The 57,671-nt window shown below is 39.0% G+C and carries 53 protein-coding genes, 1 other RNA gene, 1 pseudogene and 1 other annotated feature (1 of these 56 running past the window's edge); of the genes and pseudogenes, 47 read left to right on the plus strand and 8 right to left on the minus strand.

What is annotated here, in order from left to right; genetic code table 11:
- The first annotated feature begins 101 nt into the window (after window positions 1-101).
- The 6 genes from C9J34_RS09615 (at window position 102) to C9J34_RS09635 (ending at window position 4,613) form a co-directional block, all read left to right on the plus strand.
- On the plus strand, window positions 102-644 hold the full coding sequence (locus tag C9J34_RS09615) for a hypothetical protein (RefSeq protein ID WP_107839651.1): 543 nt from the start codon (window positions 102-104) through the stop codon (window positions 642-644).
- A 186-nt stretch (window positions 645-830) separates the two neighbouring features.
- The gene (locus C9J34_RS09620; RefSeq protein ID WP_107839652.1) at window positions 831-2,081 is read left to right on the plus strand and encodes an ABC transporter permease; all 1,251 of its coding nucleotides are present in this window, start codon (window positions 831-833) and stop codon (window positions 2,079-2,081) included.
- Between the two features lie 48 nt (window positions 2,082-2,129).
- Window positions 2,130-2,342 carry an ATP-binding cassette domain-containing protein gene (locus C9J34_RS22755; protein ID WP_338016205.1) on the plus strand — a complete coding sequence of 71 codons (213 nt, stop codon included), beginning with the start codon at window positions 2,130-2,132 and terminating at the stop codon, window positions 2,340-2,342.
- The gene (locus C9J34_RS09625; protein ID WP_338016206.1) at window positions 2,309-2,959 is read left to right on the plus strand and encodes an AAA family ATPase; all 651 of its coding nucleotides are present in this window, start codon (window positions 2,309-2,311) and stop codon (window positions 2,957-2,959) included. The genes C9J34_RS22755 and C9J34_RS09625 overlap by 34 nt, the downstream gene beginning before the upstream one ends.
- Complete coding sequence (locus tag C9J34_RS09630; RefSeq protein WP_107839653.1) at window positions 2,956-4,050, plus strand: ABC transporter permease subunit; 1,095 nt, start codon at window positions 2,956-2,958, stop codon at window positions 4,048-4,050. Before C9J34_RS09625 ends, C9J34_RS09630 begins: the two co-directional genes overlap by 4 nt.
- A gap of 29 nt (window positions 4,051-4,079) precedes the next feature.
- Window positions 4,080-4,613 (plus strand): hypothetical protein, encoded by a 534-nt coding sequence (locus C9J34_RS09635; protein ID WP_107839654.1) that lies wholly within the window; start codon window positions 4,080-4,082, stop codon window positions 4,611-4,613.
- 211 nt (window positions 4,614-4,824) lie between these two features.
- On the opposite strand, the gene C9J34_RS09640 is transcribed toward C9J34_RS09635, so the two are convergent.
- On the minus strand, window positions 4,825-5,985 hold the full coding sequence (locus C9J34_RS09640; RefSeq protein ID WP_107839655.1) for a GGDEF domain-containing protein: 1,161 nt from the start codon (window positions 5,983-5,985) through the stop codon (window positions 4,825-4,827).
- 98 nt (window positions 5,986-6,083) lie between these two features.
- Between C9J34_RS09640 and C9J34_RS09645 the strand changes: the two are divergent.
- Window positions 6,084-8,016, plus strand: a pseudogene (locus C9J34_RS09645) (GTP-binding protein).
- A gap of 73 nt (window positions 8,017-8,089) precedes the next feature.
- Here C9J34_RS09645 and C9J34_RS09650 read toward each other — a convergent pair.
- The 3 genes from C9J34_RS09650 to C9J34_RS09660 all read right to left on the minus strand — a co-directional run bounded on the left by C9J34_RS09650 (window position 8,090) and on the right by C9J34_RS09660 (window position 10,251).
- On the minus strand, window positions 8,090-8,956 hold the full coding sequence (locus tag C9J34_RS09650; RefSeq protein ID WP_107839656.1) for a hypothetical protein: 867 nt from the start codon (window positions 8,954-8,956) through the stop codon (window positions 8,090-8,092).
- A gap of 1 nt (window position 8,957) precedes the next feature.
- Window positions 8,958-9,503 carry a sigma-70 family RNA polymerase sigma factor gene (locus C9J34_RS09655; RefSeq protein ID WP_107839657.1) on the minus strand — a complete coding sequence of 182 codons (546 nt, stop codon included), beginning with the start codon at window positions 9,501-9,503 and terminating at the stop codon, window positions 8,958-8,960.
- Window positions 9,504-9,723: 220 nt separating this feature from the next.
- On the minus strand, window positions 9,724-10,251 hold the full coding sequence (locus C9J34_RS09660; RefSeq protein ID WP_107839658.1) for a transcription repressor NadR: 528 nt from the start codon (window positions 10,249-10,251) through the stop codon (window positions 9,724-9,726).
- 172 nt (window positions 10,252-10,423) lie between these two features.
- Here C9J34_RS09660 and C9J34_RS09665 point away from each other — a divergent pair, with 172 nt between their 5' ends.
- From C9J34_RS09665 to C9J34_RS09700, 8 genes are all read left to right on the plus strand, one after another.
- Entirely contained in the window at window positions 10,424-11,281 is an 858-nt protein-coding gene (locus C9J34_RS09665; RefSeq protein ID WP_107839659.1) for a LysM peptidoglycan-binding domain-containing protein, read from the plus strand.
- Between the two features lies 1 nt (window position 11,282).
- Window positions 11,283-12,107, plus strand: a complete 825-nt coding sequence (locus tag C9J34_RS09670) for a phosphotransferase (protein ID WP_107839660.1) — start codon at window positions 11,283-11,285, stop codon at window positions 12,105-12,107.
- Window positions 12,108-12,478: 371 nt separating this feature from the next.
- The gene (ruvA, locus tag C9J34_RS09675; RefSeq protein WP_107839661.1) at window positions 12,479-13,099 is read left to right on the plus strand and encodes a Holliday junction branch migration protein RuvA; all 621 of its coding nucleotides are present in this window, start codon (window positions 12,479-12,481) and stop codon (window positions 13,097-13,099) included.
- 12 nt (window positions 13,100-13,111) lie between these two features.
- Complete coding sequence (gene ruvB / locus C9J34_RS09680) at window positions 13,112-14,113, plus strand: Holliday junction branch migration DNA helicase RuvB (RefSeq protein ID WP_107839662.1); 1,002 nt, start codon at window positions 13,112-13,114, stop codon at window positions 14,111-14,113.
- A 17-nt stretch (window positions 14,114-14,130) separates the two neighbouring features.
- Window positions 14,131-15,168 carry a tRNA preQ1(34) S-adenosylmethionine ribosyltransferase-isomerase QueA gene (gene queA, locus C9J34_RS09685; RefSeq protein ID WP_107839663.1) on the plus strand — a complete coding sequence of 346 codons (1,038 nt, stop codon included), beginning with the start codon at window positions 14,131-14,133 and terminating at the stop codon, window positions 15,166-15,168.
- A 106-nt stretch (window positions 15,169-15,274) separates the two neighbouring features.
- The gene (gene tgt, locus C9J34_RS09690) at window positions 15,275-16,420 is read left to right on the plus strand and encodes a tRNA guanosine(34) transglycosylase Tgt (RefSeq protein ID WP_107839664.1); all 1,146 of its coding nucleotides are present in this window, start codon (window positions 15,275-15,277) and stop codon (window positions 16,418-16,420) included.
- 123 nt (window positions 16,421-16,543) lie between these two features.
- Complete coding sequence (yajC, locus tag C9J34_RS09695) at window positions 16,544-16,804, plus strand: preprotein translocase subunit YajC (protein ID WP_107839665.1); 261 nt, start codon at window positions 16,544-16,546, stop codon at window positions 16,802-16,804.
- Between the two features lie 160 nt (window positions 16,805-16,964).
- Window positions 16,965-17,612: a DUF421 domain-containing protein gene (locus C9J34_RS09700; protein ID WP_107839666.1), complete on the plus strand. Its 648-nt coding sequence runs from the start codon at window positions 16,965-16,967 to the stop codon at window positions 17,610-17,612.
- Here C9J34_RS09700 and C9J34_RS09705 read toward each other — a convergent pair.
- Window positions 17,586-19,079: a putative polysaccharide biosynthesis protein gene (locus C9J34_RS09705; RefSeq protein WP_107839667.1), complete on the minus strand. Its 1,494-nt coding sequence runs from the start codon at window positions 19,077-19,079 to the stop codon at window positions 17,586-17,588. The two genes, C9J34_RS09700 and C9J34_RS09705, sit on opposite strands and share 27 nt — an antisense overlap.
- 95 nt (window positions 19,080-19,174) lie before the next feature.
- Between C9J34_RS09705 and C9J34_RS09710 the strand changes: the two genes are divergently transcribed.
- The 11 genes from C9J34_RS09710 to C9J34_RS09760 all read left to right on the plus strand — a co-directional run bounded on the left by C9J34_RS09710 (window position 19,175) and on the right by C9J34_RS09760 (window position 32,362).
- Window positions 19,175-19,477: a post-transcriptional regulator gene (locus C9J34_RS09710; protein WP_107839668.1), complete on the plus strand. Its 303-nt coding sequence runs from the start codon at window positions 19,175-19,177 to the stop codon at window positions 19,475-19,477.
- Window positions 19,478-19,774: 297 nt separating this feature from the next.
- Window positions 19,775-22,039: a protein translocase subunit SecDF gene (gene secDF / locus C9J34_RS09715; protein ID WP_107839669.1), complete on the plus strand. Its 2,265-nt coding sequence runs from the start codon at window positions 19,775-19,777 to the stop codon at window positions 22,037-22,039.
- A 399-nt stretch (window positions 22,040-22,438) separates the two neighbouring features.
- Window positions 22,439-23,467, plus strand: a complete 1,029-nt coding sequence (locus C9J34_RS09720) for an AAA family ATPase (protein ID WP_107839716.1) — start codon at window positions 22,439-22,441, stop codon at window positions 23,465-23,467.
- On the plus strand, window positions 23,464-23,961 hold the full coding sequence (locus tag C9J34_RS21930) for a hypothetical protein (RefSeq protein WP_193768957.1): 498 nt from the start codon (window positions 23,464-23,466) through the stop codon (window positions 23,959-23,961). The genes C9J34_RS09720 and C9J34_RS21930 overlap by 4 nt, the downstream gene beginning before the upstream one ends.
- Before the next feature lie 201 nt (window positions 23,962-24,162).
- Window positions 24,163-24,555: a LapA family protein gene (locus tag C9J34_RS09730; protein ID WP_107839671.1), complete on the plus strand. Its 393-nt coding sequence runs from the start codon at window positions 24,163-24,165 to the stop codon at window positions 24,553-24,555.
- Between the two features lie 89 nt (window positions 24,556-24,644).
- Window positions 24,645-26,957, plus strand: a complete 2,313-nt coding sequence (recJ, locus tag C9J34_RS09735) for a single-stranded-DNA-specific exonuclease RecJ (RefSeq protein ID WP_107839672.1) — start codon at window positions 24,645-24,647, stop codon at window positions 26,955-26,957.
- Between the two features lie 13 nt (window positions 26,958-26,970).
- Window positions 26,971-27,483 (plus strand): adenine phosphoribosyltransferase, encoded by a 513-nt coding sequence (locus C9J34_RS09740; protein ID WP_107839673.1) that lies wholly within the window; start codon window positions 26,971-26,973, stop codon window positions 27,481-27,483.
- 323 nt (window positions 27,484-27,806) lie between these two features.
- Complete coding sequence (locus C9J34_RS09745) at window positions 27,807-29,996, plus strand: RelA/SpoT family protein (protein ID WP_107839674.1); 2,190 nt, start codon at window positions 27,807-27,809, stop codon at window positions 29,994-29,996.
- A 112-nt stretch (window positions 29,997-30,108) separates the two neighbouring features.
- Complete coding sequence (dtd, locus tag C9J34_RS09750; RefSeq protein WP_107839675.1) at window positions 30,109-30,549, plus strand: D-aminoacyl-tRNA deacylase; 441 nt, start codon at window positions 30,109-30,111, stop codon at window positions 30,547-30,549.
- 141 nt (window positions 30,550-30,690) lie between these two features.
- Entirely contained in the window at window positions 30,691-31,944 is a 1,254-nt protein-coding gene (locus C9J34_RS09755; protein WP_107839676.1) for an AAA family ATPase, read from the plus strand.
- Window positions 31,937-32,362, plus strand: a complete 426-nt coding sequence (locus C9J34_RS09760) for a hypothetical protein (protein ID WP_107839677.1) — start codon at window positions 31,937-31,939, stop codon at window positions 32,360-32,362. The genes C9J34_RS09755 and C9J34_RS09760 overlap by 8 nt, the downstream gene beginning before the upstream one ends.
- 192 nt (window positions 32,363-32,554) lie before the next feature.
- Here the strand turns inward: C9J34_RS09760 and C9J34_RS09765 are convergent, their stop codons facing one another.
- Window positions 32,555-34,135: an N-acetylmuramoyl-L-alanine amidase family protein gene (locus tag C9J34_RS09765; protein WP_107839678.1), complete on the minus strand. Its 1,581-nt coding sequence runs from the start codon at window positions 34,133-34,135 to the stop codon at window positions 32,555-32,557.
- 137 nt (window positions 34,136-34,272) lie between these two features.
- Window positions 34,273-34,516: a binding site (T-box leader), on the plus strand.
- A gap of 58 nt (window positions 34,517-34,574) precedes the next feature.
- Here C9J34_RS09765 and hisS point away from each other — a divergent pair.
- The 10 genes from hisS (at window position 34,575) to C9J34_RS09820 (ending at window position 46,270) form a co-directional block, all read left to right on the plus strand.
- The gene (gene hisS, locus C9J34_RS09770) at window positions 34,575-35,849 is read left to right on the plus strand and encodes a histidine--tRNA ligase (protein WP_107839679.1); all 1,275 of its coding nucleotides are present in this window, start codon (window positions 34,575-34,577) and stop codon (window positions 35,847-35,849) included.
- A gap of 158 nt (window positions 35,850-36,007) precedes the next feature.
- Complete coding sequence (gene aspS / locus C9J34_RS09780; protein ID WP_107839680.1) at window positions 36,008-37,780, plus strand: aspartate--tRNA ligase; 1,773 nt, start codon at window positions 36,008-36,010, stop codon at window positions 37,778-37,780.
- 359 nt (window positions 37,781-38,139) lie between these two features.
- A non-coding RNA gene (gene ssrS, locus C9J34_RS09785) (6S RNA) lies at window positions 38,140-38,334 on the plus strand.
- Window positions 38,335-38,465: 131 nt separating this feature from the next.
- Window positions 38,466-40,364 (plus strand): N-acetylglucosamine-specific PTS transporter subunit IIBC, encoded by a 1,899-nt coding sequence (nagE, locus tag C9J34_RS09790; protein WP_107839681.1) that lies wholly within the window; start codon window positions 38,466-38,468, stop codon window positions 40,362-40,364.
- 12 nt (window positions 40,365-40,376) lie between these two features.
- Window positions 40,377-41,516, plus strand: a complete 1,140-nt coding sequence (gene nagA / locus C9J34_RS09795; protein WP_107839682.1) for an N-acetylglucosamine-6-phosphate deacetylase — start codon at window positions 40,377-40,379, stop codon at window positions 41,514-41,516.
- A 286-nt stretch (window positions 41,517-41,802) separates the two neighbouring features.
- Complete coding sequence (locus C9J34_RS09800) at window positions 41,803-42,519, plus strand: sugar isomerase domain-containing protein (RefSeq protein WP_107839717.1); 717 nt, start codon at window positions 41,803-41,805, stop codon at window positions 42,517-42,519.
- Window positions 42,520-42,531: 12 nt separating this feature from the next.
- The gene (locus C9J34_RS09805; protein WP_107839683.1) at window positions 42,532-42,795 is read left to right on the plus strand and encodes an HPr family phosphocarrier protein; all 264 of its coding nucleotides are present in this window, start codon (window positions 42,532-42,534) and stop codon (window positions 42,793-42,795) included.
- Window position 42,796: 1 nt separating this feature from the next.
- A complete protein-coding gene (ptsP, locus tag C9J34_RS09810; RefSeq protein ID WP_107839684.1) occupies window positions 42,797-44,500 on the plus strand; it encodes a phosphoenolpyruvate--protein phosphotransferase in 1,704 nt (567 codons plus the stop codon).
- A gap of 17 nt (window positions 44,501-44,517) precedes the next feature.
- Window positions 44,518-45,222, plus strand: a complete 705-nt coding sequence (locus C9J34_RS09815; protein WP_238600616.1) for a glucosamine-6-phosphate deaminase — start codon at window positions 44,518-44,520, stop codon at window positions 45,220-45,222.
- A 286-nt stretch (window positions 45,223-45,508) separates the two neighbouring features.
- On the plus strand, window positions 45,509-46,270 hold the full coding sequence (locus tag C9J34_RS09820) for a tRNA threonylcarbamoyladenosine dehydratase (RefSeq protein ID WP_107839686.1): 762 nt from the start codon (window positions 45,509-45,511) through the stop codon (window positions 46,268-46,270).
- Window positions 46,271-46,313: 43 nt separating this feature from the next.
- Here C9J34_RS09820 and C9J34_RS09825 read toward each other — a convergent pair whose 3' ends face one another.
- The gene (locus C9J34_RS09825; RefSeq protein WP_107839687.1) at window positions 46,314-46,646 is read right to left on the minus strand and encodes a DUF4288 domain-containing protein; all 333 of its coding nucleotides are present in this window, start codon (window positions 46,644-46,646) and stop codon (window positions 46,314-46,316) included.
- Between the two features lie 211 nt (window positions 46,647-46,857).
- Here C9J34_RS09825 and C9J34_RS09830 point away from each other — a divergent pair, with 211 nt between their 5' ends.
- The 11 genes from C9J34_RS09830 (at window position 46,858) to C9J34_RS09880 (ending at window position 57,161) form a co-directional block, all read left to right on the plus strand.
- A complete protein-coding gene (locus C9J34_RS09830) occupies window positions 46,858-48,033 on the plus strand; it encodes an amidohydrolase (protein ID WP_107839688.1) in 1,176 nt (391 codons plus the stop codon).
- 180 nt (window positions 48,034-48,213) lie between these two features.
- Window positions 48,214-48,621, plus strand: a complete 408-nt coding sequence (locus C9J34_RS09835; RefSeq protein ID WP_107839689.1) for an aminopeptidase — start codon at window positions 48,214-48,216, stop codon at window positions 48,619-48,621.
- Window positions 48,618-49,133, plus strand: a complete 516-nt coding sequence (locus tag C9J34_RS09840) for a GNAT family N-acetyltransferase (RefSeq protein WP_107839690.1) — start codon at window positions 48,618-48,620, stop codon at window positions 49,131-49,133. Before C9J34_RS09835 ends, C9J34_RS09840 begins: the two co-directional genes overlap by 4 nt.
- A gap of 73 nt (window positions 49,134-49,206) precedes the next feature.
- A complete protein-coding gene (gene dinG, locus C9J34_RS09845; RefSeq protein ID WP_107839691.1) occupies window positions 49,207-51,990 on the plus strand; it encodes an ATP-dependent DNA helicase DinG in 2,784 nt (927 codons plus the stop codon).
- Between the two features lie 19 nt (window positions 51,991-52,009).
- Window positions 52,010-52,180, plus strand: coding sequence for a YpmA family protein (locus tag C9J34_RS09850; RefSeq protein ID WP_107839692.1), 171 nt, complete (start codon window positions 52,010-52,012; stop codon window positions 52,178-52,180).
- A gap of 9 nt (window positions 52,181-52,189) precedes the next feature.
- Entirely contained in the window at window positions 52,190-52,672 is a 483-nt protein-coding gene (locus C9J34_RS09855; protein ID WP_107839693.1) for a cell wall elongation regulator TseB-like domain-containing protein, read from the plus strand.
- 15 nt (window positions 52,673-52,687) lie between these two features.
- The gene (locus tag C9J34_RS09860) at window positions 52,688-53,878 is read left to right on the plus strand and encodes a pyridoxal phosphate-dependent aminotransferase (RefSeq protein ID WP_107839694.1); all 1,191 of its coding nucleotides are present in this window, start codon (window positions 52,688-52,690) and stop codon (window positions 53,876-53,878) included.
- A gap of 27 nt (window positions 53,879-53,905) precedes the next feature.
- Window positions 53,906-55,201 (plus strand): asparagine--tRNA ligase, encoded by a 1,296-nt coding sequence (gene asnS, locus C9J34_RS09865; RefSeq protein ID WP_107839695.1) that lies wholly within the window; start codon window positions 53,906-53,908, stop codon window positions 55,199-55,201.
- 245 nt (window positions 55,202-55,446) lie between these two features.
- Complete coding sequence (locus tag C9J34_RS09870) at window positions 55,447-56,154, plus strand: DnaD domain-containing protein (RefSeq protein ID WP_107839696.1); 708 nt, start codon at window positions 55,447-55,449, stop codon at window positions 56,152-56,154.
- Window positions 56,155-56,166: 12 nt separating this feature from the next.
- Window positions 56,167-56,826 (plus strand): endonuclease III, encoded by a 660-nt coding sequence (nth, locus tag C9J34_RS09875; protein ID WP_107839697.1) that lies wholly within the window; start codon window positions 56,167-56,169, stop codon window positions 56,824-56,826.
- Entirely contained in the window at window positions 56,823-57,161 is a 339-nt protein-coding gene (locus C9J34_RS09880) for a YpoC family protein (RefSeq protein ID WP_107839698.1), read from the plus strand. The genes nth and C9J34_RS09880 overlap by 4 nt, the downstream gene beginning before the upstream one ends.
- A 28-nt stretch (window positions 57,162-57,189) precedes the next feature.
- On the opposite strand, the gene C9J34_RS09885 is transcribed toward C9J34_RS09880, so the two are convergent.
- Window positions 57,190-57,671, minus strand: partial view of a hypothetical protein gene (locus C9J34_RS09885; protein WP_107839699.1) — the 3' portion only. Its footprint extends 382 nt past the window's final position; the window shows 482 of its 864 coding nt (coding positions 383-864); its start codon lies beyond the right edge, outside the window — the gene reads right to left on this strand; the stop codon is at window positions 57,190-57,192.

The following is a 57,671-nucleotide window of genomic DNA, read 5'->3' on the forward strand; positions in this document are numbered from 1 at the left end:
AGATGTGTATAAGAGACAGATACTGTATAGTATTATTATTCCTATTTTGTTATTTTGTGTTGATGTTATATTGATAAATAAATTTAGTGGAGGAGTTTGAGATGAAAAAAATAATAATCTTATTATGTAGTTTGTTATTGATAGTAGGGTGTCAAAGGGAACAAGTCGAGCAAGAAGAACCGATAGATCAGGAAAAGCCTACATTTTATGAGCGTAATATGAATCCTCCTCCAGCAGTACTTACTACGGGAGATAGAGGGGTAATGTTGCCATTAGTATCTTATTGTTGGAATTCAGATTTAAGACAATGTCCAGCTACATTAAGTGCACCTCCTGAACAAGCTGTTTTTGATGGAGTATCTGCAATTAGAATAAAGCCAAATGAAGAGGGACAAGTAAATGCAACTGGACTAGAGGAAGCAATAACAGGAAATTCTAATAATACTGAAGAAAAATTGCTATTTCCATCAAAGGTTGAAGTATTTAAAGTCGTTGATGGTCAATTGGAATCTGTGGAATTAAAGGATAATTCCTTCATGTTTCCAAACCAAAAAGGAAGATACACCTATGTAATAAAAGTGACTTATGATAATGAATGGAAAGGAATAGCTTTTCATGCTTTTCAAGGAATTGTTATAGAATAATAGAAAAAATATGCGGTATGAGCGCAATAAAAAAACTATGAACCGAAAAAATTTTGTTAATTATTCGTTCCTTCTATGTTTTATAGAGAGGAAAAATCGATTTATAACTTTTGTTTAAATTGATTTTTTCAGTATAAGAAGACTTTTTGTATTTGAAAAAGGAAGAGATAGTAAAGGAGGTTGCATATGCTTTATTTATTACAGCTTGAATGGACAAAAATTAAACGAACAAGAATGATTTATATTTTGATATTACTTGTTCTGTTAGCGATTGGGAGTTACTTTTTTTTTATTGATAAAAAGTCAATAACATTGGAAGAAATAGAGCAGCATGTTGCTGAAAATGTTGTCTACTTTGAGGAATTAGTAGCATCAATGAAGAAAGATAGCGAAAATTTAAATTCTATGGAAAAAGAAGTAATCAGTAATATGACAAGGCACTATGATGGGTACGTTACTATGCAAGAGGGTGTAGCGGCGCGTGATTGGGTACTTTATTGGCAGGGAGATCTTTTAAACTTTTCGAAGCAAGGGGAAAATGCACAAGAACAATTGGAAACATATAGAAATAGCTATATGTATCCAACCCCTTTTACTGTATTGGTACATATGGATAAAATGCGTTGGATGGAGGAAAGAGCGATTCAACCCCTTGCAATAGGGTTACAAAATCAAACGCTTACTTTATATGATCAAGATTTTTCTGATCCGCAAATAGAAGGGATAGCACAGAATTTATCACAATTTTATTCTTCTACAGGCACCTATTTTTTATACCATCTATTCCAATATGGTTTTAGTTTGGCAGGGTTAATTTTATTCCTCTTTTTATTTGCGGATATTTTGACGAAGGAAGGCTTTAGGCGGAATGGGCCGATTCATTTATTGCGCACAATGCCGATGCGACACGCTACATTTTGGGTTTCGAAAGCGCTTGCAGCGATACTGGGCTCTCTTCTTATAATAGGATTGGTCGCAGTTGTTGGCTTAGGGCTTGGGACATTATTTAATCGTCTAGGTGATTGGCAATATCCGATGTTGATTTACGGTCCAGAACGTACGTATACACTTATATCGCTTGCTGAGTTTTTAGGAAAAGCAGGTCTGCTATTTGTAGTTATGCTTGCTTTTGGCTTTAGCCTCCTATTTTTATTGTCTATCTTGACAAACCGTGCGATTTTAGCAATCGGTTTAACGGTTGTCGTACTGGTGTTTGGTCAACAATTAACGGAGCAAACTTTGTTAGTGAGCTGGACACATTGGCTGCCATTTCATTATCTCGATGTGTATGCGATTTTGAATGGAGAATATGCAATTTTGCATAATAATCCATTGTTGACGTATGAGCAGGGGATGCTGTCACTGATTGTGAGCACGTTCATACTACTAGGAATTACATTTGGTGCTGTCAAGCTACGAAAAGGGGTTATGTCATGATTATCAATGTACAAGGGTTGAAAAAAAAGTTACAAAAAACAATTAGTTTTGAAAAATATTACGTTTCAAATTGAAGAGCCACAAATCATTGCCCTCGTTGGACCCAATGGTTCTGGCAAAACAACAATGATGAATTGCTTAATGAATTTATTGCCCTTTCAAGAGGGCAATGTAACAATTCTAGGAAAAAACATAGCGATCCGACTTTATTTTATGATGTATCTTATTTGCAGGACAATCGTGTGTTATACGGAGACTTAACAGGAGCTGACCATTTGCAATTTATATGCCATGCGCAAAAGCTGCCGACTAGTAAAGCGAAGGAAGTAGCTGCATATGTAGGTATGGATAAATATGCAAAGAAAAGAGTACGTAGCTATTCGTTAGGGATGAAACAGCATTTATTGTTGGCGATGGCCATTTTAAATGACCCAAAGCTTATTTTATTAGACGAGCCAATTAATGGGCTTGATCCAACAAGTGCGATTCATATGCGTCATATTTTAATGGATTTGCATGCCAAAGGGGCGACGGTCATTATTTCTTCTCATAATTTAGAGGAAATTGATAAAATGACAAATACGATTTACTTCATGAAAGATGGTGAAATTTTAGAGGAATCTTTAGATGCTTTGAATATTGCTCATTACACGCTATATGTGTCTGATAGTGAAAAAGCACAGGAGATTTTTGCGACACATCAGCTCCCTATAGTGAAGGAGGAAAACCATTTTACATTTAGTGAAGAGGCCTTATCCTTGCAGAAAGCTATTGATATACTCAATCAAAATGCTGTGCAAATCCAGCATATTGAAAATAAAAAGATTGGGGCAGAAAAGCGTTATAAGGAGTTGTTTGAAAGTGAGCTGAGAAGATGAGACTATTTACTTTTGAATTAAAGAAAATCTTGTTTAGTCGCCGTTTTCTTTATACTTTTGTTATTTTACTATGCGTAACAGTCGGCTTATTTTTCCGCAATGTAGCCTTTCAAGAATTAGCATTAGAGGAAGAATCAAAACGTGTCACTGCTTATACACAAGAGGCACAGAGCTTGTTGCGCACACTGCAAAAGGCGCCAGAAAGTGAAAGTATAAATGAACAGATTCAGCATTTGGCTAGGGCGCTCAATTTATTATACGAATGGAGCCCTCTCGTACAATCACCTGATTGGAAAAAGCGCCTTCAAGTGGAAAATGACTTTTTAGCTACACTCACTTTATATAAAACGGCAGGTGGCGATTTTTCCATCCCGAATGAAGAAATAGCACCTACTGTCGCTTTTAATGAACAATTATTAGCAAAAGGAATTGAGCCAACATTTGAGGCATATAGCACAAAATTACCAAACTATATGCAGCAAATAGCAAGCTTTTATATTAATATTGGTGCTATTATTTTGCTGTTATTAGTAGTAGGCGATTTGCTAACGATGGAATTTGAGCAAGGCAGCATTCGTTTGTTATCTACACAGCCAATTCGCAAAACAGCGATTATCCATGCGAAATGGGCAACTTCTATAGTTATTTATTTAATTTTAACGTTAGGGCTATTCGCTATTGCATGGGGTGTTGGCTATTTATTTGGAGAAGCAGGATCATTTGCGTATCCAGTTGCGCTTGAATCGGGTTCTTTTATTACGATTCAGGAGTATATGCTATGGGGGCTACTTAGTACAACTGTAGTGATGCTTCTTGTTATTTCGCTACTTTTATTAAGCAGTTTGTTCATTAAAAATGCCATTGTGACATTGCTCGTTACAGCAGGTATTTTAATGATTGGGTTTTTTGGGTTACAAGCCCTGCCATTTACACAGCAATGGTTCAATCCATTTTTATATGTTTTTGCGGGGATGTCAATCCAACAAGTTGGTGAAAGCTGGTATCAAAGTATCGCTATTACTGTAGTGCTAGCTGTTTTCCTGTATAGTGTGACACTTCTACGTATGCAGCGCATGCGTGATATGAGCTAATATGATTTAGAAACGTGGGGAGATACGAAATGAAAAAGTGGCTATTTATCTTATTTTCTTGTTGTGTATTAATAGGCTGTCAGCAAGAGAGGGTAGAAGAAGTAGAAAAGGAACCTTATGCCTTTTACGAGCATAATAAAAAGCCTAGAGAGATATATCTTCAGGAAGGAGAATTAACAAAGGAGATAAGTTACACTGTGCTAAATCAGCATTGTTGGAATGCTGATTTAAGTCAATGTTCTTCAGAATTAAAAGAACTACCAAGTAGAGATATTTTTGGTCATCAACAAGAGCCTAAATTTCAACCAAATACAATGGTAACGATAATGGCATCGGCTAATGAGGATATAACATTGAGTGAAGAGGAGCAGCTGCCATATCCAACGACAATTGAAGCTTTTCAAATAGTAGATGAAACATTGGTACCTGTAACAACACTTCAAGGAAATGAGCTAACATTACCAAATGAAGCAGGCGTATACACATATGTATTCAAAATCACCTTTGATGAGCATTATAAAGGAATTGCCTTTTATAGTTGGCGAGTACGGGTAGAGGAGTAGATTGCTGATTTTCTTCTAGTGTAGGGAGAATGTCATGTTAGTTTATTTTAAACAAGTGAAGCAAATGGAGAAGGAGCTGTTGGAAAGCACATACTTTCTAACAGCTCCTTTACATTGAGCGTGCTCGCAGGATGTGAAATGCTTAGCCTGTATGCCTTTATCAACAATCCGTGGGGGATGAGAAAACTCCCCACTGATTGATAGTTTCACTTTATAAGCGGATAGCATGCACTTGATTGCGTCCATTTTCCTTTGACTGATACAAAGCTTTATCTGCATTTGTATAAAGTCTATCTAGGGAGATTGTCGAGGTCGCCTCAGTTGTAGCAATGCCTAAGCTTAATGTACAGGCTGTTGAAATATGCTGAAAAGGGTGTTGCAAAACAGTAACTCGCAATGTTTCCGCTAGTTGTATTGCCTTAGCGCTATTACAATTCGGTACTAAAACTACAAATTCATCTCCACCGTAACGACCGAAAATAGCACCTTTTGGCAGTACATTTGAAATTACCTTCGCAATCTCTTTTAATATGTAATCTCCGACATCATGTCCATATGTATCGTTAATCCCTTTAAAGCGGTCTATATCGAAAATAATAAAGGATAGTGGGCTTTTTTTCTTTAATTCTGTAGCAATCAATGTATCTGCGCGTTGAATAAAGGCTCGTCGATTATAAATATTCGTTAATTCATCAATCATAGCCATACGTGTTAGCTCGACATCTGTCTGTTCCTTCACAAGTAAAATAAAACCGATACTGCCAACTAGCATTTCGATAAATCTTGTTAAAAAAGCAAGTGTTTGATATTCATTTTCGGCAAAAAGCGTGACATCTGTTGAAATCACTAGGGCATTATATGTACGTAATAGAAGCGACAGAGCGATAGCGCTGTATAAAATAAGCATAATGCATTGTAAAATAGACGTTTTACAATTTCGATAAAATGCGCGAACTGGAAATGCAACAAGTAGGATAATTGTAATGGATACAATGGCGATACGCACATTTTCAAAATTATAAAACAAAATAGCTGAATAAAAGCTAAATAAACCTATTAGTGTTACAATAATTATGGCTTTTCGCACGTTAGCTGTTAAGCTTTTTAGTAGTATTAATAGCGCAATGCATTCAATCATTGTACCGATTAATAGCAATGTATTGCTCAAAAAAATAGAAAGCGTAAAGGGCAATATTTCTCGTAATAGCATAATAATAAATGCAATAATTTGTAGGAGCTTCCCTAAAACAAATGTCCAAATAGTACGATTTTTATATTGGTAGCTATATGCGGAAATAAGTATGAAGAAACAGATATTTCCAATGGCGAGCAAGATAATAACCGTTTTTATATCAAGCAATAAAAGTGACATAAAATGTACTCCTAACTGAAGTGTCAAAGAAATTGTTATTATTATACACAAAATATTGTTCAAAGTCGATTGGAATTAGCATGAAGAAAGGTGAAATGATGTTTAAAACAATAGGAATTTTAGCACATGTAGACGCAGGAAAAACAACTTTTTCTGAACAACTACTTTATCATATGGAAAGTATTAAGGAAAAAGGGCGTGTCGATAATCAAGACGCACATTTAGATTTTCACTCATTAGAAAGGGCGCGTGGCATTACAATTTTTGCAGAGCAAGGGCGCTTTCATTATGGAGATGATACATATACATTAATTGATACGCCTGGACATATTGATTTTTCGCCTGAAATGGAGCGAGCCATTCGTGTTATGGATTATGCCATTGTGATCGTTAGCGCGGTGGAAGGTATTCAAGGACATACGGCAACGGTTTGGCAATTGCTCAAAAAATACAATGTGCCGACATTTTTGTTTATCAATAAAATTGATCGAGAGGGCGCGAATCCACAGCAAGTGCTTGCGGCGATGCGTCAGGAATTATCGGAGGAAGTTTTATTTATAGAAAAAGATTGCTGTGAAGAAGCAGCCAAGGAATGGCTAGCAGAGCGTGATGAACAGTTGCTTGAGTTATTTTTAGAAGGAAAGCTAGCAAACGAAATGGTCATAGAGCAATTACAACAGCAAATTGCACAACGCAAGCTTTTCGTTTGCATGAAGGGGGCAGCGTTAAAAGATAAAGGGGTATTGCCATTTTTCCAGCAAGTTGCGAAGCTTACTATAACAAACTTTGATCAAACAGCACCCTTTCAAGCAGGAAGTATTTAAAATTCGACATGATGCAAGTGGACAGCGGCTTACTTTTATGAAGGCGCTACAAGGGAGTTTACAAGTGCGAGATGCCTTTATATTTGGAGGAACGACAGAAAAAATAACTGAAATCCGCCAATATAATGGCGCAAAATTTGAAACGACAGCGATGATTGAAGCAGGGGAAATCTTTGCGGTAAAGGGTATGAGTCAAGCGGCGATTGGACATGTGATAGGGCGTACAGAAAATACCTCTACCTTTGAATTAGTCCCAACATTGCAAGCGAAAGTCGTATACGATGGCTCTTTGCATATGAAGGAAGTATGGCAACAATTTCGTCTATTAAATGAGGAAGAGCCATCACTGCGAGCGATTTGGCAGGAGGAGCTCCAAGAAATACAGGTGCATGTAATGGGGGTTATCCAGCTAGAGGTGCTAGTTGAAATCGCAAAGGAGCGCTTCAATCTCCCTATTACGTTTGCCAATCCACAAATTATTTATAAAGAAACGATTGCCACAACGGTAACAGGCTATGGTCATTTTGAACCGTTAAAGCATTATGCCGAAGTACATTTATTGATGGAGCCAACAGCACGTGGTACAGGCATTGAATTTCAAAGTGTTTGTCATGCGGACAATCTCTCTGTTGGGCATATTCGTTTAGTTGAGCAGCATCTATTTGAAAGGGCGCATCATGGATTATTAACAGGTGCTGCCTTAACAGATGTGAAATTTACCTTACTCACAGGGCGCGCACATGTAGAATATACGTCAGGTGGCGATTTCCGAGAAGCGACTTTTCGTGCATTGCGCCAAGGCTTGGAGCAGGCTGAGAATATTTTATTAGAGCCTTACTATTATTTTAAAATGAAGGCAGCAAGCGATTTTGTAGGACGAATGATGTTTGATGTACAACAGGCACAAGGAACGTTTGAGCCACCTGTGATGACGGAAACGACCGTATTGCTAGTTGGAAAGGTACCTGTCGCCACATTTATGAACTACAGTACAACATTTGCTGCTTATACGAATGGCAAAGGTGTACTCAGCTTGCAATTTGCAGCTTACGATGTATGCCATAATGCAGAGGAAATCATCGCGCAGAAAAACTATGATAAAAATGCTGATCCGCTTTATACGTCAGCAAGTATTTTCTGTAAGAAGGGCAAGGGAGAAGTGATTTCTTGGGATGAAGCCAAGAATGCGATGCATTGTTTGAAATAAATGTAGGATAAATGAAAATACAAAAAATGGCTGGATAGAGAATGGATAGGTGCGCCATTTTCTATCTAGCTTTTTACTCAACAGCTTGTAATTCAAGTGTCAGTGTGTCGTAAGAATCTCCAGTAATTGCAAGTGTATAATAATCACTGTAAGAATTATCTAAAGTGAATGGCTGTATAGTTTTGCCTTGTTGTACATGCCCTTGTTCATCTTTGTAGTCAAATGTGATGTCCAACGTGATTGTTTGGTGGAATGTACTATGATCACGAGGGATATAGAAAGAAAGAGAATGCCCCTTTGATATTTTGTTTTTTGGTACGGTATAGCTTTCATTTCCAATTATCAACTTCAAATTAGATAAATTGATAGATGACTGATTAACAAACTGTAGTTCGTACTCTTTACTTAAATAAAGAGCAGCATGATAGCGATTCCCATTTTGATCCACAACGATACGAGGTGCAACTTTTTCCAACGCTATAATAAAATCATTATTACTATAAACCGTGTAAGTTGTTCCTTCCGTTTTAACAGAGATATTTGGATACGTTGTTCTAGTGAGGAGATCTTTGGATGTTCCTGACTTATCCATTTTGTCGGAGTTCGTAATAATAAAACTGTTAGGCATGACGATCATCTCATTATCATAAAAGTAAAAAGTAAAAATAGGTGTTGTAGCTTTTTCACTTTGGAAGTGATTCCCTTCCAAATCACCTGCTGAAATGCGATAGTTAGCAGAGCGTTCATTTTGTAAATAAATTGTGCCAATCAATAGAAAAATGAATGTAGCAAGAGAGAGGGCGATTCGCGGCATCCAACGAGCTTGTTTTTTCTGCTGTGTTTTTGCATGAATAGCTGATTGTTCTTTTCCTGTAAACTGCGCATCACGAAAGATACTTTGATCCATCGTATGCGATAAATCCTTTAATTGCTTTTCCATATTAATCCCTTCCTTCTAATAAAATTTTTAATTTATCTCTTGCTCGCTTTAGCCTCGTTTTCACCGTATTGTCATTACATTGTAAAATGGTAGCAATTTCGTAAACCGATAGTTCCTCATAATAATAAAGTAAGATTACCTCTCGATATTTTGTAGGCAATGTAAGTACCGCATATGCTAAGGCAGCGTTTGATTCTTGTTGAATTAGGAATTGTTCAACGGGTGGTTGTGTTGGTAGCTGTTGATCAAAGCCGCTATTTTTAACGATAATGCGTTTAAACCAAGCTGTTCGATAATAATCCTTTGCGCGGTTAATTGTAATGCGATAAATCCATGCTTTGTATGATTGAATCGTGTGCCTTTTATTGTATTGTTCGTAGCAAGTGAGGAATACATCTTGTACGATTTCTTGTGCCTTACCCCAGTCTTGTACATAGCTATAGGCTAGCTTTGTTAATGCAAGTCCATATGTATCCATCAAGTTATCGAGCCATGCTTCGGGTGTATCAAATGTAGCATCTAATGAAATATTTTCTATGTGTGTCATCATCTCACATCCTTTCTTTGCCCCTAAGACGACCTAAAGGTGGAATGCGTTTCAAAAAAATATAGACAGAGGGAGATTTTGGAGTAAATTTCATCAAAAGTGTTCAGAAAGCCTAAAGTACTTTTAAAACACAATATTGGGGAGAAAACGTTTTCGATTACTTAAAAGCAATAAAAGCTGTGTGGAAAGTAAGCTAACGCGCCACTTTTCACACAGCCTTTTAATTTTCTACTAAATAGCCTTTTTCGCGCAAGCGTTCTTCAGCTAAATCAAGCAAGCCTTCAGAGGGGGCGCTAATCATATGCATATGTGTTCCATCTGTTAAGACGGATAAGTAATTGGCTTTTGTTTCCTCTACACGCTTGACGAAAGCCTCTACTTCTGGGCGATTTGACACCATAATGGAAGCAGTAATTTCACCGTATATGGCATGTTCCACAATGACGTTTTTAATCGTTACACCGCAATCGACAATTGTAAACATCTCATCTAATGCATTTTCGGCACTATGTGTACAAACAATTTTACGCTCTACATAAGCTGCTTTTTCCAAAGGCATATATAAATAACCTTGACTTGTTGAAATAATGGGTTCGTTGCGTGCTTTTAATAAATTCATATCATTGACAATCACTTGACGTGACACATTGGCATGCTTCGCTAATTCAGTGCCTGTAATGGCTTTACCTGCTGTTTTTAATAACGACAACAGCTCATAGCGGCGTTCTTCACCTAACATTTTTTTCATGCTACCACCTCTAAACATTTGATTCCGTATGAACGGATAGTATTTTTTTCTATTATGTATATCAATAATTTGTCCAAACATAGTGTAACATGAGAGCCTCTATATGCGCCTAAAAGATTTGTGTCCATTTTTTAATTTCCACATATGATAAAGCGAGAAAAGGAGGATGCCCATGCGAGTTCATATTGTCCAAAAAGGCGATACACTTTGGAAAATTGCCAAGCAATACAGTATCGGCTTTGATGAGCTGAAGCGTTTAAATGCACATTTAGCCAATCCCGATTACATTGTACCAGGAATGGAAATTTATTTACCAGACGGTCATCATGGAAAGGAAAGTCCAAAAGAACATGTAAAGGAAAAGGTAGAAAGCCCGCGGAAGATGGTACCGCCACCCGTGCCACCACCACAACCACCAAAAATCGAGCAACCGATAGCACCACAGCCACACTGGCAGCCGCAACAGCCTGTATGGCCTGAGTTTAATTTATACATGCCTTGGCATATCGATATGATGCAAATGCAGCCGATGATGCCACCACCACAAATGCAGCCGCCTATGATGCCATTACCACAGCAACCAATCGTGCCATTACCAGAAATCCAACAGCCACCGCAAGTGCAACAACCAATCATGCCATTGCCAGAGGTGCAACAGCCACCACAAGTGCAGCCACCGATGATGCCGATGCCAGAATTCCCACCACCACACATGCAGCAACCGATGTTCCCGCCACCAATGCCATGTCAACCAATGCCACCAATGTGTATGCCACCAATGCCGATGATGTGCTGTTGTCCGATGCCGATGCCAATGCCGTACGATATGATGATGTATCCACAAATGTCGCCATATCAACAAATGCCACAGTTTGCGGAAATGGAACAACAAGCTTCACCGATGATGGAAAATGAAATGTGTACGGAAAATGTCAATGAAGCAATGAATCAGCCTTACCCATATGCACCATGTCCACAAATGATGCCTTTACCGTGCCAGCCAATGCCTTGCCCACCATGGCAATATTAATATGTATATTAAGCATAATTGCTGGAAATGGCAAACAGCAGCAGGTGCATTTTTTGTTAAGAAATATGATGATATAACAATTGAAAAAAAGGTTAAAAACATTCATCGAAAGCTAGCCAAAATTGATTTTCCTTATCATATTCCGATTGCTAACAACAATGATGGGCTCGTCATTCAAAAATGGCATGAAGGGCGTAGCGCACGCTTTGATCAAAAGGAAGAACGGCTAGCGGCAGTTGATTGTTTGCAGGCACTTCATGAAACGAAGGCTAACATTGAGTGGCACACTGAGCCACTCCCACGCCAGCAGCTACAACGGAAATGGCGAGCTAGATTTGAACGCTTTTTATTGAATGAAAAAGAGCTTTCTTCTTATTTAAACAAAGATTACGAGACAATTGTTCAGACAGCCTATAAAGGTTTGCGTAATATGCCAGCAGCTCCTATACAAATTACAGAAACAACACTGCTGCATGGTGATGTTGTGCATCACAATTTTTTGAGCACAGATAAAGGAATGGTCTTAATTGATTTCGACTTAGCTGTGCTTGGCTCACCGATTGATGAAATGATTTTATGGTTGCATCGAGCTTTACCGAATGTTGATTATGATTTAGCATTACTTTTAGAAGAGCATCCTTATACGAAGATTTGCAAACCACAGCTTTCCTATATATATTATCCAAATGAATTGCTACGGGAATGGCTTTATATTTTACAGTTGGATACGAAGGAGCGCGAGCCTTTTCTTGATTATTTAATTCCCTTTACGAAAAAGGCGTTGCAGCATTGGCCAAAGCTAATTAAACAAATTGAGCATTATTAGAAAGCTGTATGAAAAGCATGCTTGTGCAAAGCTTTTCATACAGCTTGTGCTATTTTTGGAGTGTAGACTGTTTAGCAAAATGCTCGTATTCTTTTGCGTGTTTGATAATATTGATTTCGGCTTCTCTCAGCAATGTTTTTTATACTGAAAGCGTAGCGACAGGTACAGGAGGCTCCCACCTCTATAGGTAGACAAGTTGAGAATCATTTCAGCGGGTGTCCAGACGCAATTGCACCAAGGTGTAATAAATCTCTCGTGGCAATTCAAACTACCTTATTTTCTAGTGCTACTCTTGGGGCTGAAAATGACTTTTCAGACGCTCCTTACCTTCCTTTATGCTATAATGAATGCAGGATTGTGAGGGATGAAAGATGTATGATTATTTAAAAGGACAGGTGACGCGTATTACACCTGAATATGTCGTTTTAGAGCAACAAGGCATAGGCTGGCGATTGTTTACACCGAATCCATTTGCCTTTCAGAAAACAGCTGTAGAGCAGCAGGTTTTTTTACATATGCATGTGCGTGAGGATGCACAATATCTGTATGGATTTACGAGCTTAGATCAGCGTGAGTTATTCCGCAAATTAATTCAAGTTTCAGGTATTGGACCAAAGGGTGCATTAGCGATTTTAGCGACCGGGAATCCAGTGCAAGTCATTCAAGCAATTGAAATGGAAGACGAATCTTTTTTAATTAAATTTCCAGGTGTCGGCAAGAAAACAGCGCGTCAAATGATTTTAGATTTAAAAGGCAAGCTTGGAACGCTGTTAGATCATGTAGAGTTGCCGAGCACGGAGGAGGAACTTCCATTATTCGGCGCGAATCCGTATAAGCATGAGCTAGAAGAGGCACTATTAGCATTAATGGCACTTGGCTATGCGGAGCGTGAGCTAGCAAAGGTGCAGCCACAGCTTGAAGAAAACGAAGCGTTAACGACAACAGATGCTTATATGAAGCAAGCGTTACAGCTACTATTGAAATTAAAATAGGAGGAATAAGGAATGACAGATCGAGTGATTTCGAGCGAAGCGAATGCGGCAGAGGAACAGCTCGAGTATTCTTTACGCCCGCAGTCGCTTGCGCAATATATTGGACAGCATCAAGTAAAGGATAACTTAAAAATTTTCATCGAAGCAGCAAAGCAGCGTCAAGAATGTTTAGACCATGTGTTACTATACGGTCCACCAGGGCTCGGAAAAACAACGCTGGCGACTGTCATTGCTAATGAAATGGGTGTACAAGTTCGGATGACGAGTGGGCCAGCGATTGAACGACCAGGTGATTTAGCAGCAATTGTTAGCAGCTTAGAGCCGGGGGATGTCTTATTTATTGACGAGATTCACCGTTTACCACGCGCGATTGAGGAAGTGCTTTATCCTGCAATGGAGGATTTTTGTTTGGATATTGTGGTTGGCAAGGGTCCAGAGGCGCGCTCTATTCGTTTGGACTTGCCACCGTTTACACTAGTTGGTGCCACAACACGTGCTGGGGCGTTATCTGCACCGTTACGCGATCGCTTCGGTGTTTTATTGCGCCTTGAATTTTATGATGAGGAAGCTTTAGCACAAATCGTCATACGCAGTGGGCATCTTTTCGGTGTAGAAATGGATGAAACGGCAGCATATGAAATCGCCCGCCGTTCAAGGGGAACACCGCGTATTGCGAATCGCTTATTAAAACGTGTTCGTGACTACGCACAAGTCATAGGCGATGGACAAATTTCATTACCGCTTGCTCAGCAGGCGCTTGAGCTACTACAAGTTGATCCACTTGGTTTAGACCATATTGATCATAAATTATTAATGGCAATGCTTGAACGTTTCCGTGGAGGTCCAGTAGGCTTAGACACGCTGGCAGCATCGATTGGCGAGGAGCGCGTAACAATTGAGGATGTGTATGAGCCCTATTTATTGCAAATCGGCTTCGTGCAGAGAACACCGAGGGGACGTATTGCCACAGCACTCGCATACGAGCATTTCGGCATCACGCCACAACAAACTTAAATAAAAGGACGTTTTTTATGAAAGTAGAAGATTTTGATTTTGATTTACCAGAAGAGTTAATTGCACAAACACCACTATTAGACCGCACAGCAAGCCGTTTATTAGTTGTCAATCCAAATGAACAAACACTTGAGCACCACCAATTTGCGCATATTTTAGAGGAACTGCATGCAGGCGACTGCCTTGTGTTAAATGACACGCGTGTATTGCCTGCTCGCTTAATGGGCGTGAAAGAGGAGACAGGTGCGAATATCGAATTGCTATTGTTAAAGCAAACAAATGACGATGAATGGGAAACATTAGTGAAGCCTGCAAAGCGTGTGAAAATAGGTACGATGGTTACATTCGGCGAAGGTTTGCTGCGCGCGCAATGCGTTGGCGAACTTGACCATGGTGGGCGCATTTTCAAATTCCAATATGAAGGCATTTTTTATGAGATTTTAGAACGTTTAGGGGAAATGCCTTTACCGCCCTATATTCGTGAAAAGCTAGATGATCAGGAGCGCTATCAGACGGTTTATGCAAAGGAGCGCGGTTCAGCAGCTGCACCAACAGCAGGCTTGCATTTTACAGAGCCTTTGTTAGAGGCAATACGCGCAAAAGGGGTAGAAATTGCCTTCGTGACATTGCATGTCGGCTTAGGTACATTCCGTCCTGTAAGTGTTGATTCGATTGAGGAGCACGATATGCATTCGGAGTTTTATAGCGTATCGGAGGAAACGGCTACAGTCATTAACCGCACAAAGGCCAATGGCGGAAATGTCATTGCGGTAGGGACGACATCGACACGTACTTTAGAAACGGTCGCTTCGAAACATGACGGGAAAATTGTTGCGGAGCAAGGCTGGACAGCCATCTTCATCTATCCAGGCTACGACTTTAAAGCAGTAGACGGACTTATTACAAATTTCCATTTACCGAAATCAACGCTTGTTATGCTTGTCAGTGCTTTAGCAAGTAAAGAGACAATTTTACATGCCTATAAAGAGGCGGTAGCTGAACAATATCGTTTCTTTAGCTTCGGTGATGCGATGTTTATTCGTCCAGCAAAATAAATTGCTATTTCTAGGATAGCATTATAAAATAAGTTTTTGTGTGCATGGTCACATAGATAAATCCGAGGTACTGTTTTTACCTTTAGAAAATGAGAGGGATTTTTAAATGACACAACCAGCTATACGCTACGAACTAATTAAAACATGTAAACAAACAGGTGCACGCTTAGGTATCGTGCATACGCCGCATGGCTCGTTTGAAACACCGACATTTATGCCTGTTGGTACGCAAGCAACGGTAAAGGCGATGTCGCCAGAAGAGCTAAAGGAAATGAATGCGGGTATCATCTTATCAAATACGTATCATTTATGGCTGCGTCCAGGCAATGATATTGTGAAGGAAGCGGGTGGCTTGCATAAATTTATGAATTGGGATCGTCCAATTTTAACGGATTCAGGCGGCTTCCAAGTATTCTCTTTAAGCAAATTCCGCAAAATTGAAGAAGAGGGCGTATATTTCCGCAATCATTTAAACGGAGATAAGCTATTTTTAAGCCCTGAAAAGGCGATGGAGATTCAAAATGATTTAGGCTCAGATATTATGATGGCTTTCGATGAATGTCCACCATATCCAGCGACATATGACTATATGTTAAAGTCGGTTGACCGTACAACACGCTGGGCAAAGCGTTGTAAGGAGGCACATGGGCGTCCAGAGGAGCAAGGCTTGTTCGGCATTATTCAAGGTGGGGAATATGAGGAATTGCGCCGTCGCTCTGCGGAGGCGTTAGTGGAATTAGACTTCCCAGGCTATGCAATTGGTGGTTTATCTGTAGGAGAACCGAAAGATGTCATGAACCGCGTGTTAGATTTTACTGCACCATTAATGCCTGAAAATAAGCCACGCTATTTAATGGGCGTAGGTTCACCAGACTCACTAATCGATGGAGCGATTCGCGGTATTGATATGTTTGACTGTGTACTGCCAACACGTATTGCACGCAACGGTACATTAATGACATCAGAAGGGCGCATGGTCATTAAAAATGCCAAATTTGCACGCGATTTCCGACCAATCGATGAAAACTGTGATTGCTACACATGTAAAAATTATACGCGTGCTTATGTGCGTCATTTATTGCGTACAGAAGAAACATTTGGTCTGCGTTTAACGTCGTACCATAATTTGCGCTTCTTAATTAAATTAATGGAAAATGTCCGCCAAGCGATTCGCGAAGATCGCTTAGGTGATTTTAAAGAGGAGTTTTTCGAAAAATACGGCTATAATTTGCCTGATGCCAAAAACTTCTAAGCAAATTTGTCGTTAAACTAGAAAAATAACGAAAATTTAAGAAAATGAATAATTTCTAATCGCTTTTTGATAGTCATTTATACTATACTTAAGAAGTGAGATTTTGAAAGGGGGACAAGCAGAATGGAATCACTTTATTCTTTTTTACCGATTATTATCATGTTCGTTGCAATGTGGTTTATTTTAATCCGTCCAGCACAAAAAAGACAAAAAGCAACAGCGGAAATGCAAAATAATATTAAGCGCGGTGACCGTGTCGTGACGATTGGCGGTTTACATGGTGAAGTAGATGCAATCGAAGATGCGTTTATATATGTAATTATCGGTGATAATGTACGCGTGAAATTTGAAAGACAAGCGATTGGTCGAGTTTTAGTAGATTAATTGGCTACAAGCTGTTAGGGAAGTAGAAAGATGCTACTTTCCTAGCGGCTTTTTTGTTTGATTGAGCGAATCATTATCCTTGGCCTAGACAATGATTCATTAAAATCTCGTATATAAAAACCTCTTTTTGTTTACAATGAACAAAAAGAGGTTCTTTCGTATGCATGAATATTTGATGATTATCGTGAGGACATTGTTTGTTTATTTCCTTGTACTTTTCGTATTTCGTGTAATGGGCAAGCGTGAATTAGGTGAGCTGAGCATTTTAGATGTAGCTGTATATGTATTAATTGCTGAAGTGGCTGCTTTAGCGCTTGAAGATGTTGACAAGCCATTTTTTAAATCGATTTTGCCGATATTGCTCCTTTTTTCTATACAATATATTAACGCCATTTTTATTTTGAAAAATAAACGCTTGCGCGATGTAATTGATGGAGACCCTACTATTGTTGTACGCGATGGCGTTATTTTGGAAAATGCCATGGTCAAGCAACGTTATAATTTAGATGATTTATTTCAACAAATGCGCGAGCAAGGTGTCAGTTCTGTACAAACGATTTCCTTTGCCTTTTTAGAGCAATCCGGTAAGCTATCGATTTATCTGAAAGATGGTCCTGCGTTTGTTTTACCTATTATTGTCGATGGTTATTTAGATTTGAAGCATCTACGTTTAATTGGCAAAACAGAAGAGTGGTTAGAAGATGAGCTGCGTGCACAAGGAATCTATTCGGTGAAACGTGTTTTTTATGCTTGCTATGAAGATGGCAAATTATATGTGCAACTAAAGTCTCGAAAAAATAGCCCGTAAATAACGTAAATCTTGCCAACGAATTTGTTTAGTGCATATAAGTAATAGTGTAATCAGTGCCAATGTAATGGCACTATCAATCCAAAAATGCCCTGTAAAATGAACGAAATAGTGAACAATGCAAACGGTAATAAACGTCATATAAGGTATGACGAAAATTTGATAGCCGACACCGATGCGCGGATGCTGACGCAATGTTGCGATATGTAAAAATGATGTAATGAGTACACCAAAGCCAATCGCAATGATTGCACCTTTTTCTTGAATAAATGGCTGCGAAGCGAGGGCAAATAAAATAAAGAGCTTTGCTAAACCACCATATACCGAGTTCATCATGGCTGCGCGCGCCTCATCCACGGCTTGTAAAATCGAATGCAAGGGGCTTTGTACGTAATAAAAATAAAAAATTGGTGCCAATATTTTCATAAAACCCCGATTTTCTTCTAAATGAAAGAGCTTCATGGCAAGCTCATCCCCATAAATAAAAAAATAAGTAGCAGCAAAGCAACCGATAATAGATGACAGGCGTAACGATACAGCAACACGCTCCGTTAACACGGCTGTATTGTTACGTGCAACGGCATCGCTAACCGCTGGAATCAGCACAATGGCTAAAGCATTCGGTATGAATGAAGGGAATAATAATAGCGGGATATGCACACCCGAAATAACGCCATATAAAGTGGTCGCTGCTGATGCTGCAAGACCTGAAACCGTCAATGCCTTTAAAAAAATAATTGGCTCTAAAAACCATGTAAATGTACCGAACATTTTACTGCCAGCAGAAGGCAGTGCAATGCGAAATAACGGTGCAGCAGGGTAACTCGCTGATTTTTGGCTATATTTTTCCTTCGCATAATGGAATGCTAAAAATAATAAGGAGAAAATTTCACCAAGCAATGTAATAAGCATTGCACCAGCGGCAGTCATACTCGCATCAATATTGACGAAATACGGCAAAAGTAGCATGACGAGTGCAATACGTAAAACCTGCTCCAGCAATTGGGCCCAAGCAGTAGGCGTGATTTTTGCTAAACCTTGCAAATAAGCTTTGATTAAGCTTGCATAAACAACGATTGGTACAGTGAACAGCGATACCTTTAATGTGAGTGCAATGGCCTCGTTTTGTAGCAATGTGCGAGCGAGCCATGGCAAGGCAAAATAAAGTGGTGGTAATAATAAGAAAATGGCAACAGTAGAAATAATAATGGCCTTTGTCATGACCGCTTGTACATCGGCATTGCGTTTTTTTGCACGAAGTTCTGCCGTCAGCTTAGCAACAGCGATGGGTAAACCGAGCTGTGCAATCGCAATAAAAAAAATAAATGTTGGATAAGCCGTCATATAAATACCGACTGCTTCTTCACCAGCAATGCGCATAAATTGCATGCGATAAATAAAGCCGAAGCATTTTGATAAAAAAATGACAAATATTAAAAATATTGTACCTTTTATAAATGATGCCATGAGCGCCATCCCTTCTCAACATATCTTTTTTGATATACACTATTTGTATGCATGACTAGTAGTGATTACAACTTTAAAAACGAGGTGGGCAGATTATGACGATTCGTTATAAAGAGCTTTTTGACCATGTGGACGTTGTACTTCAAAGCAAGCTAGAAGAATTTCATTTTCTTCAATACCAATCACTAACAGAGGAGGAGCTTTGGAATTATTGCATTGATCGAAAATGGCGTAAAAAAGAAATTGCAAGCTTGTCAATTTCTGAAATAGTGGCAACTATTTTTGACCTAACAGCGTCAGAAGTATTAAATTATCACCGCTTCGTCTCACATCAAGCATTAGACTTACAAAGTGAGTTAGCAGCAGTGCTATTTAACTCTGGAAATGCTGATATATGAATAGTTGCACGCCAAGTTAAATATTTGTACTTACAGTTGCTTCGTTTTCAAGTAAAAATATCGATCGCTCCACTTTTGCTATAAAAGCATTTACTGAATTGCGAAGAAAAGCTCTATTCAATATTTGACAGCTAGCCAATCGTGTTTCATAATAAGCATATTGTGTGTATTCGTTTTTTAGAAGGAAGTTTGTTGGCTGCTGAACAGGTGGCCGCTACATAAGTGAACGGAGAACATGGCGCATAGGCGCTTTTTCTCATGCACAAATTCGTGCGACAAGTTAGAGGAGGATTTACAATGAAATTAGTTAACCGTGTTATTACCTTTACGCTGATTGTGTTATTGCTATTTACAGGTATGGGTACGACGGTTCAAGGAGTTTTAGATAAAGTAAAACTTGGCTTGGATTTACAAGGTGGTTTTGAAGTATTATATGAAGTTGAAACGCTAGACGGCTCGAAGGTCACACCAAGTGTTTTATCAGATACAAACGCGGCGTTAAACCGACGCGTGAACGCATTTGGTGTAAGTGAACCGTCCATCTCTATTGAAGGAGAAAATCGCATTCGTGTACAGCTAGCTGGCTTAGATGATCAATCATCTGCGCGTGAGCTTTTATCAAGTACAGCGAATTTAACATTCCGTGACGTAGATGACAATATTTTGTTAGATGGAATGGATTTAAAAGAGGGCGGTGCAGTTGGTACATTCAATGATACGAATCAGCCAATTGTAACATTAACATTGAAAGATGCAGCAAAATTTGCTGAGGCAACACGCCAAGTCATTGCCAAAGGACCAGGGAAAAACCTTCTTGTTGTTTGGTTAGACTTTGAAGAGGGTGTAGACTCTTATGCGGCTGAAGCAGTGAAGGAAGAACCAAAATTTGCGTCTGCAGCAACTGTAAGCGAAGTATTAAATACAACAAACGTGATGATTCAAGGGAATTTCACAACGGAGGAAACAAAAAACCTTGCATCTATTTTAAATTCAGGTTCATTACCTGTTAAATTAACAGAGATTTACTCGACTTCAGTCGGTGCACAATTCGGTGAAAAAGCGTTAACAAGCACTGTATTTGCTGGTGTCGTTGGGGTACTATTAATTTTCGTATTTATGCTATTGTACTACCGTTTACCAGGGATTATTGCCATTATTACATTAACGGTGTTTACGTATCTTGTGCTTGTTGTCTTTAACGGTATTAATGCAGTTTTAACATTACCAGGGATTGCAGCGGTCGTTCTCGGTATCGGGATGGCGGTCGATGCGAATATTTTAACGGCTGAACGTATTCGTGAGGAATTACGTGTTGGTCATGATATTAAAGATGCATTTAGACTAGGCTCTAAGCAATCGTTATCTGCGATTGTTGATGCGCAGTTAACGACATTGCTTGTGGCAATTGTTTTATTCTATTTTGGGACAAGCTCTGTAAAAGGGTTTGCAACAACATTAATTATTACGATTTTACTAAGCTTTGTGACGGCTGTTTGGGGCTCTCGTATGCTATTAGGCTTGCTTGTCAACAGCGGCTACTTCGATAACTCTGCTTGGTATGGGATTGCAAAATCAAAGCAGCATAAATTAGAGGATGGCTTAAGAGCGCTTGATTTAACAACGAAATTTGACCGATTAGATTTTGTAGGTCATCGTCGCAAATTTTATGCCTTTTCGATGTTAATTTTAGTTGTCGGAGTAGCGATTATTGGTATTTTCCGTTTGAATTTAGGAATCGATTTCTCAAGTGGTACGCGTGTTGAATTTGAAGCAGATCGCACCGTGACGCAGGAGGAAATGGTTGACTATTTAGATAGCATCGGCTTCCCAGGTGAGGATGTTGTCATTTCTGGTGATGCGCAAAACATTGCTGTTGCGCGTTATAAAACGGAATTTTCTCAGCAGGAAATTTTAGATTTTAAAGCGAAAGTACAGGCTGAGTTCAATCATGAACCAAGCGTTAGCGCAGTATCATCAACTGTCGGGGAAGAGCTAGTGAAAAATGCCCTTAAGGCTTTAGTCATCTCGGCAATTGGTATCATCATCTATGTAGCGATTCGCTTTGAATGGCGCATGGGGATTGGTACAATCGTGTCATTAGCGCATGACGTATTCTTTATTGTCGCGATTTTCAGCTTGCTGCGATTAGAAGTTGAAATTACATTTGTTGCGGCTGTTTTAACGATTGTTGGTTACTCGATTAACGATACGATTGTTACATTTGACCGTATTCGTGAAAATGTGGAGCATGCAGGAAAAATTGCAACGAAGGAAGAATTGGCGAATATTGTGAACAAATCACTTCGTCAAACGATGGGACGTTCTGTCAATACAGTATTAACGGTTATTATTGTCGTTGTCGCACTTATTTTCCTAGGTGCACCATCGATTCAAAACTTCTCTATCGCCTTATTAATTGGTCTTGTAACAGGTATGTACTCGTCAATTTGTATCGCTGCGCAAATTTGGTACTCATTAAAAGTACGTGAGATGGACAAAACAGGTGGCGCTGTCGTGAAAAAAGAGAAAAAACAATGGGGTTCAGACGAGCCAGTTGTGTAAAATAGAGCTGTCAGGGAATTTTCCTGACAGCTTATTTTAATGCCATGTATCAATTACACCGAGACATAATTGATTTCATCTTAAATTGTAAATAATATAGATATAGAAAGGTTTCATATTTTGTAAGTTAAAAGTTGATAATGGTATAATATTTTAATGGAACGTGAATGACTAATGTATATACTATAAAAACGTTCTTTAACTAGAATTAAAATTGAGCTAATGGTACAGAGAAATCATCTATTATTAATGCAACAGTGACATCTCTATCAGTAATGGTCGATAAAATTTCATGTAGCGTTTCTAAAAAGGTAGTTTTGATGAAGGTCAAACTTCTTGATAAATAAGAGGTTTGGTATTTTTGCTATAGCAAGTGATTGCATGAAAGGGGCTGTGCATATGACGATTCAAAATATTCATTTAAGTAATTTTACTGTTTTTGAGCAGTTAAATCTTGAATTTTGTGAAGGAATTAATCTATTTATCGGTGATAATGGTACAGGAAAGACACATTTAATGAAGCTAATCTATTCAGCGTGTAAGGCAGCGGATCCAAGAATTTCATTTTCACAAAAAATTGTGAATACATTTAGACCAGATGAATTTAAAATTGGCAGGCTTGTTCATAGACGACAGGGAACAACTAGCTCAAGCGTCAAAATTCGAGCAAAAAAAGAGGGAACAGTCAAAACTTTATCGATAAACTTCAGTACGAAAACAATGAAATGGGATGCAGAAGTGAAGCATGAGGAAAGTTGGGAAAAGATATTAAGTAACATCGAGAGTACCTTTATTCCCGCAAAAGAAATTTTATCGAATTCGTATAATATTATTTCGGCAAATGAAAAAAATAATGTGGATTTCGATGATACGTATATCGATATTATTCATTCTGCAAAAGTGGATATTTCGGCTGGACGCAATGCACAGAGTAAAAAGCAACAACTTGAAAGACTTGAAAAAATTATCGAAGGAAAAGTTTTCTTTGATGTGCCAAAAGATAAGTTTTATTTAAAATATGGTCAATCGAAAGTAGAGTTTAATTTGGTGGCTGAGGGGATTCGAAAAATTGCTTTGCTTTGGCAATTAATAAAGAATGGAACTCTCGAAAAAGGCTCTATTTTATTTTGGGACGAGCCTGAAGCGAATATTAATCCGGTTCATATTCCATTGCTTGTAGATATGCTATTAGAATTGCAAAACGGGGGCGTACAAATCTTTATCTCCACACATGATTATACATTATGTAAATACTTCGATATCAAAGCACGCACTGAAGGCACAGTCAAATTTCATTCACTCTATAAAACAGAGCGTGGTGTGAAATGTGAAAGTAGTGAAAAATTTAAAAATTTAGAGAGAAATACAATTAGAGATACATTTATTCAACTCTATAAAGATGAAGTCAAGATGGAGATGGAAGCATGATACAAGTCAGCGAATCGGATATGCTATTTGAGTTTGAAGAAAATCAAATTTTTTCTATTGAAAATTCTCGACTGCATACTGAAATTGGTAAGGGCATTAAATCGGTTGAATTTGTTGTTTCGTTAAAGGAACAGGAATTTGTTTTTATTGAAGCGAAGTCAAGTTCACCACAGCCCACAAAGGACAATCAAGAAAAATTTGATACATTTATACAGGACGTATCGGATAAATTTGTTCATGCTTTCAATATGTTTTTAACGGCTATTTTACGCAGATACCATGATGAGGCAATCCCTATCAATTTTTTAGAGATGAATAAGCAAGAAGCTACGTTTAAATTTATTTTAATTATAAAAGGGCATCAAATTGAATGGTTACAACCCTTGCAAGATGCATTTTCTAAAAGCTTACTATACCACCGTAAAATTTGGGGAAGTCATGTAATTGTCATGAATGAAGAACTAGCAAGAGATTATAGGTTAGTGAAAGAATAGATTGGCTGAATCATTTCGGTTGATGATCTCTATTTAAATGAAATACAAACTAAAAAGTGTCTAAAAGGGGGCTTCATGCACCTTTTAGACACTTTGTTAGATGTCCATTTACCAAACCCAAGAATATGCCAACACGCTGAATTTGATTTACGTACAACCAAATACAGGATAAAATAGAGGGTATAGAGGAGGCATTTATTGATGAAAACACAATGGACATTATTAATCGGCTTAGTTTTTGCAATTATTATCGCAGTTTTTGCGGTTGTCAATGTTGACCAAGTACCTGTCAATTATATTTTTGGTGAGGCACATTGGCCACTGATTCTTGTCATTTTAGGCTCAGCCTTGATTGGTGCTGTCATCTCTGCATCGTTCGTCTTTTTTAATTTATTTAGCAAAACACGCCAAATTAAACATTTAACAAAAGACTTAGAGCAACGAGATCACCAAATGGAGCGATTGGAGCAAGATTTACAGCAAAGAGACTACCAAATTAATCGCTTGGAGCAAGATTTAAACGTAAAAATACAACAACAAACACAGTTACCAAACAAGGAGCAAGAAATTATACAAGTAGAAGAACGACAATAGAGGGATCATCTGAAAAGTATTTAGCTTTTCAGATGGTCCTTTATTCTGTATTACTGTTATAATGAGTACGTTAAAGGAAGTGAATAGAAATGGTTAGTTTAAATAAAAAGTGGGTAATACAGCGTCCAAATGAGCAACATGTACAGCATTTGCAGGAGCAATTAAAGCTTTCACCTATCGCTGCAAAAATTTTAGTGGCACGTGGCTGTCAAACAGTAGAGCAAGCACAAAAAATTCTAACAATAGATGAAAATGCATTGCATGATCCATTTTTATTACATAATATGGACAAAGCCGTTGCGCGTATCCAGCAAGCGCTTGAAGCGGGAGAAAAAGTGTTAATATTTGGTGATTATGACGCGGATGGTATTACAAGTACAACTGTCATGCTACATACGTTACTCGACTTAGGAGCAGATGTCGATTTCGTTATACCAAATCGCTTTACGCATGGCTACGGTCCAAATGAGCAGTTATTCCGTGAAGCGCATGCTAGGGGTGTTCAATTAATTATCACGGTTGATAACGGAATCAGTGGCATTGAACCGATACGTGTAGCGAAGGAGCTTGGTATGGATGTGATTGTAACAGATCACCATGAGGCAGGGGAAACATTGCCACCTGCTGATATTATTATCCATCCACGCGTGCCAGAGGGACATTATCCTTGTGCTGAGCTTGCGGGTGTTGGCGTTGCATTTAAAGTAGCGCATGCGTTATACGGTGAAGTGCCAACGCATTTATACGAGCTTGTAGCAATAGGGACAATTGCAGATTTAGTTCCTTTGGTAGATGAAAATCGCTATATTGTTCAGCAAGGCATAAAGTATTTACGCCAATCACAAAGCCCGTGGGTACAAGCTTTTTGTAAAGTAGCGAGTGCAACACAGTCAGAAATTAATGAGGAAACAATTGGCTTCTATTTCGGTCCACGTCTCAATGCCATTGGACGACTTGGTGATGCGATGCCAGGTGTGCATTTTATGATGAGCGAGGATTATGAGACAGCAAAGGAATTAGCCGAGCTGCTCAATGCAAAAAATACGGAACGAAAACAGATTGTGTCAACCATTACAGAAGAGGCGGAAGCAATGATTGAGGCGGATAATAAGCTAAAAGATGCGCATGTTTTAGTCGTTGCACAAGAAGGCTGGAATCCTGGCGTTGTAGGTATTGTTGCTTCAAGACTTGTTGAAAAATATTATCGACCAACGATTGTTTTATCACTTGATACAGAGAAGGGAACAGCAAAAGGCTCAGCCCGGAGTATCGATGGTTTCCATTTGTTCAATGAACTTGCGAAAAATCGCGATATATTACCGCATTTTGGTGGGCATCCAATGGCAGCGGGGATGACGTTAGCAATGGAACATGTAGAGTTATTGCAGGAGCGTTTAAATGAGCAGGCACGAGGCTGTTTAACGGTTGAGCAATTAATTCCACAGCTAACGATTGATGTACCTGTTGAGCTAAGCGAGGTTACAGTTGAAGCGATTGAAGAAATTCAGCAGCTTGGCCCGTTTGGCACGGACTTTCCAAAGCCTGTTTTTGCCTTAGAGCAAGTGAAAGTGAGTGCGATGCGTAAAATTGGTGCAGGTGAAAATCATTTAAAATTAGAATTGGATGATGGCTATTGTACAATTGATGCGGTTGGCTTTAATAAAGGTTATTTATTTAATGAAATATCTTATGGAGTTGCTTTATCCTTCGTTGGCGATTTACAAATTAATGAATGGCAAAACCGTAAAAAGCCACAATTTATGGTACAAGATGTGCAATCAAAGGAATGGCAATTATTCGATTTGCGCGGGAAAAAGCAAATATCGAATATTCCACAAGAAGAAACGTTATTTGTTGTTTTTGATGACCAACTCGTACCTTATTTTGAACAGCAATTGCAAGTGTCAGTGACGCTTGCTGAGCATGTAGAAAGAGAACAAAAATCATATGTAGCTGTGCTCGATTTGCCTCCTAGCGAAGAAAGCTTTACGAAGCTATTACAAGCGCTACAGCCACAGCGTATTTATGCGCATTTTTATACCGCGACTTCGCATTATTTTAGCGGTATGCCAACACGTCAGCATTTCAGTTGGTACTATAGCTTTTTAAAGAAGCGTCCAGGTTTTTCATTGCAACAACATATTGAACCACTAGTGAAGCATATTGGGCTCAATGTCGATGTAATTAATTTTATGACAAAGGTGTTTTTTGAGTTAGGATTTGTTACAATAGAGAATGGTCTGACAACAGTTGTTGAAGATGCGCCAAAGCAAGCATTGGAAACAGCGCATGTCTACAAAGTACGTTCAGCACAAATACAGCTAGAGCAAAAGCTACTATACGCTACTTATAGTGAGCTGAAGCAATGGTTAGATAGTCAAATGACGCAAGTGGATTCCTAAGGAGGAGTAAGTAATGGATTTAAAGCAGTACGTAACAACGGTGGAAAATTGGCCGAAAGAAGGAATTAGTTTCAAGGATATTACAACAATTATGGATAATGGCCAAGCCTATAAATATGCAACAGATCAAATTGTTACATATGCAAAAGAGCTAGGTGCAGAAATTATTGTAGGGCCAGAAGCACGTGGCTTTATTATCGGCTGCCCAGTAGCCTATGCATTAGAAATTGGTTTTGCACCCGTTCGTAAACCAGGTAAATTACCACGTGAAGTAGTGAGCGTTGATTACGGTTTAGAATATGGAAAAGATACATTAACAATGCACCGTGATGCCATTAAGCCAGGTCAAAAAGTAATGATTTGCGATGATTTATTAGCAACTGGTGGTACGGTAGAAGCAACAATTCGCTTAATTGAGCAATTAGGTGGCACAGTAGTAGGTTGCGCATTTTTAATCGAGTTGTCTGAATTAAGCGGACGCGAAAAAATTGGCAACTACCCAATTAAAGCATTGATTCAATATTAAGGATAAGGCTGTGTGAATTTTTTCGCACGGTCTTTTTTATTTGATTAGGCGAATTATGGCTTTTGAACCGTAAAATAGCTAACTACTTTTCAACTTCGTTGGGCGAATTAGCGCATTGGCTGGGCGAATTTTGATTTTCGTTGGGCGAATTTCACCATTCGTTGGGCAAATCGTGGTTTTCTAACTATAAAATCAGCTTTTCCGTTAAAAAAAGTTCATAATTATAAACTAAATGCGAACGTGTCTTTACAACAGCTACATATTTTATATAAAATTGAGTTTATACATGAATCGTGAAAATATATGAACAAGGTGGATATGCAATGGCGAAAGAACAAATTTTAGCGCCCGAAGATGTTTTCGAGCTCGTTAAATCCTATATGAATAATGAACACGTTGACTTTGTAAAAAAGGCTTACGAGGTTGCGAAGGAATCACACAAAGAGCAATTCCGTAGCTCAGGAGAACCATACATTATTCACCCTGTACAAGTAGCAGGAATATTAGCTGAGTTGCAAATGGACCCGGAAACCGTCGCAGCAGGTTTTTTACATGATGTCGTTGAAGATACACCAATGACGCGTGAAGACTTAGTGCGCGAGTTTAATGAAGAAGTGGCTATGCTCGTTGATGGTGTAACGAAGCTAGGGAAAATTAAATATATGTCGAAAGAAGAGCAACAAGCTGAAAATCATCGCAAAATGTTTGTGGCGATGGCACAGGATATTCGTGTTATTTTAATTAAACTAGCTGACCGTCTGCATAATATGCGTACATTAAAGCATTTGCCGACTGAAAAGCAACGCCGCATTTCAAATGAAACACTGGAAATTTTTGCGCCTCTTGCCCATCGTTTAGGGATTTCCACAGTGAAATGGGAGCTGGAGGATACGGCATTACGCTATTTAAACCCACAGCAATATTATCGCATTGTCAGCTTAATGAAGAAAAAACGTGATGAACGTGAAGCGTATTTAGATAATGTGATGGATGAAATTAAATCACAGCTTGATGAGATAGAAATTGATGCAGATATATATGGGCGACCAAAGCATATTTATAGCATTTATCGTAAAATGGCGATGCAAAAAAAGCAATTTAATGAAATTTATGACTTATTAGCTGTTCGTATTTTAGTAGATAGCATCAAGGACTGCTATGCGGTGCTTGGTATCGTTCACACATTGTGGAAGCCGATGCCAGGTCGCTTTAAAGATTATATTGCGATGCCGAAGCAAAATTTATATCAATCTCTGCATACGACAGTGATTGGCCCATATGGTGACCCATTGGAAGTGCAAATTCGTACGAAGGAAATGCACAAAATTGCTGAATACGGGATTGCAGCACACTGGGCATATAAAGAAGGCAAAACAGTGGAGCGTAGCAAGGAAAGTATCGATCAAAAATTAAGCTGGTTCCGTGAAATTTTGGAATTCCAAAATGAATCATCGAATGCTGAAGAATTTATGGAATCATTAAAATTCGATTTATTTTCAGATATGGTCTATGTCTTTACACCAAAGGGCGATGTGATTGAGCTTCCAGCAGGCTCTGTACCGATTGATTTTGCTTATCGTGTCCATTCAGAGGTCGGCAATAAAACCATTGGTGCAAAAGTAAATGGCAAGATGGTTCCGCTGGATACCCCTTTAAAAACAGGGGATATTATTGAGGTAATGACATCGAAGCAATCATTCGGGCCGAGCCGAGATTGGATTAAAATTGCACAAAGCTCCCAAGCCAAAAATAAAATCAAGCAATACTTCAAGAGAAATTTACGTGAAGATAGCGTGAATAAAGGCAAGGAGTTAATTGAAAAAGAAATTAAGTCGCAAGAGTTTGTGCTGAAAGATGTTGTGACGCCAGAAAATATGAAGCGAGTCATTGAAAAATTCAACTATACGCATGAGGATGACATATATGCAGCTGTTGGTGTAGGTGGTATAACGGCACAGCAAATCGTTAATCGCTTAGCGGAAAAAATGCGTAAAGAGCGTGAGCAAGAGGAAGCGCTTGAAAAAATCGTCAAAGAAATGCAAAATCCAAAGCCAAAACGCACAACAGAATCGGGTGTTATCGTAAAAGGAATCGATAACTTACTTATTCGCTTGTCACGTTGCTGTACACCTGTGCCAGGTGATGAAATTGTTGGCTTTATCACAAAAGGGCGCGGCGTTTCGGTGCATCGAGCAGATTGCCCAAATATTCAAGATGATGATAAAGAGCGCTTAATCGCTGTTGAATGGGAAGAAGGTGCAATTGAGCGCAAGCAATACCCTGTCGATATTGAAATTTCCGCCTATGATCGCCACGGCATTTTAAATGATGTTATGCAAGTCGTGAGCGAGTCAAAAACGAATATTTTAGCTGTTACAGGACGTGCAGATCGAGAAAAAATCGCAACATTGCATTTAACTATCTCCATTTCAAGTATTAATGAATTAAATAAAGTCGTTGATAAAATTAAGCAATTGCCTGATGTTTATTCGGTGCAACGTGTCATTAACTAAAGTAATAAAGTGAAACTACCAAGCGTGTTTTATAGGCTGTTGATTTTCCGCTGAAACATTTTTGAAGTGGGAATTTTACAGTCTATTAATACGGAATAAAAGAGGGAATCGTATGAAAGTTGTACTTCAACGAGCGAAAAATGCTTCGGTTACAGTGAATGGTCACATTACAGGAGCGATTGACAAAGGCTATGTTTTGTTGGTCGGCATTACGCATAGCGATACGCTAGAAGATATTCAGTATGTAGCAAAAAAGATAGCAGAATTACGAATTTATGAAGATGAAAATGGTAAGATGAATCGTTCGATTTTAGAGGAAGGTGGCGCGATTTTATCCATTTCGCAATTTACATTGTATGCGGATATAAAAAAGGGACGTCGCCCAAGCTTTGTGGAAGCGGCACGCCCTGACTATGCAGAAGGTTTATGGCAAGCCTTTAACAAAGAGTTAAGCACATATGGTCTGCAAGTTGAAACAGGTGTTTTCGGTGCAATGATGGACGTTGCACTCGTTAATGACGGCCCTGTAACGATCATTGTGGAGTCGAAGTAAAGAATGGCTGTCATGAAAGCTTGCTGGAAGCAAGTTTTTTGTGACAGCCATTGCTGTATGAACATTTAGTTCTCGTGCTATAATAGGAAGAGAAAACATAGAATAATTGTATGGAAATGGAGAAAGAAGGGATGTGAAAAGATGAAATTATCCTTAAAAAATATAGGGAAAATTAAAGAGGCATCCGTTGAAATAAAAGGTATAACAGTAATTGCTGGGGAAAATGATACTGGTAAAAGTACAGTAGGGAAAACATTGTTTGCAGTGTTTAATAGTTTTTATCAGATTGAGGAACAGATTAAGCGAGAGCGTGTTAAAAGTGTGGCGGATATTCTTGAAAGGTTATACAAAAAACAAGCTAATATACTCTTTATTCATACAGAAAATTTAGCAGAAACGATTGTTCGTGATGTATGGGGGTATTTATCTGATAAAACAGTTAATAAAGATGAATTAATAAAAAAAATTATAGGATTTACATCTTTACATGAAGATGTATTTTTAGATGAGGCTTGTAAAGACATATTAACAATATTAAATATACCAAACGAAGATATTATCAAAGCCATTTTAAATAAAAAATTAGATGTAGAGTTTAACGGTCAAATCAATAATATCTTTACAGAAGAAATTGGTTTAATTCAATTTTCGATTAAAGAGTCTATTATGTCTATTTCTTTAAAAGATGATAGTGTAGTGGAGGTTGAAAATATTATCCCTCTACAAACTGAAGCTATTTACATTGATAATCCATTTGTGTTAGATGAAGCAAGCAATATGCCATATTCTCAAGTTCATCATAGCTATACACATCATCGGAATCATTTGAAAAGCAAACTATTGATGGAAAAAAGTGAAGTGAAGGTCATTAACGAAATTATTACGACAAATAAATTTGAACATATTTATAACAAGATTAATGCTGTTTGTAGTGGCGATGTTGTCAAAACTCAACGTTCAGGAGTTGGCTACAGAAAACGTAGCACAGAGAAAGTTTTAGATGTACGAAACCTGTCATCAGGTTTAAAAACATTTATTATTTTAAAAACTTTATTGACGAATGATATATTAAAGCCCAATGGTACGATTATTTTGGACGAGCCTGAAATCCACTTACATCCAGAATGGCAATTATTATTTGCTGAACTAATCGTGCTGATTCAAAAAGAATTTAGTATGCATATTTTATTAACTACTCACAGTCCTTATTTTTTAAATGCGATTGAAGTATACTCGGCTAAACATGGGGTTGCGGATAAATGTAAATATTATTTAGCAACTGTAAAAGAGGATTCTTCTTTGATTGAAGATGTGTCAGATAATATCGAAATGATTTATAGCAAATTAGCAAGACCTCTTCAAGATTTAGAAAATGAGAGGTATCAGGATGATTAATATTGAAGATTTTCCTATTTTCCAAAATAATCTTTTATCGTTAAAAGAATTATCTAAAGATGACGGCGATAAGAATAATATTATTTATATGACCAACTCTGAAGTATTGGCTGTAGATTTCGATCAAGTAAAGACGCAATATACGAATGAGTTAGGGTTGTCAGAGGAGGTCGCATCATCCTGCGATGCTATCACTTATCATGCAAATCATATTACGTTTGTTGAGTTTAAAAATGGCAATATGAAGAATGCAAAAGCGAATGTGAAAAGTAAAATTAAAGATAGCCTATTGATTTTTTGTGATATAACGAATACAAAAATTATTGATACACGTGAAAAAGTTGATTTCATTTTGGTATATAATCAAGAGAAAAATCCAGCATCAAATCAAGAGATACTATTGCTAAATATTTTTTAGCAAAAGGAAAACAGGAGCTTATTCGATTCGATTTAGAACGATTTCAAAAGCTGTATTTTAGGAAAGTGCATACTTACACAGAAAAAGAATTTGAGAAACTATTTGTCAGCCTTATGTAATAGCCTTTCAATTAAATCTTCACGGTTCAAAAACAAAAACTGAGTAGCAAGATGTCTCCGCTACTCAGTTTCTTCATTGATTAAAATAAGCCAACAATCCTTGATAAATCCCGAGCGTTGCTTGCTCGCGGTAATAATCGGTTGTGATAGTTGCTTCCTCTGCTGCATTGCTTAAATAGCCTAGCTCAATTAAAATCGCACTTTGGTGATTTTCTCGTAGCACTAGGAAATTGCCGAATTGTGCACCACGGCTACGTAAATTCACCGTGCCTTCAAGCCCTTGCTGTACGGCTTCTGCAAGCCCTCTATTCGTATCTCCATAGTAATACGTTGTAAAGCCTGTAACTGAGCTTACTTCATTGGCATCGTAGTGAAGGCTAATAAATGCATCTGCATTCGCTTGATGCCCAACAGCTATACGTTTGCGTAAATCAACGAAAACATCTGCTTCACGTGTTAATTCAACATTGGCGCCTGCTGCCCGCAATTTTGATTTTAGTAACTCGGCAGTTTGCAGTGTCAACCCTTTTTCGTACGTACCGCGAACACCTGTCGTACCAGGGTCATTGCCACCGTGTCCAGGGTCAATGACGATTGTTAATCCTTGTAGTGTACCCTCTTTACGTGCTTTTGGTGTATTCGCTTTATTTGCTTCATTTTGTGAGGCTGAAACGACCCAATTTGCAACATACGCTTCTTTTTCTCCAACAGCGACTTTATACCATTCGCCTTCTTTCTCAATGATTGTATATTGTTGTCCAGCGTCTGCGCGGTGAACAACGGCTGATGATGTAGAGGCTTGTTCACGTAAGTTTGTGCCATTATAAATAATTGTGACACTTTCCGTAATTGGTGTTAATGGGTCAGCTGGTGTTTCTTGTTGCACTGTAAATGTGCCGTAAAAGCTATAAATCCAACCTGATTTTTTTTTCGAGTATTGGATTTCAACCCAATTATTTTTACGGCTTAATACTTTATATTGTTGATCTTTCGTTGCCACACCTAATATTTTAGATGTTGAGCTTGCCTTTTTACGGACATTGACGCTGTCGACAACAATGGTAAAGGTATTAGGGTCGTTTTCTACTGTATCTGTAGATGGTTGCTTTTCTTCTTTTTGCTCTTGATTCTGTTCTTGCTCTGGTGCAGGTGTCGGCTGTTTGTCATTGACGGTGATATACAATGTGGAAACCCAGCCAATCACATTTCCATATTGAATTTCAGCCCATTCCTGCTGCTGCCCAAGCAGCTGTGCCTCAGTGCCTAGTGAAAGCTGTGTCAAGACCGTCGCAGATAAGGATGGCTCTGAGCGGACATTGAGCTTGTCTACTTGTGCAATAACGACTTGCTGATTTGTATTTGGTTGTTCAGACACTGTTGCCTGTTTGATGAGCCATTTGGCTACCCAACCTTCCTTGCTATTAACCGTCACATGCATCCAATCGCCTCGTTCCTCAACTGAGGAAAGCAGCTGACCTTCTTTTAATGTTTCTAAAATTGGATAGGATAGACCAGGCCCTTCACGTAAATATAAAATTTCAGCGTTGACTATGTAATCATCTTTAGCAGCCTTGACACTGTGTGTTGTCGTTGGCGGTACCATCGCTAAAATAAGCATGATGCAAATCGTCCATAAAATAAAAGCTTTTTTCACTATAGCAACTCCTTTCCATAACTAAAGGCTACGATATTCATATTGTAAAAGCATTTCGCCATGAAAATCTATAGTTTTTTTGAAAATGGTTGACAAGTCCCGTATACATCATTATGATAAAGTATAAATTCAAAAACAAATCGCCAGTGACCAAGCAAGTAGCAATAACTAGGGCTGACACAGAGAGGGAAAAACATCGGCTGCAATTTTTCCTACAGTACGTTCATTGTGAATAACACTTGAGAGGCTTTTTCTCGAAATGCATCTTGCATAGTAGGGAAAAACGGAATCGGCCGTTATCCGATTATCGAGAGGGTGTAATATTTTTTACGCCAACTAGGGTGGAACCGCGGAAGTATGGATACAGCTTTCGTCCCTTGCATTATTGTGCAGGGGACGAGGGCTTTTTTTATTTTCTAAAAAGAGAGGGGAACTTATCATGAGTTTTAAAGTACCTAGAGGAACGCAAGATATTTTACCAGGCCAATCTGAAAAATGGCAGCTAATTGAAGAGAAAATTCGTGAATTATGCCATCTTTATCGCTATAAAGAAATTCGTACACCGATGTTTGAAGCGACGGAGCTATTCCAACGAGGTGTAGGAGATACGACAGATATCGTGCAAAAGGAAATGTATACCTTTGAAGATCGTGGAGGACGTTCTTTAACGCTTCGACCAGAGGGAACAGCTTCAGCCGTACGTGCCTATGTGGAGCATAAAATGTTTGGTCAGCCGGATCAACCGGTCAAGCTTTCCTATATGGGACCAATGTTCCGCTACGAGCGCCAGCAAGCTGGACGCTATCGTCAATTCGTGCAATTTGGGGTTGAGGCAATTGGCTCAGCTGATCCAGCCATTGATGCGGAAGTAATTGCATTAGTAATGGATATTTATAGCACAGTTGGTTTAAAAGATATTAAGCTCGTACTGAATTCATTAGGGGATAAAGAAACGCGGGACGCACACCGTCAGGCATTAATCGAGCATTTCCAGCCAAGTATTGGGGAGTTTTGTTCGGATTGTCAATCGCGTTTAGAGAAAAATCCTTTGCGCATTTTGGATTGCAAAGTGGATCGGGAACATCCGTTAATGGCATCAGCACCAGCATTGCCTGATTATTTAACAGCAGATTCAGCAGCCTACTTTGCGAAAGTGAAAATGTACTTAGATGCGTTAGGTATTGCTTATGAAATTGATCCAAACTTAGTGCGCGGGCTTGATTATTATAATCACACGACATTCGAAATTATGTCGACAGCAGCAGGCTTTGGTGCAATTACGACACTTTGTGGTGGCGGTCGTTACAACGGATTAGTTGAGGACATTGGCGGACCAGATATGCCAGGTATTGGCTTTGCACTGTCCATCGAGCGTCTGTTATTAGCGCTTGAAGCAGAGGGTGTGGAATTGGATGTGAAAGATGAGCTTGATTTATTCGTTGTTGCGCTTGATGATGAAGCGAAGGTGAAGGCAGCAGAATTAATTAGCTCTTTCCGTGCAAAAGGTATTTCCGCAGATATGGATTATATCGATCGTAAAATGAAAGCACAAATGAAGGCGGCTGACCGTTTAGGCGCAAAATTTGTATTAGTTTTAGGTGAAACGGAGCTTGCAGAGGCAGCGGCGAATGTTAAAACAATGGCAACAGGTGACCAACAAAAAGTTGCCTTCCATGATTTAGTGAACTATTTATCCCGTATTAACAGGTTGTAAGATTGCCGCTTAAAACATAAGGTGAAACTAAAATTTTAGTGGGGGATCAACAGCCTGTAAAAACCCGATTGGTGAAACTATTAATCAGTGGGGGAGAAAAAACCCACTGATTGAAGGCTCACTTTACTAGGACAGAAATAAATTTGGAGGAATCGATAATGGCACAAAGAACACATGCTTGTGGTGAAGTATACGAACAGCACGAAGGTCAAGAAGTAGTATTAAAAGGTTGGGTACAAAAGCGCCGTGACTTAGGGGGATTAATTTTCGTTGATTTACGCGATCGTACAGGAATTGTCCAAGTCGTATTTGGCGATGGAGCACCTGAAGCACTAACAGTGGCAGAAAAAATCCGCAGTGAATTTGTCATTGAAGTAGTAGGAAAAGTTGTACTTCGTCAAGAAGGGCAAGTGAACCCGAATTTGAAAACAGGTAAAATCGAAGTGATGGCTTCTACAATAACAATTATTAATGAAGCAAAAACACCGCCATTCGCAATTGATGATAAAGTGGAAATTGCAGAGGATTTACGTCTAAAATATCGCTATTTAGATTTACGTCGACCTGCTATGTTTGACACATTTAAAATGCGTTCAGATGTAACACGTACAATTCGCAACTTTTTACAAAACGAAGGCTTTTTAGAAGTGGAAACACCGATTTTAACAAAATCGACACCAGAAGGCGCGCGTGATTATTTAGTACCATCTCGCGTTCATGAAGGCGAGTTTTATGCATTGCCACAATCCCCACAATTATTTAAGCAGTTATTAATGGTATCGGGATTTGAAAAGTATTTCCAAATCGCACGTTGTTTCCGCGATGAAGATTTACGTGCAGACCGTCAACCAGAGTTTACACAAGTCGATATTGAAACATCGTTTATGACGATGGATGAAATTATCGCGATGAATGAGCGCTTAATTCAGCAAGTAATGCGCGATGTTAAAGGTGTGGAAGTAGAAGCACCATTCCAGCGTATGAGCTATCAAGAAGCGATGGCACGTTACGGCTCAGATAAGCCAGATGTACGCTTCGGTTTAGAATTAAAGCAGCTATCTGAAATTGTGAAAGATTCAGCTTTCGGCGTATTTGCAAATGCAGTGAAAGCAGGCGGTGAAGTAAAAGCAATCAATGTTAAAGGTGCGGCGGATAACTATTCACGTAAAGACATTGATGCATTAGGTGAATTTGCTGGACGTTACGGTGCAAAAGGGCTTGCATGGTTAAAAGTAACAGCAGAAGGCTTAAATGGACCAATTGCGAAGTTCTTTGAAGGTGATGCAGCAACAGCAATTATCGAAGCAACTGAAGCAGAGGCTGGCGACTTATTGTTATTTGTAGCGGATAAATCATCTGTTGTCGCAGATGCCCTTGGTGCATTACGCTTAAAATTAGGCAAAGAATTAAATTTAATTGATGAATCAACATTTGCGTTTTTATGGGTTGTTGATTGGCCATTATTCGAATACGATGAGGAAGAAGGGCGCTATTATGCAGCGCATCATCCATTCACACGTCCGTTCGATGAAGATCTGGCGTTAATGGATAGCAATCCAAAAGAAGTTCGTGCACAAGCGTATGACATCGTGTTAAACGGCTATGAGCTAGGTGGTGGCTCACTTCGTATTTATGAACGTGATTTACAAGAAAAAATGTTCGAGCTTTTAGGCTTTACACAAGAAGAAGCACACGCACAATTTGGCTTCCTATTAGAAGCATTTGAATATGGTGTACCTCCACACGGTGGTTTAGCATTTGGTCTTGACCGTTTCGTTATGTTGTTAGCTGGTCGCACAAACTTGCGTGACACAATTGCATTCCCGAAAACAGCATCGGCAAGCTGCTTGTTAACAGATGCGCCATCACAAGTGGCAGATGCACAATTAACAGAATTGCACTTAGCTGTAACAGCAAATAAAGAGAAATAATGAATTAAAACGTCATTTGAACGGTATTCTACCGACAAATGGCGTTTTTTGTAATATCTTGCGAGTAAATTTGAGTGTTTCACGTGCGATTTCCTTTGTCTTACGCGCGAAATTGAGTGTTTAATGAGCAGATTACTACTTTCGAACTACAAAATAGTTGTTTCCTGAAAGGTTCACTATTTAGAATAATGGGTAGGCTCTAAATGGTTGTTCAATTAAAAAATCATGATTGAAGATAATGCTGGAGGGGTATTCATATCTTCCAATAATCAGAATCTCCACTACAATGAAAACGTTTAAAAAATTCTATGCTGATTAACTTGAATATTCAGATTATTAGTGCTAAAATAACTTTAACACGAATCCTGAAGTGTTCGTTTTTTAGTTGTTAATCTATGTTTTGACCGAACATTAAATGAATGGGAGCCTTTATTTCACTTACGGCAAGCATGCCTCTTATTTGGAACGGGACGTTTAATGTAATGAAGCGGGCACCCACCTGCAAGGCGCGGGTTCAAAACTTTTAGCAATATAACGGCACATTCGGGATTCGTTCTTTTTTATCTAGCTGTCTATTTCGTATTTTCATAACTTCTTTTCAAAATAATCTAGAAAAGCGTTTTCATTTTATGTATACTTGTATAGACAACTAGTCCAAAATTAAAAATTAAAGGGGGATTATTAAATGTTAGCTTTTTTACAAAAAATTGGTAAATCACTAATGTTTCCAATAGCTACATTACCAGCAGCTGCATTGCTTGTGCGTTTCGGGCAAGAGGATATGCTGAACCTACCTGTTATCGCAGCAGCAGGCGATGGCATTTTAGGAAATTTACCTATTATCTTTGCGATTGGTATAGCGATGGGCTTTGCCTTTGATGCGAGCGGTGGCGCCGCACTTGCAGGGGCGATTGCCTATCTTGTTTTAACAAAAGGCCTAGGGGCATATGATGAAACGATTAATATGGGCGTATTTGGTGGAATTATCGCGGGGGTTATTGCAGGTCTACTTTATAATAAATTTTATAATGTGAAATTCCCTGAATGGTTATCATTCTTCGGAGGAAGACGATTTGTTCCGATTATTACCGCCTTGGTAATGACTGTGTTAGTATTTGTATTTGGGGTCATTTGGCCACCGATTCAAGGTGTTCTAGATAGTGGCGCAGATTGGATTTTAGGAGCAGGTGGCTTAGGTGTAGGTGTGTATGGCTTCTTAAACCGTTTATTAATTCCTGTCGGCTTACACCATGTAATGAATACAATTATTTGGTTTGATTTTGGTACATTTACAACGGCAGCAGGTGAGATTGTTAAAGGGGATATTAACCGCTTCTTAAAAGGTGACCCAACAGCAGGAACATTTTTAGCTGGTTTCTTCCCAATTATGATGTTCGGTTTACCAGCGGCATGTTTAGCGATGTATTTCGCAGCGAAAAAGGAAAAGCGTGCAGCAGTTGGTGGGATGTTCTTATCGATTGGATTAACAGCCTTTGTGACGGGGGTAACAGAGCCGATTGAATTCACATTTATGTTCTTATCGCCAGTGTTATACGCTGTACATGCAGTGCTGACAGGTATTTCATTATATGTTACAGAAGCATTAGGCGTATTACATGGCTTTGGCTTCTCAGCTGGTTTGATTGACTACTTACTGAACTTTGGTATTGCAACAAAGCCAGCATTAATACTGGTAATTGGTCTCGTATTTGGTGTCATTTACTTTGTTGTATTCTACTTCTTAATTAAAGCCTTGGATTTAAAAACACCTGGGCGTGAAGATGATGAGGATGAAGCAGCGCTTGAAGGTTCAGCAGATGAAGTATTAGACGCGAAAGCGTTTCATATGATTGAAGGTCTTGGTGGTCCAGCCAATATTAATGAAGTAGCTTATTGTACAACACGTTTGCGTCTATCATTAAAGGATACAACGGTAATTGATGAAGCGTTATTAAAACGTTACGGCGCAAAAGGTGTAATGCGTATGAATAAAACAGCAGCACAAGTTATCATTGGGACGTCTGTAGAGTTTTTAGGCGATGCAATGAAAGAAAGATTGAAAAAAGGGCATCCCCCATTAAAAAATGAAGTTGTTGTGGAAGAAGCAGTGCAACAAAATGCGCAAGTAGCGCGTTCTATGACTGTAGCGATGCCTGCAACAGGTGAACTATTACCATTAACGGCTGTGCCAGATCAAGTATTTTCAACTGGTATGATGGGACCTGGTTTTGCGGTAAGTCCAACTGATGGTGTATTCGTATCGCCAGTGGATGCTGAAGTGGCGATGGTTTTCCCAACGAAGCATGCGGTTGGTTTAATGACAAAAGACGGCGTAGAAATTTTAATTCATGTTGGCTTAGATACAGTGAAATTAAATGGCGAAGGCTTTGAAACACTTGTGACACAAGGGCAAACAGTGAAAAAAGGAGACCCATTGTTAAAGGTTGATTTACCAGCGGTCAGCGCAGCAGCACCATCTGTTGTAACGCCAGTTGTATTTACAAATTTACAAGGTAAAGAAATTAAAGTAACGAATAGTGGCACATTAAAGCATGGGGAAGCTATTACGATTGAAATTAATTAAGGACTGATAAGGATGACAAAGCCATTCATTTTAGAAAATGTGACAGTTGTGAATTATGATGGTCTAACAGAGCATCGTAATGTCACAATTGAAGGGGCGCAAATTGCAACAATCACAGAAAATAACGAAAATGGTACGGGAATAGATTGTACAGGATACTACTGCTTACCAGGCTTTATCGATATGCATATTCATGGAGCGGATGGTGTGGATACGATGGATGCGACAACAGCGTCGCTCCATCAGTTCGCTGCGGCACTTGTAGCAGAAGGGACGACAGGTTTTTTAGCGACAACGATGACCCAAAGCGAGGAAGCGATTGAAGCAGCATTGCGAAATATTGCTACATTCGAGCAAGAGGTAGGAGAAGCCAATCTATTAGGTGTTCATTTAGAAGGACCATTTATTTCAGCACATTGTGCAGGAGCGCAACCAATCCAGCATATTCAGTCACCATCGATTGAAAAATATCAACGTTGGCATGAATTGAGTGGACATAAAATTAAGCAAATGACGATTGCACCAGAAGAAGGAATGGAGCTTGTCCACTATGCGAAGGAATTAGGTGTGATTGTTTCCATTGGTCATTCCAATGCCTCGGCAAAGGAAGCGAAAGAAGCCGTTGCACAAGGTGTTACACAAGGTACACATTTATATAACCAGATGAGAGCGATGCACCATAGAGAGCCTGGTGTTGTGGGAACCGTTTTATTAGAAAGAGATGTCTATGTTGAAATGATTGTTGATTTTATTCATATACATCCTGAAATGGTAGATTTAGCATATCGTTTGAAAGGGCCCGAAAAAATCATTTTAATTACAGATGCAATGCGTGCCAAAGGGTTGGCCTATGGAAAATATGATTTAGGTGGGCAAGAGGTAAATGTAACCGAGAAGGGTGCTCATTTAGCTAATGGCGCACTTGCTGGCAGCATTTTGAAAATGAATGATGCACTGCGCAATATGCAGCAGGCAACAGGTGCTACTTGGCAGGAGCTTGTTCAAATGTCGTCATTCAATGCGGCCAAGCAATTAGGGCTATCACAAAAAGGCTATATTGCGGCTGGAAAAGATGCAGACTTAGTTATAGTGAATGAAAATTTACAAGTACAATATACGATTGTTAATGGTAAAATTGCTTACTCCGCATGAGAAAGTGAATCTTCAAGTGGGGGACATTTGCCCCCACTTGAAGAACTTCATATCTTGTGAAATGCTTATGTGGCTAACATCACGTTGAGCCAAGTTAGATTTGACAAGCTGTCTGTCCCCCTACTTAAACATTTTACTTCCCTTCGATATGGAATAAAAAGAGGATTTGCTATTCCACAAAACTTTTAAAGGTACGGTTAGCTGTTGTTAAGTGCTGGGTAAAGTTTCATTTTGGCAACAACAGCAGTAAAATAGTAGATAATGATTGAAGATTGCGGGTGAGGAAATGCATCAATATTTTAAAAATATTCAGCAATTGCTGAATCAAGTAGAGCAGCAAGAGCAATTACTAAAAGAAGTTGCTGCAACGATTACGACAAACATTTCAAAAGGTGGTATTATACAATTATTCGGTGCAGGACACTCCTTTCTGTTAGCAGAGGAGCAATTTTATCGTGCTGGAGGCCTTGTTCCAGTAAAGCCGATTTATATTGACTCATTAATGCTTGCAGCGGGGCCTGTTACATCTTCTCGCAATGAGCGTACAGAAGGTGTCGTACCGGCGCATCGACATTTATTTGATATTTGTCCAGAAGATACGGTCATTATTATTTCAACTTCAGGCCGTAATGCAGCACCGATTGAAATGGCATTTGAAGCAAAAGAACGTGGCGCACTTGTTATTTCTTTGCAATCATTATGTTATACTAAACAGGAAAGCACACATAGTAGTGGCAAGCGTTTAGAGGAAATAGTAGATATCGTTTTAAATACATCTGTGCCAGTTGGAGATGGTGTGTTACATAGTGGCGATTATCAATATGGGGCAAGCTCTACAATTGTTGGTGCAACAATGCTCAACGCACTTGTTAGTATGGTCATTGAGCAGCTTTTAGCGGTACAGCAGGAGGCGCCTGTTTTTGTTAGTAATAACATCAATGAGTCATCTGCTAAAAATGAAAAGTACTGCAAGCAATTTGAAAAAAGAATTACATTTAACTAGGAGGAATTTATTATGGAAAAATCATTCACAATTACAGCAGCAGAAGGATTACACGCACGCCCATGTACATTATTGGTACAAGGAGTTTCCGCATTCCAATCAAATGTAACGATTTCTTACAACGGTCGTGAAGCAAACTTAAAATCAATTATGGGTGTTATGGCCTTGGCGATTCCATCTGGTGGGGCAATTACGGTTAAGGCTGAAGGCGATGATGCAGCAGCAGCACTTGCAAAAGTGGAAGAAGTAATCAAATCACAAGGTATTGGTCAATAATATGAGACAATTGCAAGGAATCGCTGTATCAGAAGGAGTGGCTGTTGCAAAAGCATATCGTTTAGCAGAGCCTGATTTATCCATTACCGAGCGTGAGGGAATTGAACCGTCTGCAGAAAAACAACGCTTTCATGACGCAATTGCAAATGCTAAAGTACAGCTTGAGAAAATTCGTGATTATGCAATTTCGATGGTTGGTGAGGAGGAGGCAGAAATTTTTTCTGCTCATTTACTCGTTTTACAAGATCCAGATTTCCATGCAGCGATTGAAGGCGAAATTGCTCAAAATACACAAGCTGAAAAAGCTTTGCAAAAAATTGCTCAACAATTTATCGATTTATTTAGCCAAATGGATAATGAATATATGCGTCAACGTGCAGCAGATATTGAAGATGTGACACGTCGCATTTTAGCTTGCTTGCTCGGTAAAATATTGCCTGATGTATCACAAATCGATGAGGAAGTCGTATTAATTGCTTACGACTTATCGCCATCTGTAACGGCACAATTAAACAAGCAATATGTAAAAGGTTTCATCACAACGATTGGTGGACGTACATCACATACAGCGATTTTAGCGAGAACGTTGCAAATTCCAGCTGTTGTTGGTGTAAAGGAAGCGGAAACAATTGCCCATGGTGAAATGGTGTTATTAGATGGTGCTTCAGGTCAACTTAGCATTAATCCATCGGAAGAAGCGCAACGTGAAGCGAAAGAGCGTATGGCAGTACAAGCAGAACGCGAAAAGCAGCTGCAACAATATGTTGAGAAAGAAAGTGTAACAGCTGATGGCGCACATATTGAGCTTGCGGCCAATATTGGTAGCGTGCAAGATGTAGAGGCTGTATTAAAAGTTGGTGCTGACGGTGTTGGCTTATTCCGTACAGAGTTTTTATATATGGATAGCACGGCATTGCCAACAGAAGAGCAGCAATTTGAGCTTTATAAAGCTGTACTTGAAAAAATGAATAACAAACCAGTCGTTGTTCGTACTTTGGATATTGGTGGCGATAAGCATTTAGAATATTGGCAACTACCGAAAGAAGAGAATCCATTTTTAGGACAACGTGCGATTCGCCTTTCTTTAGCAAATGAAGAAATCTTTGTGACACAATTGCGTGCTTTATTGCGTGCAAGCCAGTATGGTAATTTAAAAATTATGTTTCCAATGATTGCGACAATGCAGGAGTTGCGCCAAGCGAAAGCGATTTTGCAACGGGAGCACGATGCATTAGCTAGTGAAGGCATAGCAATTGGCAAATATGAAGTAGGCATTATGATTGAAGTGCCATCTGCAGCAATTTTAGCGGATGTGCTAGCACGTGAAGTCGATTTCTTCTCGATTGGTACAAACGATTTAATTCAATATACATTTGCATCAGATCGTATGAATGAGGCAACAGCTTATTTATATGAGCCGTTCCATCCAGCAATCATCCGTTTGATTGAGCAAGTAGCTTCAAGTGCTCATAAGCATGGTATTTGGGCAGGGATGTGTGGAGAAATGGCTGGTGAAGAGTTAGCATTGCCTGTTTTGTTAGCCTTAGGATTAGATGAATTATCGATGAGTGCGAGCGCTGTTTTACGCACAAGAGAAAATTTATCAAAATTAAATAAAAAAGTATTACAACAGCAAGTAGATAAGCTATTAGCATGCGAATCTGCGGAGCAAGTAAAAGACTGGGCGAAGCAGGTGTACAATTAGTAAGGAGGAAATTCGTTGTGGCATTACAACTGAAAACATTTGAAAGTGTCGATGAACTATACGATTTTGCGGCACAATTTTTACAGCAAAAAGTAAAGGAGGGTGCAAAGACGTTTGGTTTAGCGACAGGCGGAACAATGCAGCCCCTTTATAAAAACTTACGTCAAAGCGATGTAGACTTTTCAAATTGTACAAGCTTTAACCTAGATGAGTATATTGGCTTACCGATCGAGCATCCTGAAAGTTACTTTACATATATGCAAAAGGAGCTTTTTGAGCACAAGCCGTTTAGCAAAAACTATTTACCCAATGGTTTAGCAGAGGATGCAGACGCGGAAGCAGCACATTATAATGAGTTACTTGCGCAGCATCCAGTTGATGTGCAGCTATTAGGGGTAGGGGAAAACGGACATATCGGCTTCAATGAACCAGGCACGCCATTCTCTGAAAAGACACATGTTGTAACATTAACAGCATCAACACGTGAAGCAAATGCACGCTTCTTTAATTCGATTGATGAAGTGCCTGAAAAGGCCATCACGATGGGAATCGCTAATATTTTACAAGCTAAAGAAGTTTTACTAATTGCAGTTGGCGAGAAAAAACGTGCTGCTTTGGAATCTTTAGTGCGCGGAGAAGTATCGGTGGACTCACCAATTACTGTATTGCAACAACATGCGAATGCAGTAGTTTTAACAGATTTAAATATTTCGCTTGCTTAATCGCGCTTTTTTGTATATATTTTTCAAGTATTCATCTTTTCTAAGTATAATACTCGGAATAAAGGGTTCGTCTGAAAAGAAATTTTGAGATGAACCCTTTGCGACGAGAATGGTCACAATACATTGTCACCATTCTCGTCGCAAATGTTTTCTCTGTACCGAAAGCGAAGCGACAGGTACAATAGTTTTTAGCAAATATTCCGTGTATGGGCTAAGGGTTATCTGAAAAGGGGATCTTTTCGGATAGCCTTATTTTTTTTACAAAATCGATATGGAGTGATCAAAAATGTTACATCAATTTTCGCGCAATGAACTTGCAATAGGCAGTGAAGGGTTAGCGCTTTTAAAAAATACAACGGTAGCGATTTTAGGGGTAGGTGGCGTAGGTTCATTTGCGGCTGAAGCATGTGCACGTAGCGGTATCGGTCGTATTATTTTAGTTGATAAGGACAATGTGGACATTACAAATGTTAACCGTCAATTAGTTGCTTATTTATCAACAGTCGGTAAATCGAAATCCGCTGTAATGAAGGAGCGTATTGCTGATATTAATCCAGAATGTGAAGTCATCGACATGCATATGTTTTATACGGAAGAAACGTATGAGCAATTTTTTGCCCAAGGCATCGATTATGTCATTGATGCGAGCGATACAGTGATGTATAAAATTCATTTAATGAAAGAGTGTTTAAAACGCAATATCCCGATTATTTCAAGCATGGGGGCAGCCAATAAAATGGACCCGACACGCTTCCAAATTGCTGATATTTCAAAAACACATACTGACCCATTGGCGAAAATTATTCGTACAAAACTGCGCAAAGAGGGCATTAAAAAAGGGGTAATGGTTGTCTTTTCAGACGAATCACCTGTTGTTGTGCGAGAGGATGTTGTACAGCATGTTGGTAAGCCAGATGCGATAATCCGCAAAGCCAAAATGCCACCAGCTTCAAACGCCTTTGTGCCATCTGTAGCAGGCTTAATCGCGGCGAGCTGGGTTGTTAATACAATCGTGAAGGATATTCATATTGCACGTGTGAATGATTAAATAAAAAGTTGATGTAGATTTTTTGAATCTACATCAGCTTTTTTCATTTATCAAGTGAATATAGCTCAATCACTTCGCTCGCAGTAATTAACCGCTCAAATGGTAAAAAACGGCAGTATACTTCTTTAAAATCAATATCCTCTTCAAATTCGTCAATCACTTCGAATATATCTAAAATTGTGACAAACCGCCAAGTTGTTTGTCCACCCAGCGCATTTTCATATGTTTCATCAACAAAATAATCTCGCACTTTTTGTTCAATATCATCTTTGCTTCCTGCTTTAACTAATCGGATTGTTTCTTCAAATGTTTTACTTAAATCAGGATTGGGCACGACAATAGACTCTAGTAATACTTTTACGGAATAGATTTTCATGCTAACACCTCCTCCAGCTTATTTTATCCCATATTAACAGGCTGTAAGACTCCTACTTCAAAATATAAGGTAAAGCCAAAATATTTAAGTGCAGGATCAACAGCCTATAAAAACTTGGTTGGTAGTTTCACTATATCATTCTCGTGACTTCATATCTTTAATTTGTTAATATTTAAAATAGTTAGATAATTAGTTTCGGGGGGCATGAAGGATGGATAATTTATATCAACTATTAGCGCAGCATTATGATGAAATGGTCGAAATTCGCAGGCATTTACATGAAAATCCAGAGCTATCACATGAAGAAGTGGAAACACCGAAATATATTGCAGCGTACCATCATACACTGGGACATGAAGTACGAGAATTTGTTGGTGGCAGAGGTGTTATAGCGAAATTACATGGGGCAAAGCCTGGGAAAACGGTCGCGTTACGCGCGGATTTCGATGCTTTAGCGATTCATGAGCAAAATACATTTTCCTACAAATCTAAAATTGATGGCAAAATGCACGCATGTGGTCATGATGGACATACAGCGACATTGCTGGTTTTAGCGAAAGTATTAAATAAATTGCGTGAGCAAATTGCAGGTACAATTGTCTTTATTCATCAATTTGGTGAGGAGGTAACGCCCGGTGGTGCATTGCCAATGATTGAGGATGGTTGCTTAGATGGTGTCGATGTAATATATGGTACACATTTATCAGCAGGCGTTCCATTAGGGACAATTTCAGTAAAAGAAGGTCACCTGATGGCAGCAGCGGACGGCTTTGAAATTACGATTCATGGCAAAGGTGGTCATGGTGCATCACCGCATGATACGAAAGATGCTGTCATGATTGGCTCACAATTTGTGGTATCAGCACAACAAGTAGTTGGTCGACGTGTTAACCCTGTGCGACCAGCAGTTGTCTCTGTCTGTCATTTTGAAGCGGTAAATCCCTTTAATGTAATTGCCGATTCGGCTGTGCTAAAAGGAACGGTGCGTACATTTGATGCAGAGGTGCGTGACCAAATTGAAAAAGAGCTAGAGGAAGTAGTGAAATCAGCTTGCTTATTATATGGTGCTGATTACACATACACATATAATCGTGGTTACTCATCTGTCATCAATGATGCGGAAACGACGCGCCATTTTATGGAGGAAGTAACAAATGTGCCGAAAGTAGAGAAGCTAGTTGTTGCTGACTTAGCGATGGGTGGAGAGGATTTTGCCTACTATTTAGAGAAAGTACCTGGCACATTTTATTTTACAGGAGCGAAAAATCCTGAATGGGAAATTGCATACCCACACCATCATCCGAAATTTGATATTGATGAAAGAGCATTGCTCATCGCAGCAAATACGCTTGGACATGCAACATTATCTTACTTACAGCAGTCCTAATTAGAGAAAGTGAAGCCAGTTCGGCTTCACTTTTTTTATGTAATTTAATAGAAGAAGTATGATTCGCCCATTAAAACAGGTGTTTCGCCCACAAGATACTCGAATTTGCTCGTTAAACTATAGATTTTGCCCACAAAATAAAACATTGTGTTACGATTTTAATAGAAAGGGGGGAGCTGGGTGCACTTAATTAAAATGGAATATCGCGGTTTAAATATATTTGATGAAATAAGTGTTGTTGAAGTAGCGTTTGATATAGAAGCTTCAACGATTCATATAGTGGATGCTAGTATGACAGTAGCACCGACCTACAATTTTACGAAAAAGCACGACGAGCTCTCAGAAGGCTTTTTGAAAATGGCACAGGTACTTTATCAAAAGCACTATATGAAGGTAGAAGCTTATTCGCTTCAGCAATGGATTGACGAGATTACATGGCAATTTTACGGGCTTGGGGATGTAGTGAAAACATATGAAAATGGGTGTTTCGCCAAAAATAAGGTTGCGAACTTACAAACATGGAGCGATGAAGCCTTACAACAAGCGAATTTCAATCCATTATATATTAGAAAGGGAAAATCAACATGAACATACAAACAGAGCGCTTACTTATTAGAGAATTTAAAAATAATGATTGGCAAGCATTATACGAATACAGTGCCGATCCAATTGTGATGCACTATTTACCAGAGGATGCATTTACAGAAAAAGAGGCACAACAATTTGTACAGGTGAATCAAGGAGAGAAAGCTGAGAAATTTGCGGTTATTTTAAGGGAGACGAATGAATTGATTGGGCATATTGCCTTCTTCCGTTATTTCGGTGAGCATACATATGAAATTGGCTGGGTGTTTAATCCGAAATTTTATCAAAAAGGCTATGCCACAGAAGCAGCACAGGCGGTCATACATTACGGTTTTACAAAATGTAAGCTACACCGTATTATCGCAACATGTCAGCCTGAAAATACAGCTTCGTGGCGCATTATGGAGAAAATCGGTATGCGTAAAGAAGGTTATTTTAAAAAATGTATTCCAACCAAAGAAGGTTGGTGGGATGAGTATTATTATGCCATTTTAGCAGAAGAGTATTTACAGTAGAGTAGCTACATGACCAAACAAGTCTTTCTATGATAAAATTTATCTATTCGAAAAGATGAACTGTGAGTTGATAATGATGGAAAGTCAAAAATATGCAATAGTCGATTTGGAAACGACAGGTCATTCGTTTGTGAACGGTGATCGTATCATTCAAATAGCGATTGTGATGATGAAGGATTGGCGTATTGAGAATACATTTACAACTTTTATCCATCCAGAAAAGTCGATCCCTTTATTTATTCAAGACTTAACAAATATAACAAATGCGGACGTAGCAAATGCGAAGCCGTTTGCAGCATATGGGCAAGTGATTTATGATTTATTGCAGGATGCGATATTTGTTGCGCATAATGCAGATTTTGATTATGCCTTTTTGCAGGCTGAATTGAGAAGAGCAGGCTTACCAGCTTTACAGGGGAAAAAGCTAGATACAGTGGAGCTTGCAAAAATCATTTTTCCAACGGCATTAAGCTATAAATTAGGCGATTTAGCACAGGAATTACATATTCCACTTAAGCAGGCACATCGCGCGGATGATGATGCGAAAGCAACGGCACAATTGTTAAAAGCATGTTGGGAAGAGCTGAATTTGCTGCCTCAAGCAACAATCGAGCAATTACATAAACGCTCGTTTCAATTGAAATCAGATATTTCACACTTGCTATTTTCCGCACTTCATTTAAAAAGAAGTACGACTAAGGAAGAGCGAGGCTTTATTTATGAGCACCAACTAGCGATCAAGCAACCACCAGCTGTTCCACAAAAAACAATAACGGAACATAGCTATCCGAAAACGCGTAAAGACAAACTTGCACTGTTGCAAAAGGCCATGCCATCCTTTGAGGAGCGACCGCAGCAATTTCAAATGATGGATATTATTTGGCATAGCTTACATGATAAACAGGAAGCAATGATTGAAGCATCTACAGGAATTGGCAAGACATTGGCCTATTTATTGCCGTCTTTTTACTATGCAAAGCAAAATGGAAGAAAAATAGGGATTAGCACATACACATCTAATTTGTTAGACCAGCTGATGTATGAGGAGCTTGCAAAGCTAGAACAAGTGACAGGTGAGCGTGTGCATGTTGCTTTATTAAAAGGTATGCAAAATTATATCGATATTGGGCGTTTCGCGAAGATTTTGAAAGTCGATGATGAATCTTACGATGAAACATTAGCGATTGCGCAAGTAATTACTTGGCTTGCGAAAACGGAAACGGGCGATTTAAGCGAGCTGAATATGTCAGGTGGCGGACAGCTGTTTTTAGAGAAAATTCGCAAGTTAAAATGGGCAGCGACAAAGCAATTTGATTTTTACAGCTATGCGATTGAACAAAGTAAACATGCAGACATATTGATGACAAATCATGCGATGTTGCTAGCCGATTTAGTGCGACAAGAGCAATTGTTTGATAATATTGGTGGCTGGATTATTGATGAAGCACATCAGTTTATTCAAGCGGCTATTCAGCAAGATGAGAAGATTTTCTCCTATACAGCATGGAAATATTTGTTTGGACAAATCGGCATGACTGGGGATGGACAGCTTTTTGATAAATTGCAGCAAATGGCTGTCACAACAGGACGTGTCCCAAGACCGTTATTAAAACAGACGGAGCAACACTTCCGCCGATTAGCGACGACATTTGATCAAGTGATGCAATCGTTTATTGGACAGCTACAGCGTATACTACGCGAAGCACATCGACAGGAAATGAAGCAGACGGTGATGTTGACAGAGTTAGATGTTGATGTGCAGCATTGTGCGCAGCTATCCTTTTCCATGCAAACCTGGATTGATAGTGCGGAGCAAATACTTCAAATGTTTTATGAACATCAGGAGGAAGTTTCGCTTACGCAGCAATATATTATAGATGAATGGCAGTATTGGATTCATGAATTTAAAATAAAAGCAGCGGAATGGGATGAATTATTCGTATTGCGCCAAGCAGATTATTTTGCATGGTTTGAACTGGATAAACGCAGCATACCAGGAAGCATACAACTGTTGAAAAAACCACTACATGTAACAGCGAGCATTGAGCGACTATTTGCGCAAGTAAGGGAGCAAGCAGCGATTGTTTGGACATCGGGTACGTTAACTGTTCCAAATAATGAACGCTTTATTGCAGATCAGCTTGGGGTTGCAACAAATGTACCGATCAATCGTTTACAGGCATCGTCCAATTATTACCAAGGAGCACGTTGTTTTATCGTTACAGATATGCCAGATATTCAAGCCGTGTCACAGCACGACTATATTGAAGAAATGGCTTATGCGATCACAAGAATCGTGCGCACGACAGAGGGGCGTTGCTTTGTATTGTTTACGTCCCAAGACATGTTGCGTAAAACGGTGTTGTTAATTCAAGAAACGAAATTGCTAGGTGACTATATGCTATTTGCGCAAGGTGTGACAGTGGGGAGCCGCATGCGTCTATTAAAATCATTTCAGAAATTTAGTCATTCTGTATTATTTGGAACAAATAGTTTTTGGGAAGGAGTAGACGTACCAGGAGACGGGCTAACCGCAGTTATCGTTGTTAGGCTGCCATTCTCTGCTCCAAACGAGCCGACCTTTAAAGCAAAATCACAAATGCTACAGGCGCAAGGGCACAATGCTTTTACAGAACTTGCTTTACCAGAGGCAGTTTTACGCTTTAAACAAGGCTTTGGGCGTTTAATACGCTCTTCCAAAGATAGTGGTGCATTTATTATTTTGGATCGCCGAATTGATGCGAAATCATATGGCAAAGAATTTCTTTCTGCTTTACCGCCAATTTCTATTCAAAAACTATCGCTAGAACATATGGTACAAGCGCTTGGAAATTGGTATAATAACAGACATGAGTAAAGAAAGCAGGTTGACAATCATGGAAAGTAAAGTCGAAGTATTATCGATTGTGAAAATAAACTATCAATCTGATCTGTATAAGGTCGTTGATACGCTAAATCGAACGTTAAAAGAGCAAAATTTAATGTTTGGCTTAGCGTTAGACCGAGAAGATCAAGAAAAAGCAATTTTCACGATTTATCGCACTTAAGGTGATTCAATGAAAAAGTGGATAATTTTTAGTACAGTCTTTCTCGTCTCTTTGTCACTTGTTATCTCCATTTTAGTACTCTGGAAAGCCGATGCTCCATTTAATGATATGGAGAAAAAGGCTGAGCAATTAGCGCTCACATCAAAGTCGCTCGCGATTGTTTCGGACTCTTATGCCTATAATGGCAATAAGCCGTATGTTACCGTATTCGGGGTAGACGAATATGGTAAGGAGAAAGCAATTTTTGTTCCAATCACTTTAGAAGAAAATGCGATTCAGGAAGTATTTTTGCAGGACGGAATAACGAAAGAACAAGCGCTAGCAGTGTTGCATGATGAAGCGACAGTAAAAAAGATACTTCATACAAAGTTAGGCTATGAGCAACAAGGGGCCGTGTGGGAAATTACTTATTTGAACAATACGGACCAGTTGAATTATGTTTATATTTTGTTTGAAGATGGTCAATGGTGGAAACGTATTTTGAATTTGTAGAGGAGTAGATTTCATTTGAAACAGCTGTTAGCAAACCGTGTAAAAACTTTAACGCCTTCTTCGACTCTTGCGATTACGGCAAAGGCGAAGGAATTGAAAGATCAAGGTATTGATGTGATTGGATTAGGCGCAGGTGAGCCTGACTTTAATACACCACAAAACATTTTAGATGCTGCGACCAAGTCAATGGAGCAAGGCTTCACAAAATATACGCCAGCAGGTGGCTTGCCAGCATTAAAGCAGGCGATAATTGCGAAATTACAGCGCGATAATGAGCTAGCTTATAAGGCAAACGAAATTATCGTTGGCGTTGGGGCAAAGCATGTGCTATACACATTGTTCCAAGTTATTTTAAATGAAGGTGATGAGGTCATCATTCCAATTCCGTACTGGGTATCCTATCCGGAGCAAGTGAAGCTAGCAGGTGGCGTGCCAGTATATGTTGAAGGAACAAGAGAGCAGCAATATAAAATAACAGCTGAGCAATTAGCTTCTGCCATTACAGAAAAAACAAAAGCTGTGATTATTAACTCGCCATCTAATCCTTCTGGCATGGTATATAGCCGTGAAGAGTTAAAAGCATTAGCAGAAGTGGCTGAAAAGCACGATATTTTAATCGTATCTGATGAAATTTATGAAAAGCTTTTATACAATGGCAATAAACATTTTTCAATCGCGCAAATTTCCCCAGCGATTAAAGCGCGGACAATTGTTGTCAATGGCTTAGCAAAATCACACTCGATGACAGGCTGGCGCATCGGTTATGCAGCAGGTGATGCAGAAATTATTAATGCGATGACGGATTTAGCATCTCACTCTACGTCAAATGCAACAACGACAGCACAATATGCAGCAATTGAAGCATATAACGGTTCACAAGATACAGTGGAAGTAATGCGTCAAGCATTTGAGGAGCGCTTAGAAAAGATTTATCCACAAATCGCGGCGATTCCAGGCTTTAAATTATTAAAGCCAGAAGGTGCCTTTTACTTACTACCAGATGTAGCTGAAGCAATGGAGAGAACAGGGTTTGATAATGTCGATGCGTTTGCAGAAAGCTTATTAACGGAAGCAAATGTAGCTGTAATACCAGGCTCAGGCTTTGGTACAAATACGACAATCCGCTTATCTTATGCAATTTCATATGATTCATTAGAGGAAGCGGTTCGTCGTATAGATCAATTTGTAAAATCAAAATGGCAATAACGATTGCTTTTGTAGTTGGAGGATATTATGAAGAAAATTATGATTAAAGATATGCCACAGCATATCGGTGAAACAGTTAAATTGGGTGCATGGCTCGCAAATAAGCGTTCAAGCGGTAAAATTGCCTTTTTACAATTACGTGATGGTACAGGTTTCGTACAAGGTGTTGTTGTAAAGGAAGAAGTTGGCGAAGAAATTTTCGCAACAGCAAAAGGCTTAACGCAAGAAACATCTATGTACATTGTCGGCGAAGTGAAAGCTGACGAGCGTTCAACATTTGGCTGTGAAATGAATGTAACAGGCATTGAAGTCATTCACGAAGCGGTGGATTTCCCAATTACGCCAAAAGAGCATGGTACAGAATTTTTAATGGATAATCGCCATTTATGGTTACGTTCACGTAGACAGCATGCGATTATGAATATTCGTAACGAAATTATTCGTTCAACGTATGAGTTTTTCAATAACAATGGCTTCACAAAAATGGACCCACCAATTTTAACTGGCTCTGCACCAGAGGGAACATCGGAGCTTTTCGCAACGAAATATTTTGATGAAGATGCATACCTTTCACAATCAGGTCAGCTTTATATGGAAGCTGCAGCGATGGCATTAGGGCGCGTATTCTCATTCGGTCCGACATTCCGTGCGGAAAAATCAAAAACACGTCGTCACTTAATTGAGTTTTGGATGATTGAGCCAGAGATGGCATTCGTCGAGTTTGATGAAAACTTACAAATCCAAGAACAATATGTATCACATATCGTGCAATCAGTGCTTGAGAACTGTAAACTTGACTTAGAACGTTTAGGTCGTGATACATCGAAACTTGAAAACATTAAAGCGCCATTCCCACGCATTTCTTATGATGATGCAATTAAGTTTTTACATGAGCAAGGCTTTGATGATATTGAGTGGGGCGATGATTTTGGTGCACCGCATGAAACAGCGATCGCGAACCATTATGATAAGCCTGTATTTATTACATGCTACCCTGTTGGCATTAAGCCATTCTATATGCAACCACACCCAGAGCGTGACGATGTCGTGCTTTGCGCAGACTTAATTGCACCAGAAGGCTATGGTGAAATTATTGGTGGCTCAGAGCGTATCCATGATTATGACTTATTAAAAGCGCGCTTAGCAGAGCATAACTTAGATATGGATGCATATGCTTGGTATTTGGAATTGCGTAAACACGGCTCAGTGCCACACTCAGGCTTCGGTTTAGGTCTAGAGCGTACTGTTGCTTGGATTTCAGGCACAGAGCATATTCGTGAGACAATTCCGTTCCCACGCTTATTAAACCGTCTGTATCCATAATAAGGTATCTGAAAAGTGGTTTAACGTACCACTTTTCAGACATCGAATCACTGTTTTGTTGAAACATATGCTATTTATAAGAACCTTACCTCTCTTTTTAAAATGAATAAGGTAAACGAGATTTTTTATAAAGATGTTTTAATGAAATGCTAGATAGATAATTTAAACTTGAGGCTGCTTGGAAGTGCTGTTGACTTTCTTGACAGCCTTCTGTTGTGAGTTAGGTAGAGAATAGGGGGCTAATCATGACAAGCAATGAGCAATTTCGCATTTGGTTAGAGCAAAAAAATATCACGATGCCGCAGCTTTTTTTCCAGCACTATAAAGAGCTTCAAATTCGTGATGATGATGCAATGTTATTGCTCCATTTATTAGCGTTCCATGAAGAAGGAAATGACTTTCCGACACCAGCTGATTTAATGGCTAGAACGTTTTTTGCTGCCAATGAAATTTCGATGAAGCTACAGCGATTTTTACAAAAAGGCTTTATTGAAATTACACATGATGTTGATATAGATGGAAAAATTTACGAAAAGTATTCGCTCTATCCATTATGGAGTCGTATCGTCAGACTATTAGAAGCAAATAGCATTGCGACAAGCAATGAACAGCAAAAAAAAGAAGAGGGTGCGATTTATTCAATATTTGAACAGGAATTTGGTCGCCTTTTATCGCCGATGGAGCTTGAAAATATAAATTCATGGCTAGATATTGATAAGCATTCACCAGAGTTAATACGGGCAGCTCTAAAGGAAGCAGTATTAGCTGGAAAGCTGTCGCTGCGTTATATTGATCGCATTTTATTTGAATGGAAAAAGAAAAATTTTACGACAGTGAAGCAAGTTGAGCAACATGCGGAGCAATTCCGAAAACGCACGATTACACAACCGCAAACGCCGGCTGACAAAAGGCCGAAGCGACCAATCTATAATTGGCTTGAAGAAAAAGAGTAGCGAGGTGATAAGATGCTAACGAAAAAACAATGGCTACATTTTTTAGATGAAATGGATAAAATGTTTCCAGATGCACATTGTGAGCTCGTCCACGACAATCCATTCGAGCTAACAATCGCGACATTATTATCTGCACAATGTACAGATGTGCTTGTCAATAAAGTAACGAAAAACTTATTCCAAAAATATAAAACACCAGAAGATTATTTGGCTGTCTCACTGGAAGAATTGCAAGATGATATTCGTTCCATTGGACTATACCGCAACAAAGCAAAAAATATTCAATTATTATGCCAGCGTTTACTGACGGAATATAATGGAGAAATTCCTGCAAATCGTGAGGAGCTTGTGACATTACCAGGAGTTGGGCGCAAAACGGCAAACGTTGTGCTATCTGTCGCCTTTGATGTGCCAGCAATGGCTGTTGATACGCATGTAGAGCGCATTGCGAAACGTTTAGGGCTTTGTCGCTGGAAAGATAGCGTCTTGGAAGTGGAAGAAACCATTATGAAAAAAACACCAATTGAAAAATGGTCGAAGGCGCATCATCAAATGATTTTCTTCGGTCGTTACCACTGCAAGGCACAAAATCCAGGCTGTCACATATGTCCTTTGCTAGAGGATTGTCGAGAAGGGCAAAAGCGCTTGAAAAAAGGACTTGTTAAGCAATGATTACCGTTAATAAGCAATTGATTTCGCAGATAGCTGTCGATGACTGGTATGTGAAATGGGACAAGCTATCCTCGCAAATCTATGAGGCGCATGCTACACGAAATGGGCAAGCAGGGCAATGGATGTTGCAAGGCATTACGCATTTTATTGAATTTTTAATAGAGGTATCGGGTGTAGAAAGCTATGATATACAAGCAAGTTACGAGATATTACCGTTAAATGGAAAAGAAAGACTGCTGTTTGTCCAAGCGAATCCAGCACAATATGCTAGCTATCGTCAACTAGACGAACTTTATAAAGAAACGAAAAAACGCTGTGCAAGATTGCGGATGTGAAAAGGCGGTAGAGAAAGTCATGCTTTCACTACCGCTTATTTGTATGATTTTCTATTGGAAAACGTTTAGTTGTTTTGACTACTCGCAATGAGTAGGGGACATCTAATTTTTCTGCAGGGGCAGCAACCATAATGATTCTGGCGCTCTTATTTATATGAAAAGCTTGGAAATTAGTAGGTACTAATACTTTGGCATTAGCTGGTATAAGTATTTGCTGTAGCTCCAAAGTTTCATAGTCAGAAATCAGCTTTAAATGAGCCTTCATTTCAAAATCGTATTGATTTTCTATTGTTAAAAAATAATCGTCAATGTTATTTATAAAATCTACTTCTTTTGTTAAAGTGGAATCTTCATACATTTGTATAATAACAGAAGTTTCATTTTTTAAGTCTTGTATTTTCTCTATTGTCGCATAACTACTTGGAATTGTAGATGTTTCTGTTCGCTCATTTTGAACTTTGATTGAAAGAAAGTTTCTAGCAACAGTTCTCTGTGTATCATATATTTCTA

This window comes from Metasolibacillus meyeri (genome assembly GCF_003049505.1).
Classification (GTDB): domain Bacteria; phylum Bacillota; class Bacilli; order Bacillales_A; family Planococcaceae; genus Metasolibacillus; species Metasolibacillus meyeri.

Bases quoted from the DNA above. Each gene is read 5' to 3' on its own strand.
- C9J34_RS09615 (WP_107839651.1), top strand. From the start codon at position 102: ATGAAAAAAATAATAATCTTATTATGTAGTTTGTTATTGATAGTAGGG.
- C9J34_RS09620 (WP_107839652.1), top strand. From the start codon at position 831: ATGCTTTATTTATTACAGCTTGAATGGACAAAAATTAAACGAACAAGA.
- C9J34_RS09630 (WP_107839653.1), top strand. From the start codon at position 2,956: ATGAGACTATTTACTTTTGAATTAAAGAAAATCTTGTTTAGTCGCCGT.
- C9J34_RS09635 (WP_107839654.1), top strand. From the start codon at position 4,080: ATGAAAAAGTGGCTATTTATCTTATTTTCTTGTTGTGTATTAATAGGC.
- C9J34_RS09640 (WP_107839655.1), bottom strand. From the start codon at position 5,985: ATGTCACTTTTATTGCTTGATATAAAAACGGTTATTATCTTGCTCGCC.
- C9J34_RS09650 (WP_107839656.1), bottom strand. From the start codon at position 8,956: ATGGAAAAGCAATTAAAGGATTTATCGCATACGATGGATCAAAGTATC.
- C9J34_RS09655 (WP_107839657.1), bottom strand. From the start codon at position 9,503: ATGACACACATAGAAAATATTTCATTAGATGCTACATTTGATACACCC.
- C9J34_RS09660 (WP_107839658.1), bottom strand. From the start codon at position 10,251: ATGAAAAAAATGTTAGGTGAAGAACGCCGCTATGAGCTGTTGTCGTTA.
- C9J34_RS09665 (WP_107839659.1), top strand. From the start codon at position 10,424: ATGCGAGTTCATATTGTCCAAAAAGGCGATACACTTTGGAAAATTGCC.
- C9J34_RS09670 (WP_107839660.1), top strand. From the start codon at position 11,283: ATGTATATTAAGCATAATTGCTGGAAATGGCAAACAGCAGCAGGTGCA.
- ruvA (WP_107839661.1), top strand. From the start codon at position 12,479: ATGTATGATTATTTAAAAGGACAGGTGACGCGTATTACACCTGAATAT.
- ruvB (WP_107839662.1), top strand. From the start codon at position 13,112: ATGACAGATCGAGTGATTTCGAGCGAAGCGAATGCGGCAGAGGAACAG.
- queA (WP_107839663.1), top strand. From the start codon at position 14,131: ATGAAAGTAGAAGATTTTGATTTTGATTTACCAGAAGAGTTAATTGCA.
- tgt (WP_107839664.1), top strand. From the start codon at position 15,275: ATGACACAACCAGCTATACGCTACGAACTAATTAAAACATGTAAACAA.
- yajC (WP_107839665.1), top strand. From the start codon at position 16,544: ATGGAATCACTTTATTCTTTTTTACCGATTATTATCATGTTCGTTGCA.
- C9J34_RS09700 (WP_107839666.1), top strand. From the start codon at position 16,965: ATGCATGAATATTTGATGATTATCGTGAGGACATTGTTTGTTTATTTC.
- C9J34_RS09705 (WP_107839667.1), bottom strand. From the start codon at position 19,079: ATGGCATCATTTATAAAAGGTACAATATTTTTAATATTTGTCATTTTT.
- C9J34_RS09710 (WP_107839668.1), top strand. From the start codon at position 19,175: ATGACGATTCGTTATAAAGAGCTTTTTGACCATGTGGACGTTGTACTT.
- secDF (WP_107839669.1), top strand. From the start codon at position 19,775: ATGAAATTAGTTAACCGTGTTATTACCTTTACGCTGATTGTGTTATTG.
- C9J34_RS09720 (WP_107839716.1), top strand. From the start codon at position 22,439: ATGACGATTCAAAATATTCATTTAAGTAATTTTACTGTTTTTGAGCAG.
- C9J34_RS21930 (WP_193768957.1), top strand. From the start codon at position 23,464: ATGATACAAGTCAGCGAATCGGATATGCTATTTGAGTTTGAAGAAAAT.
- C9J34_RS09730 (WP_107839671.1), top strand. From the start codon at position 24,163: ATGAAAACACAATGGACATTATTAATCGGCTTAGTTTTTGCAATTATT.
- recJ (WP_107839672.1), top strand. From the start codon at position 24,645: ATGGTTAGTTTAAATAAAAAGTGGGTAATACAGCGTCCAAATGAGCAA.
- C9J34_RS09740 (WP_107839673.1), top strand. From the start codon at position 26,971: ATGGATTTAAAGCAGTACGTAACAACGGTGGAAAATTGGCCGAAAGAA.
- C9J34_RS09745 (WP_107839674.1), top strand. From the start codon at position 27,807: ATGGCGAAAGAACAAATTTTAGCGCCCGAAGATGTTTTCGAGCTCGTT.
- dtd (WP_107839675.1), top strand. From the start codon at position 30,109: ATGAAAGTTGTACTTCAACGAGCGAAAAATGCTTCGGTTACAGTGAAT.
- C9J34_RS09755 (WP_107839676.1), top strand. From the start codon at position 30,691: ATGAAATTATCCTTAAAAAATATAGGGAAAATTAAAGAGGCATCCGTT.
- C9J34_RS09760 (WP_107839677.1), top strand. From the start codon at position 31,937: ATGATTAATATTGAAGATTTTCCTATTTTCCAAAATAATCTTTTATCG.
- hisS (WP_107839679.1), top strand. From the start codon at position 34,575: ATGAGTTTTAAAGTACCTAGAGGAACGCAAGATATTTTACCAGGCCAA.
- aspS (WP_107839680.1), top strand. From the start codon at position 36,008: ATGGCACAAAGAACACATGCTTGTGGTGAAGTATACGAACAGCACGAA.
- nagE (WP_107839681.1), top strand. From the start codon at position 38,466: ATGTTAGCTTTTTTACAAAAAATTGGTAAATCACTAATGTTTCCAATA.
- nagA (WP_107839682.1), top strand. From the start codon at position 40,377: ATGACAAAGCCATTCATTTTAGAAAATGTGACAGTTGTGAATTATGAT.
- C9J34_RS09800 (WP_107839717.1), top strand. From the start codon at position 41,803: ATGCATCAATATTTTAAAAATATTCAGCAATTGCTGAATCAAGTAGAG.
- C9J34_RS09805 (WP_107839683.1), top strand. From the start codon at position 42,532: ATGGAAAAATCATTCACAATTACAGCAGCAGAAGGATTACACGCACGC.
- ptsP (WP_107839684.1), top strand. From the start codon at position 42,797: ATGAGACAATTGCAAGGAATCGCTGTATCAGAAGGAGTGGCTGTTGCA.
- C9J34_RS09820 (WP_107839686.1), top strand. From the start codon at position 45,509: ATGTTACATCAATTTTCGCGCAATGAACTTGCAATAGGCAGTGAAGGG.
- C9J34_RS09825 (WP_107839687.1), bottom strand. From the start codon at position 46,646: ATGAAAATCTATTCCGTAAAAGTATTACTAGAGTCTATTGTCGTGCCC.
- C9J34_RS09830 (WP_107839688.1), top strand. From the start codon at position 46,858: ATGGATAATTTATATCAACTATTAGCGCAGCATTATGATGAAATGGTC.
- C9J34_RS09840 (WP_107839690.1), top strand. From the start codon at position 48,618: ATGAACATACAAACAGAGCGCTTACTTATTAGAGAATTTAAAAATAAT.
- dinG (WP_107839691.1), top strand. From the start codon at position 49,207: ATGATGGAAAGTCAAAAATATGCAATAGTCGATTTGGAAACGACAGGT.
- C9J34_RS09850 (WP_107839692.1), top strand. From the start codon at position 52,010: ATGGAAAGTAAAGTCGAAGTATTATCGATTGTGAAAATAAACTATCAA.
- C9J34_RS09855 (WP_107839693.1), top strand. From the start codon at position 52,190: ATGAAAAAGTGGATAATTTTTAGTACAGTCTTTCTCGTCTCTTTGTCA.
- asnS (WP_107839695.1), top strand. From the start codon at position 53,906: ATGAAGAAAATTATGATTAAAGATATGCCACAGCATATCGGTGAAACA.
- C9J34_RS09870 (WP_107839696.1), top strand. From the start codon at position 55,447: ATGACAAGCAATGAGCAATTTCGCATTTGGTTAGAGCAAAAAAATATC.
- nth (WP_107839697.1), top strand. From the start codon at position 56,167: ATGCTAACGAAAAAACAATGGCTACATTTTTTAGATGAAATGGATAAA.
- C9J34_RS09880 (WP_107839698.1), top strand. From the start codon at position 56,823: ATGATTACCGTTAATAAGCAATTGATTTCGCAGATAGCTGTCGATGAC.